This window comes from Phreatobacter oligotrophus (assembly GCF_003046185.1).
Classification (GTDB): Bacteria; Pseudomonadota; Alphaproteobacteria; order Rhizobiales; family Phreatobacteraceae; genus Phreatobacter; species Phreatobacter oligotrophus.
Window position 1 is genome coordinate 279,882 of the sequence record NZ_PZZL01000003.1, and the last position, 55,796, is coordinate 335,677.

General features: G+C 69.4%; 51 protein-coding genes (2 of these 51 cut by a window edge). 15 read left to right on the plus strand and 36 right to left on the minus strand.

The window, feature by feature from the left end:
- From argE to C8P69_RS08505, 5 genes are all read right to left on the minus strand, one after another.
- Positions 1-685 carry the 5' portion of an acetylornithine deacetylase gene (gene argE, locus C8P69_RS08485; protein ID WP_108176047.1) on the minus strand. The gene continues 479 nt to the left of window position 1, outside the view, so the window shows 685 of its 1,164 coding nt (coding positions 1-685); the start codon lies at positions 683-685; its stop codon lies off the left edge, out of view.
- Between the two features lie 3 nt (positions 686-688).
- Positions 689-2,371 carry a thiamine pyrophosphate-binding protein gene (locus C8P69_RS08490; protein ID WP_245901940.1) on the minus strand — a complete coding sequence of 561 codons (1,683 nt, stop codon included), beginning with the start codon at positions 2,369-2,371 and terminating at the stop codon, positions 689-691.
- Positions 2,372-2,497: 126 nt separating this feature from the next.
- Positions 2,498-3,490, minus strand: coding sequence for an iron exporter MbfA (gene mbfA, locus C8P69_RS08495; protein WP_108176051.1), 993 nt, complete (start codon positions 3,488-3,490; stop codon positions 2,498-2,500).
- 111 nt (positions 3,491-3,601) lie between these two features.
- Positions 3,602-4,219: a glutathione S-transferase family protein gene (locus C8P69_RS08500; protein WP_108176053.1), complete on the minus strand. Its 618-nt coding sequence runs from the start codon at positions 4,217-4,219 to the stop codon at positions 3,602-3,604.
- 8 nt (positions 4,220-4,227) lie between these two features.
- A complete protein-coding gene (locus C8P69_RS08505) occupies positions 4,228-5,379 on the minus strand; it encodes an acyl-CoA dehydrogenase family protein (protein WP_108176055.1) in 1,152 nt (383 codons plus the stop codon).
- A 144-nt stretch (positions 5,380-5,523) separates the two neighbouring features.
- On the opposite strand from C8P69_RS08505, the gene C8P69_RS08510 reads away from it, so the two are divergent.
- Positions 5,524-6,258, plus strand: a complete 735-nt coding sequence (locus C8P69_RS08510; RefSeq protein WP_108176057.1) for an EAL domain-containing protein — start codon at positions 5,524-5,526, stop codon at positions 6,256-6,258.
- Positions 6,259-6,275: 17 nt separating this feature from the next.
- Here the strand turns inward: C8P69_RS08510 and C8P69_RS08515 are convergent, their stop codons facing one another.
- Positions 6,276-7,094, minus strand: coding sequence for a hypothetical protein (locus C8P69_RS08515; protein WP_108176059.1), 819 nt, complete (start codon positions 7,092-7,094; stop codon positions 6,276-6,278).
- Between the two features lie 132 nt (positions 7,095-7,226).
- Here C8P69_RS08515 and C8P69_RS08520 point away from each other — a divergent pair, with 132 nt between their 5' ends.
- Both C8P69_RS08520 and C8P69_RS08525 read left to right on the plus strand, forming a co-directional pair.
- Positions 7,227-8,357, plus strand: a complete 1,131-nt coding sequence (locus tag C8P69_RS08520) for an S-(hydroxymethyl)glutathione dehydrogenase/class III alcohol dehydrogenase (RefSeq protein WP_108176061.1) — start codon at positions 7,227-7,229, stop codon at positions 8,355-8,357.
- 142 nt (positions 8,358-8,499) lie between these two features.
- Positions 8,500-9,222, plus strand: coding sequence for a phytanoyl-CoA dioxygenase family protein (locus C8P69_RS08525; RefSeq protein WP_108176063.1), 723 nt, complete (start codon positions 8,500-8,502; stop codon positions 9,220-9,222).
- Positions 9,223-9,271: 49 nt separating this feature from the next.
- Here C8P69_RS08525 and C8P69_RS08530 read toward each other — a convergent pair whose 3' ends face one another.
- The 10 genes from C8P69_RS08530 to C8P69_RS23815 form a co-directional block, all read right to left on the minus strand.
- On the minus strand, positions 9,272-10,858 hold the full coding sequence (locus C8P69_RS08530) for a regulator (RefSeq protein WP_108176065.1): 1,587 nt from the start codon (positions 10,856-10,858) through the stop codon (positions 9,272-9,274).
- Positions 10,859-10,885: 27 nt separating this feature from the next.
- Positions 10,886-11,551 carry a cysteine hydrolase family protein gene (locus tag C8P69_RS08535; protein ID WP_108176067.1) on the minus strand — a complete coding sequence of 222 codons (666 nt, stop codon included), beginning with the start codon at positions 11,549-11,551 and terminating at the stop codon, positions 10,886-10,888.
- Positions 11,552-11,727: 176 nt separating this feature from the next.
- Entirely contained in the window at positions 11,728-13,458 is a 1,731-nt protein-coding gene (locus tag C8P69_RS08540; RefSeq protein WP_108176069.1) for a thiamine pyrophosphate-binding protein, read from the minus strand.
- A 405-nt stretch (positions 13,459-13,863) separates the two neighbouring features.
- Positions 13,864-14,691 carry a polysaccharide deacetylase family protein gene (locus C8P69_RS08545; RefSeq protein WP_108176071.1) on the minus strand — a complete coding sequence of 276 codons (828 nt, stop codon included), beginning with the start codon at positions 14,689-14,691 and terminating at the stop codon, positions 13,864-13,866.
- 53 nt (positions 14,692-14,744) lie between these two features.
- Entirely contained in the window at positions 14,745-15,500 is a 756-nt protein-coding gene (locus C8P69_RS08550; protein ID WP_245901941.1) for an SDR family NAD(P)-dependent oxidoreductase, read from the minus strand.
- Positions 15,493-16,269, minus strand: coding sequence for an SDR family NAD(P)-dependent oxidoreductase (locus C8P69_RS08555; RefSeq protein ID WP_108176075.1), 777 nt, complete (start codon positions 16,267-16,269; stop codon positions 15,493-15,495). Before C8P69_RS08555 ends, C8P69_RS08550 begins: the two co-directional genes overlap by 8 nt.
- Positions 16,270-16,404: 135 nt before the next feature.
- Positions 16,405-17,181, minus strand: coding sequence for an IclR family transcriptional regulator (locus C8P69_RS24430; protein WP_108176077.1), 777 nt, complete (start codon positions 17,179-17,181; stop codon positions 16,405-16,407).
- Between the two features lie 111 nt (positions 17,182-17,292).
- Positions 17,293-18,546 (minus strand): NAD(P)/FAD-dependent oxidoreductase, encoded by a 1,254-nt coding sequence (locus C8P69_RS08565; protein WP_108176079.1) that lies wholly within the window; start codon positions 18,544-18,546, stop codon positions 17,293-17,295.
- A gap of 368 nt (positions 18,547-18,914) precedes the next feature.
- On the minus strand, positions 18,915-20,129 hold the full coding sequence (locus C8P69_RS08570) for a cytochrome P450 (RefSeq protein ID WP_170118180.1): 1,215 nt from the start codon (positions 20,127-20,129) through the stop codon (positions 18,915-18,917).
- Positions 20,126-20,278 carry a hypothetical protein gene (locus C8P69_RS23815; RefSeq protein WP_170118181.1) on the minus strand — a complete coding sequence of 51 codons (153 nt, stop codon included), beginning with the start codon at positions 20,276-20,278 and terminating at the stop codon, positions 20,126-20,128. Before C8P69_RS23815 ends, C8P69_RS08570 begins: the two co-directional genes overlap by 4 nt.
- A gap of 53 nt (positions 20,279-20,331) precedes the next feature.
- Between C8P69_RS23815 and bchE the strand changes: the two genes are divergently transcribed.
- Both bchE and bchJ read left to right on the plus strand, forming a co-directional pair.
- A complete protein-coding gene (bchE, locus tag C8P69_RS08575; RefSeq protein WP_108176083.1) occupies positions 20,332-21,954 on the plus strand; it encodes a magnesium-protoporphyrin IX monomethyl ester anaerobic oxidative cyclase in 1,623 nt (540 codons plus the stop codon).
- 10 nt (positions 21,955-21,964) lie between these two features.
- Entirely contained in the window at positions 21,965-22,558 is a 594-nt protein-coding gene (gene bchJ, locus C8P69_RS08580) for a bacteriochlorophyll 4-vinyl reductase (protein WP_108176085.1), read from the plus strand.
- Here bchJ and C8P69_RS08585 read toward each other — a convergent pair.
- From C8P69_RS08585 to C8P69_RS08620, 8 genes are all read right to left on the minus strand, one after another.
- A complete protein-coding gene (locus tag C8P69_RS08585) occupies positions 22,543-23,235 on the minus strand; it encodes a response regulator (protein ID WP_108176087.1) in 693 nt (230 codons plus the stop codon). The two genes, bchJ and C8P69_RS08585, sit on opposite strands and share 16 nt — an antisense overlap.
- Complete coding sequence (locus tag C8P69_RS08590; RefSeq protein ID WP_108176089.1) at positions 23,232-25,934, minus strand: sensor histidine kinase; 2,703 nt, start codon at positions 25,932-25,934, stop codon at positions 23,232-23,234. Before C8P69_RS08590 ends, C8P69_RS08585 begins: the two co-directional genes overlap by 4 nt.
- Positions 25,935-25,938: 4 nt before the next feature.
- Positions 25,939-26,529, minus strand: coding sequence for a potassium-transporting ATPase subunit KdpC (gene kdpC, locus C8P69_RS08595; protein WP_108176091.1), 591 nt, complete (start codon positions 26,527-26,529; stop codon positions 25,939-25,941).
- A gap of 12 nt (positions 26,530-26,541) precedes the next feature.
- Positions 26,542-28,608: a potassium-transporting ATPase subunit KdpB gene (kdpB, locus tag C8P69_RS08600; RefSeq protein ID WP_108176093.1), complete on the minus strand. Its 2,067-nt coding sequence runs from the start codon at positions 28,606-28,608 to the stop codon at positions 26,542-26,544.
- An 11-nt stretch (positions 28,609-28,619) separates the two neighbouring features.
- Complete coding sequence (gene kdpA, locus C8P69_RS08605; protein ID WP_108176095.1) at positions 28,620-30,311, minus strand: potassium-transporting ATPase subunit KdpA; 1,692 nt, start codon at positions 30,309-30,311, stop codon at positions 28,620-28,622.
- A gap of 11 nt (positions 30,312-30,322) precedes the next feature.
- On the minus strand, positions 30,323-30,412 hold the full coding sequence (kdpF, locus tag C8P69_RS08610) for a K(+)-transporting ATPase subunit F (RefSeq protein ID WP_108176097.1): 90 nt from the start codon (positions 30,410-30,412) through the stop codon (positions 30,323-30,325).
- A 198-nt stretch (positions 30,413-30,610) separates the two neighbouring features.
- The gene (locus C8P69_RS08615; protein WP_108176099.1) at positions 30,611-31,234 is read right to left on the minus strand and encodes a TetR/AcrR family transcriptional regulator; all 624 of its coding nucleotides are present in this window, start codon (positions 31,232-31,234) and stop codon (positions 30,611-30,613) included.
- 60 nt (positions 31,235-31,294) lie between these two features.
- Entirely contained in the window at positions 31,295-32,476 is a 1,182-nt protein-coding gene (locus tag C8P69_RS08620; protein WP_108176101.1) for an acyl-CoA dehydrogenase family protein, read from the minus strand.
- 72 nt (positions 32,477-32,548) lie between these two features.
- On the opposite strand from C8P69_RS08620, the gene C8P69_RS08625 reads away from it, so the two are divergent.
- Genes C8P69_RS08625 through C8P69_RS08640 form a run of 4 tightly spaced genes read left to right on the plus strand, consistent with a single transcriptional unit; the run spans position 32,549 to position 37,066 of the window.
- Positions 32,549-34,120, plus strand: coding sequence for an acyl-CoA carboxylase subunit beta (locus C8P69_RS08625; protein ID WP_342750198.1), 1,572 nt, complete (start codon positions 32,549-32,551; stop codon positions 34,118-34,120).
- Between the two features lie 26 nt (positions 34,121-34,146).
- Positions 34,147-36,144 carry an acetyl/propionyl/methylcrotonyl-CoA carboxylase subunit alpha gene (locus C8P69_RS08630; RefSeq protein WP_108176104.1) on the plus strand — a complete coding sequence of 666 codons (1,998 nt, stop codon included), beginning with the start codon at positions 34,147-34,149 and terminating at the stop codon, positions 36,142-36,144.
- A gap of 11 nt (positions 36,145-36,155) precedes the next feature.
- The gene (locus tag C8P69_RS08635; RefSeq protein ID WP_108176106.1) at positions 36,156-36,611 is read left to right on the plus strand and encodes a MaoC family dehydratase; all 456 of its coding nucleotides are present in this window, start codon (positions 36,156-36,158) and stop codon (positions 36,609-36,611) included.
- An 11-nt stretch (positions 36,612-36,622) separates the two neighbouring features.
- Entirely contained in the window at positions 36,623-37,066 is a 444-nt protein-coding gene (locus C8P69_RS08640) for a MaoC/PaaZ C-terminal domain-containing protein (RefSeq protein WP_108176108.1), read from the plus strand.
- A gap of 53 nt (positions 37,067-37,119) precedes the next feature.
- On the opposite strand, the gene C8P69_RS08645 is transcribed toward C8P69_RS08640, so the two are convergent.
- From C8P69_RS08645 to C8P69_RS08680, 8 genes are all read right to left on the minus strand, one after another.
- Entirely contained in the window at positions 37,120-39,552 is a 2,433-nt protein-coding gene (locus C8P69_RS08645) for a methyl-accepting chemotaxis protein (protein ID WP_108176110.1), read from the minus strand.
- A gap of 158 nt (positions 39,553-39,710) precedes the next feature.
- Positions 39,711-40,571 carry an intradiol ring-cleavage dioxygenase gene (locus C8P69_RS08650; RefSeq protein WP_108176112.1) on the minus strand — a complete coding sequence of 287 codons (861 nt, stop codon included), beginning with the start codon at positions 40,569-40,571 and terminating at the stop codon, positions 39,711-39,713.
- A gap of 9 nt (positions 40,572-40,580) precedes the next feature.
- On the minus strand, positions 40,581-41,900 hold the full coding sequence (locus C8P69_RS08655; protein ID WP_108176114.1) for a TRAP transporter large permease: 1,320 nt from the start codon (positions 41,898-41,900) through the stop codon (positions 40,581-40,583).
- Positions 41,901-41,904: 4 nt separating this feature from the next.
- Positions 41,905-42,465: a TRAP transporter small permease subunit gene (locus tag C8P69_RS08660; RefSeq protein WP_108176116.1), complete on the minus strand. Its 561-nt coding sequence runs from the start codon at positions 42,463-42,465 to the stop codon at positions 41,905-41,907.
- Between the two features lie 77 nt (positions 42,466-42,542).
- On the minus strand, positions 42,543-43,661 hold the full coding sequence (locus C8P69_RS08665) for a C4-dicarboxylate TRAP transporter substrate-binding protein (RefSeq protein ID WP_108176118.1): 1,119 nt from the start codon (positions 43,659-43,661) through the stop codon (positions 42,543-42,545).
- A 120-nt stretch (positions 43,662-43,781) separates the two neighbouring features.
- Entirely contained in the window at positions 43,782-46,181 is a 2,400-nt protein-coding gene (locus C8P69_RS08670) for a xanthine dehydrogenase family protein molybdopterin-binding subunit (RefSeq protein WP_108176120.1), read from the minus strand.
- Positions 46,181-46,672, minus strand: coding sequence for a (2Fe-2S)-binding protein (locus tag C8P69_RS08675; protein WP_108176122.1), 492 nt, complete (start codon positions 46,670-46,672; stop codon positions 46,181-46,183). The genes C8P69_RS08670 and C8P69_RS08675 overlap by 1 nt, the downstream gene beginning before the upstream one ends.
- On the minus strand, positions 46,669-47,541 hold the full coding sequence (locus C8P69_RS08680; RefSeq protein ID WP_108176124.1) for an FAD binding domain-containing protein: 873 nt from the start codon (positions 47,539-47,541) through the stop codon (positions 46,669-46,671). Before C8P69_RS08680 ends, C8P69_RS08675 begins: the two co-directional genes overlap by 4 nt.
- Before the next feature lie 136 nt (positions 47,542-47,677).
- On the opposite strand from C8P69_RS08680, the gene C8P69_RS08685 reads away from it, so the two are divergent.
- On the plus strand, positions 47,678-48,328 hold the full coding sequence (locus C8P69_RS08685; protein WP_245901942.1) for a TetR/AcrR family transcriptional regulator: 651 nt from the start codon (positions 47,678-47,680) through the stop codon (positions 48,326-48,328).
- On the plus strand, positions 48,325-48,618 hold the full coding sequence (locus C8P69_RS08690; RefSeq protein WP_108176128.1) for a YciI family protein: 294 nt from the start codon (positions 48,325-48,327) through the stop codon (positions 48,616-48,618). Before C8P69_RS08685 ends, C8P69_RS08690 begins: the two co-directional genes overlap by 4 nt.
- Before the next feature lie 9 nt (positions 48,619-48,627).
- On the opposite strand, the gene C8P69_RS08695 is transcribed toward C8P69_RS08690, so the two are convergent.
- Positions 48,628-49,449 carry a phosphodiesterase gene (locus tag C8P69_RS08695; RefSeq protein ID WP_108176130.1) on the minus strand — a complete coding sequence of 274 codons (822 nt, stop codon included), beginning with the start codon at positions 49,447-49,449 and terminating at the stop codon, positions 48,628-48,630.
- Positions 49,450-49,627: 178 nt separating this feature from the next.
- Between C8P69_RS08695 and C8P69_RS08700 the strand changes: the two genes are divergently transcribed.
- From C8P69_RS08700 to C8P69_RS08715, 4 genes are all read left to right on the plus strand, one after another.
- Positions 49,628-50,809: an ABC transporter ATP-binding protein gene (locus C8P69_RS08700; RefSeq protein WP_211353810.1), complete on the plus strand. Its 1,182-nt coding sequence runs from the start codon at positions 49,628-49,630 to the stop codon at positions 50,807-50,809.
- Positions 50,802-51,734, plus strand: a complete 933-nt coding sequence (locus C8P69_RS08705) for a carbohydrate ABC transporter permease (protein WP_108176134.1) — start codon at positions 50,802-50,804, stop codon at positions 51,732-51,734. The genes C8P69_RS08700 and C8P69_RS08705 overlap by 8 nt, the downstream gene beginning before the upstream one ends.
- A 7-nt stretch (positions 51,735-51,741) precedes the next feature.
- On the plus strand, positions 51,742-52,590 hold the full coding sequence (locus C8P69_RS08710; RefSeq protein ID WP_108176136.1) for a carbohydrate ABC transporter permease: 849 nt from the start codon (positions 51,742-51,744) through the stop codon (positions 52,588-52,590).
- Positions 52,591-52,685: 95 nt separating this feature from the next.
- A complete protein-coding gene (locus tag C8P69_RS08715) occupies positions 52,686-53,987 on the plus strand; it encodes an ABC transporter substrate-binding protein (RefSeq protein WP_108176138.1) in 1,302 nt (433 codons plus the stop codon).
- Here C8P69_RS08715 and C8P69_RS08720 read toward each other — a convergent pair.
- The 3 genes in view from C8P69_RS08720 to C8P69_RS08730 are tightly spaced (at most 11 nt apart) and all read right to left on the minus strand, a layout consistent with a single transcriptional unit that may run on beyond the window.
- Positions 53,965-55,266, minus strand: coding sequence for an RNA polymerase sigma factor (locus C8P69_RS08720; RefSeq protein ID WP_108176140.1), 1,302 nt, complete (start codon positions 55,264-55,266; stop codon positions 53,965-53,967). The two genes, C8P69_RS08715 and C8P69_RS08720, sit on opposite strands and share 23 nt — an antisense overlap.
- A 3-nt stretch (positions 55,267-55,269) precedes the next feature.
- Positions 55,270-55,614, minus strand: a complete 345-nt coding sequence (locus C8P69_RS08725; RefSeq protein ID WP_108176142.1) for a YciI family protein — start codon at positions 55,612-55,614, stop codon at positions 55,270-55,272.
- Between the two features lie 11 nt (positions 55,615-55,625).
- Positions 55,626-55,796, minus strand: partial view of a hypothetical protein gene (locus C8P69_RS08730; RefSeq protein ID WP_108176144.1) — the 3' end only. It continues 417 nt past the right edge of the window; 171 of the gene's 588 nt are visible here — the last part of the coding sequence; its start codon lies beyond the right edge, outside the window; it ends in the stop codon at positions 55,626-55,628.

Below are 55,796 nucleotides of genomic sequence, written 5' to 3' on the forward strand. Positions count from 1 at the left end.
AGAGCGGGTCGAGGTCGGTGCGGCGCGCCAGCCGCTGGCCGATCTCGTTGATCTTCACGATGAGCTTCGCCGCCTCCTCGATGGCGTTGACGCCATGCGGGCGGAGCGAGGAATGCGCCTCGAAGCCGCGCACGGTGACGCGCATCGGACGGCCGGTCTTGTGGGCGATGACCGGCTGCATGTTGGTCGGCTCGCCGACGAAACAGGCTTCGGGCTTCAGCGGCCGGTCCTTCAGCACGGCGAGCAGCGTGCGCACGCCGCGGCAGCCGACCTCCTCGTCATAGGAAATGGCGAGGTGGACCGGCTTCTTCAAAGGCGCCGCCAGCATGGCCGGCACGGCGGCGATGGAGGCGGCGACGAAGCCCTTCATGTCGCAGGTGCCGCGGCCATAGTAGCGCCCGTCCTTCTCGACCAGCTTGAACGGGTCGGTGGACCAGTCCTGCCCGTCCACCGGAACCACGTCGACATGGCCGGAGAGCACGTAGCCCGGCACGTCCTTCGGGCCGATGGTCACCCAGAGGTTCGCCTTCTGCCCGGTCTCGTCATAGACGCGCTCGCCGCTGACGCCGAAGCCCTTGAGGTAGTCCTCGACCCAGTCGAGCAGCGGCAGGTTGGAATTGCGGCTGGTCGTGTCGAACGAGACGAGACGGTCCAGCACCTCGACGGTGGAGAGCGCGGTTGCCATGGCTCAGGCCTTCCCCGCCATCGCCTTGGTGCGGATGGCGTCGATGGTGGTGGTCGGCGTAATCGCCTGCTGGTCGAGGAAGCAGTGGATGATCGCCGGCTTGCCCGAGGCCACCGCCCGCTCGAAGGCGGGGGCGAACTCCGCCGTCTCGCGCACCGTCTCGCCATGGCCGCCATAGGCGCGGGCGAGCGCGGCGAAATCCGGGTTCTTCAGCGTCGTCGCCGAGACGCGGGTCGGATAGTCGCGCTCCTGGTGCATGCGGATCGTGCCGTACATGCCGTTGTCGACGACCACGACGATGATCGGCAGATCGTACTGGCAGGCCGTGGCGAATTCCTGGCCGTTCATCATGAAGCAGCCGTCGCCGGCAAACGCGATGACGGTCTTGTCGGGGAAGACGCGCTTGGCGCCGACCGCCGCCGGGGTGCCATAGCCCATGGAGCCGGAGGTCGGGGCAAGCTGCGAGCCATATTTCCGGAAGCGCAGGAAGCGATGGACCCAGGTCGCGTAATTGCCGGCGCCGTTGCAGACGATGGCATCGTCCGGCAGCCGGTCGCGCAGCCAGGCCATGACCTCGCCATACTGGAAGGCGCCGGGCAGGCGGGCCGGGTTGCCGGTCCAGGCGAGATAGCTCTCGTGGGCAGCTTTCGCGGCGCCGGCCCAGGCGATGACCTGCGGCGGCTGCACGCCCTCGAGCGAGGCTGAGAAGGCCGTCGGGCTCGCCTGGATGGCGAGGTCCGCCTGATAGACGCGGCCGATCTCCTCGGCGCCCGGATGGACATGGACGAAGGCCATCTGGGGCTTCGGGATGTCGAACAGCGTGTAGCTCTGCGAGGCGATCTCCGAGAGGCGGCCGCCGAGCGCGATGACGAGGTCGCTCTCCTTGATGAGCTTCAGCATGTCCGGGTTGCCGCCGAGGCCGAGGTCGCCGGCATAGTTGGGATGGCTGTGATCGAAGAGCATCTGCCGGCGGAACTGGCAGATCACTGGCAGGTCGAAGCGCTCGACGAAGCGCGTCACCGAGGCCACCGCCTTCTCCGACCAGCGCGAGCCGCCGAGGATCAGCACCGGCTTCTTGGCGGCCCAGAGCATCTTCTGGAACTTCGCCATGTCGGTGAGGCCCGGCCAGGTCTCCGCCGCCTCGACGCGGGGTGCGTCCGGCACGTCGGCGCTTTCGGTGAGCATGTCCTCGGGCAGCACCAGCACCACCGGGCCGGGCCGGCCCTGCATGGCCGTGGCATAGGCGCGGGCGACCATTTCCGGGATGCGCGCGGCATCGTCGATCTCGGCGACCCACTTGCACATGCCGCCGAAGAACTGGGTGTAGTCCATCTCCTGGAAGGCGTCGCGGCCGCGCATGCCACGCTCGATCTGGCCGACGAAGAGGATCATCGGCGTCGAGTCCTGCTGGGCGATGTGCAGGCCGGGCGAGGCATTGGTGGCGCCGGGGCCGCGGGTGACCATGCAGATGCCCGGACGTCCCGTGAGCTTGCCATGGGCCTCGGCCATCATGGCGGCCCCGCCCTCCTGCCGGCAGATCGTCACCTGAGCTTTCGCGTCATGCAGCGCGTCGAGCACGGCGAGATAGCTCTCGCCCGGCACGCAGAAGACATGGTCGCAGCCCTGGGCAATGAGCTGGTCGACGAGGATCTGGCCGCCGGTGCGGGTTGCGGTGTCGGAGCGCATCGAAAAAAGGTCCTTAGCCATCGGGCTGCTTGGCACAGCCTCGTTCGGCGCGGACCTTAGCGGCAGCGGCGCAGGGCGGGAAGCGTGGGAAATGCGGGGCGGCCCGCCCCGCCCCGCAATCCGGGCTCACGCCCCGCCGATCAGCACGCCCGCCGCCAGCACCAGCGCGCCGCCGAGCACCACCTGCAGCGCGGCGCGGAAGAACGGCGTCTCCATGAAGCGGTTCTGGATCCAGACGATGGCCCAGAGCTCGACGAAGACCACGACGAGGGCAATGGCCGTCGCCGTCCAGAAATGCGGGATCAGATAGGGCAGCGCGTGGCCGAGGCCGCCGATCGTGGTCATGATCCCCGAGGCGAAGCCCCGCTTCCACGGCGAGCCGCGGCCCGAGACCTTGCCGTCGTCATGGGCGGCCTCGGTGAAGCCCATGGAAATGCCGGCGCCGACCGAGGCCGAGAGGCCGACGAGGAAGGTCGTCCAGGGGTTCTGGGTGGCGAAGGCGGTGGCGAAGATCGGCGCCAGCGTCGAGACCGAGCCGTCCATCAGGCCGGCAAGCCCCGGCTGCACCCAGGTCAGGATGAACTGGCGACGGGCGGAGGCATCCTCGGCCTCCCGCTCGCCAGAGCCGAGATGGGTGTCGGTGAGCGCCTGGGCCTCGCGCTGGTGGCCGGCCTCGGCTGCCGCGAGGTCGCCGAGCAGCTTGCGGGTGTCGGCATCGGTCGTGCGCTGGGCGGCGGCGAGATAGAAGGCGTTGGCCTGCCGCTCCATGTCCTCGGCCTCCTCGCGGACGCGGTCGAGGCCGAGATTCTCGACGAGCCAGACGGGATTGCGGGTGATGTAGCCGGAGACATGCTCACGGCGCATCGGCACAACGAAATCGCCGAAGCGGCGCTTGTACATGTCGATGAGCCGGCGGCGGTGCTCGTCCTCGGTCGCCGCCATGCCACGGAACACCGCCGCCGATTGCGGATAGGTGGGCTCCAGCTTCTCGGCATAGGCGCGGTAGATCTGCCCGTCCTCCTCCTCGGAGGAAATGGCCAGCGCCAAGATCTCCTGCTCCGACAGGTCGTCGAAGCGGCGCTTGCGGGAAAAGCCGGGCAGCGCGAAACGGCTGAGCATGGCGGTCTCCTTAGAATAATTCCAAAGAGACTTAACCCCCTGCGACATTCTGTGCAACAGCCGGTCGCGCAGACGTGACCTGGATCAAGTCCGGGCTGGCGCCGGGCCGGCTCAGTCGCCGCGCAGGGCGAAGGTCTTGCGCGCCGCCGGACGGGCCATGGCGGCCTGGTACCAGGCCTTCACCGCCGGCTTGTCGTCGAGGATCGGCGAGTAGCGCAGGTAGAAGACGCAGGACGCGACATTGAGGTCGGCGATCGTGAAGCGGTTGCCGACGAGATGTCCGCCATGGCTGGCGAGATGCCCTTCCAGCACCGACAGCGGCACCTTCAGGGTCTCCCGGCTCTTGGCAGCGACCGCAGCGTCGCGCTGGTCCTCGGGCTTCATCGTTTCGTTCTGGAGGAGGGCCAGCGCCGCGGCCTCGACCTCGGTGACGGCCCACATGGTCCACATGGTCATGAGCCCGTCCTCTTCCACCGATTCCGGCGCCAGCGGCCCGCCGGCCTTCTTGGCGAGGAAGAGGTTGATGGCGAGCGACTCCCACAGGACCATGCCGTCCACCTCGACGGCGGGAACGCGGCCGTTCGGGTTGATGGCGAGGAACTCGGGCTTGCGCGAGCCCTCCGGCCCATGCGGCAGCGGATTGTGGATATAGGCGAGGCCCAGCTCCTCCGACGCCCAGATATTGCGGATGGCGCGGGACCGGGCGAGGCCGTGGATGGTGATGGTCATGGGGCGTCCTACTGGCGGAAGGCGTCGCGGGCGATGATGAGGCGCTGGACCTCGCTCGTGCCCTCGTAGATGCGGGTGATGCGGGCGTCGCGCATATGGCGCTCGACGGGGTAGTCGGCGCAATAGCCGGCGCCGCCATGGAGCTGCAGCGCCGTGTCGGTGGCCCGGCCCGCCGCCTCCGAGGCGAAGAGCTTGGCCATCGAGGCCTCGCGGCCGAAGGGCTCGCCGCGATCCTTCTTCGCCGCCGCCTGCAGGATGAGGAGGCGGGCGGCCTCGAGCTCGGTCTCGCGGTCGGCGACCATCCACTGGATGCCCTGGAAATCGGCGATGGCCTGGCCGAACTGGCGGCGCTCCTTCACATAGGCCTTGGCCGCATCCATGGCGGCGCGGGCAATGCCGAGGGAGAGCGCGGCGATGCCGATGCGCCCGCCGGCAAGTTCGCCCACGGCGATGCGGAAGCCGTCGTCGAGCCGGCCCATGAGGGCGCGCGAGGGCACCCTGCATTGCTCGAAATGCACCGTGCTGGTGGCAGAACCGTGCTGGCCCATCTTGCGCTCGGCCTTGCCGATGACCAGGCCGGGGGTGCCGGCCTCCACCAGGAAGCAGGAAATGCCCTTGCCCTTCGGCGCGTCCGGATTGGTCACCGCCCAGACCACGAAGATGCCGGCATAATCGGCCGAGGTGATGTAGATCTTCTCACCCTCGAGGACGAAGTCATCGCCGTCGCGGCGGGCGCGGGTGACCATGCCCGCGGGATCGGAGCCCGCTCCGGCCTCGGTCAGGCAGAAGGCGCCGGCGGGAAAGGTGCCGTCGGCGATCCTCGGGATATAGGCCCGCTTCTGCTCCTCGTTGCCGACCGCCTGGATGACCTCGGCGACCATGTTGGTGACGGACGCCGTGACGCCGGTGGCGGCGCAGGCATAGCCTAGCTCCTCGATGGCCAGCGCGAAGGCGACCGTGCCGGCCGCCGTGCCGCCGAACGCCTCGCGGACGTTCACCGCCATGAAGCCAGCCTCGGCGAAGGTCTTCAGGTTCTTCAGGAACGCCTCGCGGCCCTCGCCGCGGTCGAGGATGGGCGCCAGCGGGGCGGCGATCTCCGCCGCCATGGCGCGGGCGGTGTCGCGGATGAGGATCTCTTCCTCGGTGAGCTCGAGCAGCATGGGCGGCCTCCGGTGGCCGAGGGATAGGCGAGGCGGACGGCAGCGGCAATCCGGCCTCACGGGCGATGTCTCTCGATTCACCGCTACGGCTTGTTAATCCCGCAACGGTAGGTTGCGAGGTCTGCTCCGACCCTGTGGACCGCCATGACCTGCTCCGCCTGCCGGACCGCCAAGGACCTTCCCTTCGCCTTTTCCATGGCCTTCCAGCCGATCGTGCGCCCCTCGACGGGCGAGGTCTTCGCCTATGAGGCGCTGGTGCGCGGCCCCGCCGGCGAGGGCGCGGCGAGCGTGCTCGGCGCGGTGACGAGCGAGAACCGCTACGCCTTCGACCAGCAGTGCCGGGTGAAGGCGATCGAGCTCGCCGCCCGCTCCGCGCCCGCCGCCAGCCGCCTCTCCATCAACTTCATGCCGAACGCGGTCTATGAGCCGCGCGCCTGCATCCGCCTGACGCTGGAGACGGCCCAGCGCGTCGGCTTTCCCGTCGACCGCATCATCTTCGAATTCACCGAGAACGAGGAGGTCGACACCAACCACCTCCTCAACATCCTGCGCACCTACCGCAGCATCGGGTTCGCCACCGCCATCGACGATTTCGGCGCCGGCCATGCGGGCCTGAACCTGCTGGCCAAGTTCCAGCCGGACATCGTCAAGCTCGACATGGACCTCATCCGCGGCATCGACCACGACCGCGCCCGCCGCGTGGTGGTGAAGCACACGCTCGCCATGCTCGCCGAGTTCGGCATCATGGCCATCTGCGAGGGCGTCGAGACGGCGGGCGAGGTAGCCGTTCTGCGCGACCTCGGCGTCGACCTGATCCAGGGCTATGTCGTGGCCCGCCCCGCCTTCGAGAGCTTCGAGGCCGTGCGCCTCGCCGCCTGAGCCAAGGCCCGAATAACTCAGCCGAACAGCGGCCGCCCGGCCAGCGCCTGCTGATAGGCGACCAGCACCAGCGCGCTCCATGCCGCCGCGACCACCCAGACCGCCGCCACCCCGGCCCCACCCGGTAACAGCCGCGCCGCCGTGAGCCCTGCCAGCGGCACGACCTGCATCATGTGGGTGGCGAGGAAATGCGAGACCCGGATGTCGCCGACCCGCAGCGACCAGCCGGTCAGCGCCATCCGCGCCCCGCCTGCCGGCTCGGCCGGCACATGCGGCGACAGCCGCCCGCCGATGGTGAAGGCGGTGACGAGGGTGAGCATCGTGCCACCGACGAGGCCGAGCGCGATGGCGTGGCGCAGCGCCGGCGCGATCTCCGCCTGCCGGTCCGTCGCCGCGACCAGCCCGATGATGGCCGCAGCGACGGTGAGGATGACCGCGCCCACCGCCATGGCCGTGTACATGCCGCGGGTGAAGGGCGTCGCCATGTTGAAATGCGAGGCCTGGCCGCGCGCCGCCTGCACGACGATGTAGGTGATCTCGCCGAGCGAGGCGAGCGCGCAGGCCGCCGCCGTCGCGGCGACGAGACCGCCGGTGCGCGCGCCATCGCTCATCACCGCCACGATGAGCGCCAGCGTCGCCATGTGCAGGCTGAGCGAGATGGCGAACTTCATCGGCTTCGCCCAGAGGCTCGCCTCGTTGAGGAGGCGCTTGTCGACGCTCCAGAACAGCGCGCAGAGCGCGAGGACCAGCAGCATGACGACGGCGCCGGTCCACAGCACCATCTCGGCCGTGCCGATGCGCATACCCTCCGCCGGCATCGCGGCCTCCTTCAGCATCAGGGACCCTCTACGCTGGCCGCGCGGCGCGGGATCAGCCGCGCCAGATGCGCGGGTCCCGACGTTGCGGCAGGGGTCGCCCCATGGTTGGATCGCGCCCGAATCGCCGCCCTGAGATCCGGAGCATAGCCCATGAAAACCCGCGCCGCCGTCGCCTGGGAGGCCAACAAGCCGCTCACCATCGAGACCATCGACATCGGCGGGCCGAAGCCCGGCGAGGTGCTGGTCGAGATCATGGCGACGGGCGTCTGCCACACCGATGCCTACACGCTCTCGGGCCTCGATTCGGAGGGCAAGTTCCCGGCGATCCTCGGCCACGAGGGCGCGGGCATCGTCCGCGAGGTTGGCGTCGGCGTCACCTCGGTGAAGCCGGGCGACCACGTCATCCCGCTCTACACGCCGGAATGCCGGGGCTGCAAAACCTGCCTGTCGCAGCGCTCGAACCTCTGCACCGCCATCCGCGGGACGCAGGGCCAGGGCCTCATGCCCGACCAGACCACGCGCTTTTCCTGCGAGCCGGTCGGCGGTCGCGGCCGCAACGACATCTTCCACTACATGGGCTGTTCGACCTTCTCGAACTTCACGGTCCTGCCGGAGATCGCGGTGGCGAAGGTCCGCGAGGACGCCCCCTTCGACAAGATCTGCTACATCGGCTGCGGCGTGACCACCGGCCTTGGCGCGGTGATCTGGACGGCGAAGGTCTGGCCGGGCGCGAATGTCGTGGTCTTCGGCCTCGGCGGCATCGGCCTCAACGTCATCCAGGGTGCCCGCATGGTCGGCGCCGACAAGATCATCGGCATCGACCTCAACCCCGCCAAGGCCGAGATGGCGAAGAAGTTCGGCATGACCCACTTCATCAACCCGGATGAGGTCGGCCGCGACAAGGTCGTGCAGGCGGTCGTCGACCTCACCGGGGGCGGCGCCGACTTCTCCTTCGAGTGCATCGGCAATGTCCACACCATGCGCCAGGCGCTGGAATGCTGCCATCGCGGCTGGGGCGAGAGCATCATCATCGGCGTTGCGCCGTCGGGGACCGAAATCTCCACCCGTCCGTTCCAGCTGGTCACCGGCCGCGTCTGGAAGGGCTCGGCCTTCGGCGGCGCGCGCGGGCGCACCGACGTGCCGAAGATCGTCGACTGGTACATGGAGGGGAAGATCGACATCGACAGCCTGATCACCCACACCATGCCGCTCGACGAGATCAACACCGCCTTCGACCTCATGCACGAGGGCAAGTCGATCCGCTCGGTCGTAACGTTCTGATACGCAGGCAGGCCGCGCCGTCGCAAAGCCGCCGCGGCGGTGTCGGCCTGCTGCAACAAAGTCCCTTCACGCTGGGTTCATGCCGGAGATGCTGCCTGTCGCCCGGGCGGCGTCGATCTTCGGTTGAACGGAGCAGCGCACGATGGACGATCGCGACTATGTCAAACTGAAGCCCGAACTCATGGGCTTCCGCTATGTGGGCCAGGTGCCGCAGGAGGCCCGGCCCCTGCTCACCCGGGCCTACGAGGACCTCAAGCGCTCCATGGGCGCGACCTGGGACAAGCAGATCGCTGCCCGGGAAATCTGCTGGATGAACATCTGGCAGGAGGATGACGAGGGCGACGCCATGGAGCTCTCAGACAAGGCGCTCGCCGCCGAGCTTCATGCCTGGTGCGAGAAGGCCACCGGGCTCTATGCCGAGACGGGCGCCATCATGGATGGCTATGGCTTCGTGGTGAACCCGGTCGGCTCCAAGCCCCAGGTCTGGCACGTCGACTACACCACAGATGCCGCCGCCATCTGGATCCCGCTGACCCAGTTCACCGACCGCAACGCCACCCAGTTCATCACCCTGCCGGCCGACACGCCGGAGGATGCGCTGGAGGCGGTGGCGTCGAACGTGGACCATGTCGATGTCGACGCGCTGGCGCGCCATGTCGACCACCTGCAGGTCCACCAGATCGTCGCCAAGCCCATGTCGGTGCTCTACATGGGCCGCGGCACGATCCATCGCGGCATCACCAACAGCGGCGACGACAACCGCATCTCCTTCTACATCTCGGCCCACTTCATCCGCGACTACGCGGTCTATCCCTATGTCGCGGACGAGCGGTCGGAGAAGGCGGTCGTGAACTTCAACGACTGAGGCATGCGGGGCGGCCCGGACGTTTTCCGGCCGCCCCGTCGTCTCCCGGCTATTCCGCCGGCTGGGCGGCAAGCTTCGGCTTGTCCTCCGATGTCGCCGGCTGGCGCGAGGCGGCATAGAGCAGCCCCGCCACCATGAGATAGGCGACCGCCACCGCCGGCGACTTGGCGAAGCCCACCGCCTCGCCATGCATGAAACCGAAGAAGGTCAGCACCGCGCCGGCGGCTGAGAACATCGCCGCCTCCACGAACTTCTTCTCGATGACGAAGACGCCGATGGCGCCGAGCACGAGGCCCGTGATGATGGCGCCGCCGCCCATGATCTCCAGCCCGTGATAGAGCACGCCGACCTGCGCCATCTTGTCGAGGCCGACCGCCGCAGCATTGGTGCCCGCGGCCCCCAGCGCCCCGTCGATCAGCACCTTGGCCCAGGCCGCAAGATGCGGGGTCAGCGCCAGCACGACGGCCGGCGCATGGCTCGACGGCGTCGTCTGGAAGGCCTGCGCGCCGATGAGCATGCCGATATAGAGCAGGATCGGCGCAATCGCGACGACCGGGATCAGCGCGGTCAGCAGCGCGATGATGCCGAACCAGGCGAGCACGAGGACCATCACGCCGGTAAGCGCCGAATAGCCGATGCGCCCGCCCATCGCCTTCCAGCCGGGATGGCCGATATAGACCGCGTTGATGAAGGGGTTGCCCATCAGGCAGCCGACCATCGACACCACGCCGTCGGCGCTGAGCACCCGCGTCGTCGGGTAGTGGTCACCGGCGGCTTCCGCGCTCTCCACATTGTCCATGGCCTCGACGAGGTCATAGATGCCGAAGGGGATGGCGGTGACCAGGATGATCCCGAGGAACTGAAACCCTGAGAAGGTGTGGCCGATGGCCGGGATCGGCAGCGAGAAGCCGAAGCTCAAGAAGGCCTGGCCGAGCTTGTCGAAGCCGACGCCGCCGATGGGCTGGCCGATCAGCACCGAGGCCCAGGCGATGAGCATGCCCGCGGCGATGGCGACGAGGCCGGCGGGAATGCCGCGCGGATAGCGGAAGCCGCCGAACCACGACAGCATGATGATGGCAAAGCAGGTGAGGCCGATGATCGGCGTCATGTACATCTCCATGGCCGGGCGCATGGAGATGAAGGCGATGGAGACGCCGGCCAGCGTGCCGAGGAGCGCCGCCCGCGGCGTCACCTTGCGGATGTAGGGGGCGATGAAGCCGCCGGCCATCAGGATGATCGACTGGATGAACACCCAGGCAAGGCCCGCCTCCCAGCCCTTGATCGGGTCGCCGGTGGAGATCGAGATCGGCAGCATGATCACGAAGGTGACGATGAACATGTGCGGCACGCTCACCCCCGAGGGCAGCGCGCAGACATCGGAGCGCCCCGTCTCCTTGGCGAGCTTCCAGGCGAGATAGGCGTAGTACATCGTCGACAGGGCCATCATCAGGCCGAGGGCCGGCAGGATGCGGCCGAAGACGAGGCTGTCCGGCATCTTCAGCACGAAGCGCAGCAGGCCGGTCAGCACCAGCATGTTGACGAGGATGTTGGTGCCGAAGCCGAAGAAGGCGTTCCAGTCGCCCGGCGTCCACAAGGCAGGCTGGCCGCGTGAAGCGGCCGTGTCGGTCATGGCCATGCTCGTCTCCCCTCTTTGGTCAGGATGTCAAAGCGCTGCGGTGACGGCCTCCGTGGTCGTGACCGAGCCGAAGATGCCGCCCTGGGCGGCGATCATCTTCAGGCCCACCGCATGGAACTCGTCGAAATAGGAGGCGCAGGCATCGCCCGGCACGAGGCAGCGGAAGCCGCGGTCATTGGCCTCGCGCACCGTGGTGTGGACGCAGACCTCGGTGGTGACGCCGCAGACGATCAGCGTCTCGATCCGCCGGTTGCGCAGGATCAGCTCGAGGTCGGTCTCGTAGAAGGCGCCCTTGCCGGGCTTGTCGATGACCGGCTCGCCGGGGGCGGGCGCGAGCGCGGGCACGATGTCGTGGCCGGGCTCGCCGCGGATGAGGATGCGCCCCATCGGCCCGCAGGCGCCGATCCGCATGGAAGGATCCCCGCGCTCGACCTTCAGCGGCGGGGCGTCTGACAGGTCGGGGCGGTGACCCTCGCGGGTGTGGATGACGAGGAGGCCGCTGGCGCGGGCGCCGGCGAGCAGCCGGGCGATGGGCGGTACCGCGCGCTGGAGCTTTGCGACCTCATTGCCGAGCGCCTCGCCGAAGCCGCCGGGCTCCAGGAAGTCGCGCTGCATGTCGATGACGATCACCGCCGTGCGGTCGAGATCGACCGTGACGGGGGCCGGATCGGCGGCAATGGTGGCCTGGCGCATGACACGCGCTCCGCGCGGGTGACCTCTCGGCGAGTACCGAGACACCAGCAAGGAGCGGGCCAGCCCGAAAGCCGCGGAATTGTGTACAATCAGGGGGTGCGCTGCCCAGAATGCGGGCAATGCCAGTCGCAGCTGCCGTCGAAGGCCGCAGCGGCCGGCTGGAAAGCGCCCGCGCCTCAGGCGGGACGGTCGCCCTTCTTCATCTTGGCGGCGGCGCGGTTGTCGACGCCCGGCAGCATCTTGGCGGGGTCGCGGGTGACGACGACGTCGACCACCGAGGGACCCTTGGTCGCCAGGGCCTCCTGCAGCGCGGCGCGCAGCGTGCCGGGATCCTCGACGCGGATGCCATGGCAGCCGAGCGCCTTGGCGGCCTCGGCATAGTTGGTCTCGGCGAGGTCCGAGGCGTGGTAGGCGCCCGGGCCATAGACCAGGTGCTGGAGCGCCTTCACATAGCCGGAGGCGGCGTTGTTGACGACGACGATGGTGAGGTCGAGCCCCATGCGCCGCGCCGTCTCGATCTCGCCGAGCATCATGTTGAAGCCGCCATCGCCGGTGAGGCCGATGACCTTCTTGCCCGGCGCGCCCATGGCGACGCCCATGGCGCCCGGCAGGCCGTAGCCGATGGAGGCAAAGCCCCGGTCCGGCACGAAGGAGCGGCCGGGCTGCTTGGTGTCGAAGAGCAGGCCGCCCCAATGGGCCGCGAAGCCGCCATCGGCGACGAGGAAGCCGTCGGCCGGCAGCACCGCGTTGATCTCGGTCATCAGCCGGCCCATGCTTACCGGCACCTCGTCGGAATTCAGCCGCTCCGACACGTCGGCGCGCCAGGCGGCCATGCGCTGCGGCACCTCGGCGGCGTAGGGCGCAAGGCGCGCGCGGATGGCCTCAGCCTTCGGCGCGAGCGCCGCGGCCAGGTCCTCGATGCCGAGCTTGGCATCGCCCCAGAGCACGATCTCCGGCTGCACGGTGCGACCGAACTCCTCGGCGACGATATCGAGATGGATGATGCGCTTGCCCTTCGGCGGCACGGTGAAGCGCTTGGTGGCGATCTCGCCGAGCTTGCAGCCGATGACGAGGATGAGGTCGCTCTGCTCGATCAGCCCATTGGCGATGCGGTCATAGCGGCCGAAGAGGCCGGCCGAGAGCGGGCTGGTGCAGGCAATGGCGCCCTTGCCGGTCATGGTGTGGGCGACAGGAATGGAGAAGGTCTCGGCGAAGCGCTGCAGCGTCGCCGCGGCGCCCGACAGGTGCACGCCGCCGCCGGCCAGCACGATCGGCCGGCTCGCGCTGGCGAGGGCCTCCGCCGCGCGGGCGAGCGCCGCCCCGTCCGGCCGGCAGCGGAGCGCCGGCGCGCCGCCATGGGCAGGATCGACGCGGAAATCCTCATCCGTGAAGCCGTGGGTGCCGTGGCAGATGTCCTCCGGCACGTCGACGATGACCGGGCCCGGCCGGCCGGTCGTCGCCACCGCGAAGGCGCGGCGCATCAGCTCGGGGATGCGGTGGATCGCCTCAACGCGGATGACCTCCTTGGCGCAGGGGCGCAGGATGTCGAGCTGGCGGCTCTCCTGGGTCATGTTCTTCCAGGAATGGTCGCGATGGGTGTCGCCGACGATGGCGACCATCGGCGTGCCGGCATTCAGCGCCTCGACGAGGCCGGTCACCAGGTTCGTCGCGCCGGGTCCGAGCGTCGCATCGACCAGGCCGACCCGGCCGGTGATCTTGGCATAGGCGTCGGCGGCGAAGACGCCGGCGCGCTCGTCATTGATGAGGTTGTGCTTGAGGCCGAGGCGGCGGGCGGCATCGTAGAAGGGCAGGAGCTGGAAGCCGCCCATGCCGAACATCGGGCCGCCGTCGAAGGCGAGGATCATCCGCGCTAGGGCTTCGCCGCCCGTCATCTCGTTGTCGCTCATCACGCCTCTCCACCCGCGGCCACGGCCGCATTCCAGACGAGATGGTGAGGTCGGAAGGCCGGCGCGACGCCGGTGCGGCGCGCCCGGCGCCACTGCTCCTTCCGGGCGCCCTCCCCGCCCCCATGCCGCGCCGTTGGCCGGCGCCTGTCACTTGGGGCGCAACGGTTAGGGAGGGCCCCCATGCCTGTCAACGCAGGCGAAGGGCAGGCCAGCAATGCCGGCCCGGCCCCGTTTATCTCTCCCGTCATCCCCGGCCGAGCGCAGCGAGGGGAAGGGGATCCAGGGGCCGTCGGACGGTGCCTTCCCCCCTGGACCCCCTTCCCTCGGCCCAAAGCATCGCGCTTTGGGCCTCGCCGGGGGTGACGGGTGGTGAGCGGCGGATCGGTGCCGACGGCAACAGCGTCCTCAGTCCGTCTCGTGGGCCGCCGACCAGGCCTCCGCCACCTCCGCGCCGGTGGCGAACCAGACATTCGGGAAGGTGCGGATGAAGGCGATGAGCTCGCGGATCAGGGCGATGCGGCTGGGCCGTCCCCCCACCTGCGGGTGGAAGATCATGTCGAAGAGCCCGCCCCATTTGTAGATCTCGCGGAACTCCTCCTTGTAGACGCTGAGCATGTGCTCGTTGGTGAAGATCGGCCGCGGCGTCTTCACCGAGAACAGCGCGAAGGGCGCATCGTCCAGCGACCAGTGCCAGGGCAGCTCGATCACGCCCTTGGAGCCATCCGGCATGATGTGACGGTAGGGGTTGATGTCGTCCATCAGCGAGGAATCGTAGAGGAAGTTGTGCTTCTTCAGGAGCTTGAAGAGCCCTTCCGAGACCTCGCCGGCGGGTGACCGGTAGCCCTTCGGCACGACGCCGACGGTGCGCTTCAGCGCCTCGAGGCCCTTCTCCATCTCCTCGACCTCCGCCGCCGGATCATCGCTCACCCAACGGTGGGAATAGGAGTGGTGGGCGACCTCGTGGCCGTCCTTGAGAATCATCTCGACCCGGTCGGTATGGTTCTCCGCCGTCCAGCCGGGCACGAAGAAGGTCGACTTGATGCCCTCGTCGCGCAGCGTGTCGAGAATCTTCGGCACGCCCACCTTGGCGCCGTAGCGGCCCTGGCTCAGCACGCCGGGGCGGCGGACATTGTCCGGATCGCGCGACGTCCACAGCGTCTCGGCGTCGAAGTCGAAGGTCAGCATGACGGCGCAGCGCGCACCGTTCGGCCATTTGACGCTCATGTCATGCATCACGTCTCTCCCTTGGATGGTCGGATCTTGGGTGGTCAGATCCTGGGGTGTGTTCAGATCTTGCCGTGGCGGGCGGCGAGGAAGCCGCCATCGACGGGCATGACGATGCCGGTGACGAAGGCCGCATCCTCGGAGGCGAGGAAGGCGACAGGCCCGGCAATGTCGGCGGGGGTGCCGAGGCGCTCCACCGGCGTGCCCTCGACGATGAGCCGCGTGTAAAGCGCATTCTGGCGGTGACCCGTGGTCATCGGCGTGGCGATGAGGCCCGGCGCCACCGCGTTGACGAGGATGCCCTCGGGCGCGAGCTCGCCGGCAAGTTGCCGCGTGAACTGCGCGACGCCCGCCTTCGCCACCGCATAGGCAGTGGTGCCGGGATAGCCGGTGATGCCGAAGATCGACGAGACGTTGATGATCCGCCCGCCCGGCCGCGGCAGGTGCGGCAGCACCCCGCGGGTCACTTTCAGCACGGCGGCGAGATTGGTGGCGAGGAACCGGTCGATCAGCGCATCGTCGCTGTCTTCGAGGCGCTTGGAGCCGCCGATCCCCGCATTGTTGACCAGCACGTCGATGCGGCCCAGGGCCCCGAGCGCGGCGGCGGCGATCGCCTCGCCCGCGCCCGGCGCCGCCACGTCCTGAAGGAGCCAAGGCTGGCCGAGGCGCGCGGCGGTCGCCTCGACCTCAGGCAACACATCCACCAGCAGCACCCTGGCGCCTTCCGACACGAAGCGCTCGGCCACCGCCTCGCCGATGCCGCGGGCGGCTCCCGTGACGATGACGCCCTTGCCCGAAAAACGACCCGCGTCAGGCAAGGCGGCCTCCATCGACGGGCAGCGCATGGCCGGTCGTGTAGGAGGCCTCGTCGCTGAGCAGCCATAGCACGGCGGCGGCCACCTCCTCCGGCTGGCCGAAGCGGTTCATCGGGTGCTTGGCCTTCTGGAAGGCCTCGCGCTCCGCCCGCACCACGGGATCGGCGATGTTCGCCATGCCCTGCCGGTGCATCGGGCTCTCGATCGTGCCGGGACAGACGCAATTGACGCGGATGTTCTCCGTCGCGTGGTTGAGGGCGAGGCTCTTGGTCAGCAGCGTCACCGCGCCCTTGGAGGCGGAGTAAGCCGAATAGAGCGGCGACCCCTGCAGGCCAGCCGTGGACGAGAACAGCACCACGGACCCGCGTCCGGCCTCGCGCATTTGCGGGATGAGGTGCTTCGCGGCGAGCCAGGAGCCCTTCACGTTGATGGCGAAGACGCGGTCGAACTCGTCCTCGTCCACGTCGATGGCGATCTTTGACGGGCCGATGACGCCGGCGGCGGCGACCAGCAGCTCGACCGGGCCGAAGGTCTCCCGGACCGTGGCCGCAAAGCGCGCCACGTCGGCCGCCGAACTGGCGTCACCGGTGACGGTCACCGCGCCGGGACAGAGCGCGGCGGTCTCGGCGAGCGCGGCGGGATCGCGGTCGAACAGGGCGAGCCTCGCGCCTTCGCGGGCGAGAGCGACGGCCGAGGCCCGGCCCAGCGCTCCGCCGGCCCCGGTGATCGCCGCGACGCGGCCTTCGAAGCGACCCTGACCGCTCTTGCCCATGCCCGCCCTCGCGTATCGCCAAACAATACGGCTATATCGCCAGTGTGAGAGGACGCGGGGAGACCTGTCAAACCCTCAAGGGCAGGGCATGGGAGGCCTGCCGCCGATGCAGGCCGGCCAGCGGGACGGCGGGTCTCAGCCGCTCAGCGCCCGCGCCGCCTCGATGGCGAGCGGCGAGAAGCGGCGGCGGAAATCCTCGGTGGACCATTCGCTCAAGGACCCGGCGATGTGCACCGCGCCGATCGGCCGGCGCATGCCGTCGAGCACGGCGGCGGAGAGCACGACCTCGCCGATCAGCGCCTCCTCGGCGGCCCAGGAATAGCCGTCCGTGCGCGCCTCCCGGATCTTCTCCCAAACCTCCGGCAGGGTGACGCGCGACTTCGGGGTGAAGGCGCGCATGTCGGACCGGGCGAGGATGGCCTCGACCTCCGCATCGGGGAGCTGGGCAAGGCAGGCGCGCCCGCCCGAGGACAGGAAGGTCGGGATGCGACGGCCGGGCAGGGTGGCGTAGAAGGTCTCGCGCTTGCTCTGCAGGCGGATGGCATAGACCGTCGTTTCCTCGTCGAAGAGGCTGAGGTCGACGCGCTCGCCGGTGAGCTTGCGCAGGTCCATGAGGACCGGGGTCGCCCGCTCCACCAGCGGATTGGAGCGCAGGTAGTCGAAGGAGCGGTCGAGCAGCCGGCGGCCGAGCGTCAGCCGGCCGTTCTCCGAGCGTTCGAGATAGCCGCGGGCCAGCAGCGTCTGTCCGATGCGTTGCGCCGCGCTCTTGTTCACCCCCGTCGCGGCCGCGATCTCGCCGAGCGATTTCGGCCGCGGGCTCTGGGCGAAGGCTTCGAGGACGTCGAGCGCGCGCGCGACCGACTGCAGGAAAAGGCGCTCATCGACGGCACCGGTGCCGGCTGTCTTCTTCATCCTTCACCGCCCCGATGGGTTCCTCCCGCGCGGACGGTGTTCTGGGGACCCGACGCGCGCGTATTGCGAGCCGATACCACCGGAACGCGACGTGTTACAAGCTGAAGCGGGTCAGGCGGGCCGCGCCGGCATGGCCAGCGCCTTGAGGTCGTGGCCGGCCGCCTCGCTCGCGGCGAGCGTCACGGGTTGAGGCAGCGCGAGGATCCGGCGGGCCAGCATGTTGTCGGCCGGACGGTTGACCGACTCGATGCCGACCAGCGCGCCGCCGCGGAACGACAGCAGCGAGAACCGCGCCTCGTCCATCGCACCGATCGTCACCTGGTGGTCGGCGCCGTTGGTGAACCCGGCCATCTGCAGCTTGAGGTCGCCCTGGTCCGACCAGAACCACGGCACGGCTCGATAGGGCTGCGGCTTGCCGGCGAGCCGCGCCGCGATGGTGCGCCCCTGGTCGATGGCGTTCTGCACGGATTCCAGCCGGATGCGGCTGCCGGCGAAGACGTTGGGATGGCTGCAGCAATCGCCGATGGCGGAGACATGGGGATCGGCGGTGGCCATCATCTCATCCACCACCACGCCGTTCTCGACGGCGAGACCCGCCGCCGCGGCGAGCTCGGCGTTCGGAATGCCGCCGATGCCGACGAGGACGAGATCGGCGGGGAGATGCTCGTCGCCATCGAGCTCCACACCCGCAACCTGTCCGTCGCGCCCGGTGATCCCGGCGAGCTTGGCGCCGAAGCGGAACTCCACCCCGGCGATCTCGTGGCGCTCGCGGAAGAAGGCGGAGATGGCCGGCGTGACCGCCCGCGCCATCACCCGGTCGGCAGCCTCCAGCACATGAACGCGCTTGCCGCGCTTGGCCGCGACCGCCGCGAATTCCAGGCCGATGAAGCCGGCGCCGATGACCACGACATCGCGCGCCGCCTCGAGGCGCGGCCCGAGGGCGCGGGCGTCATCCAGCGTGCGCAGATAGGCGATGCCGGCAAGATCCGCGCCCGCGCCGGACCAGAGCCGCACCCGCGATCCCGTCGCGAGGATGAGGTGGCCATAGCCGCAGGCGCTGCCGTCGGAGAGCGCGAGACGCCGGGCGGCGCGGTCGATGCCGGTGCCCGCAACACCGGTCGCGAGGCGGATGTCGAGCTTGTCGAGCATGGCCTGCGGGCGCAGCTCCAGCGCCTCCTCGCCCACCTGTCCCAGCAGGAAGCCCTTGGAGAGCGGCGGGCGCTGGTAGGGCAGCGCCGCCTCATCGCCGATCATCTGGATCGTGCCGGCAAAGCCCTCCTCGCGGAGCGACAGCGCCGCCTGCAGGCCGGCCTGGCCGGCACCGAGGATGACGACATCGGCATGGGGAAGGATGGCTTGGGTCATGGCTCTCGACGCGCGGCGGACGAACCGGCGCCCTTTAGCACGGGCGCCGCGCGCTCCGCGAGGCTGGCGTAACGGCAGGCGGGCATTGAAGTCGGGGGCGTACACATCGGCCCCTCACCCTTCCCTCTCCCCGCAAGCGGGGAGAGGGGTCAGAAGCGTCGAGTTTCACCCCATGTCGTGGTGCCTGGCACGCCGCCAGAGAACCACCGCGACGTCGAAGTCCCCCTCTCCCCGCTTGCGGGGAGAGGGAAGGGTGAGGGGCCATTGGCACGCTTGAGACAAAGATGATGCATCGCCTCCCGACCTGCTCACCCTCGTGGCGGGCACCCACGCTTCTCTTGAAGGCGGCAGTCAGATGATGATGCCTCTCAAGCCGCCGTGACGCGGAGCGGCAGGGTCTTGAGGGCGCGCAGGTTGTTGTTGAGGGCGCGGGTCGGTTCGCCGGTCAGCTCCAGCGTCTTCACCCGCGCGATCATCGCCTTCAGCACCGCCTCGCCCTCGAGCCGCGCGATCATCTGGCCGATGCACATGTGGACGCCCGCCCCCAGCGCCAGCTGGCCCATGGTCTGGCGGGTGAGGTCGAAGGCATCGGGGCGCTCCCAGGCCTCCGGATCGCGGTTGGCGGCGCCGAGCATGATGAGGATCTTGGTGTCGGCCGGCACCATGACCCCATCGATCACCACCTCGCGCATGGTCTGGCGGCAGACGTTCTGGATTGGCGTCTCCAGCCGCATGGCTTCGTCGAGAGCCGTGCGGATGCGGGTGGGATCGGCCTTCAGCAGCGCCCATTGCGCCGGGTCCATGGCGAGATACCAGAGCGCCGCCGAGATCATGCTGGAGGTGGTGTCGAGCCCGCCGCGCAGGAACGAGCGCACCAGAAGCGGGGCCACCTCCGGCTCGATCTCGCCGCGGTCGGCGGCGGCGAAGATCGACGCGCCGAAGCCGCCGGGCACCATCGCCTCGCGCTGCATCGAGGCGAGGTACCAGTCCCAGATCGCGTCGGCCTTGCGTTGGGTCTCCTCGAAGCGGGCGTTCTTCGGTCCCTGGCCGTCGAAATTGAGAGCGCCGAGGAGGAAGAGATTGTCGCGCACCTCGGGCCCGTTGCGCAGGCCGAGGGCCGGCGGGAAGGTGGTGGAGACATAGGTCTCCGCGAGGTCATAGACCCCGCAGAAGGTTTCCTTCTCCACCAGCTCCGCCACGAGCTGGTCGGCCGCGGCTTCAAAGTCGGCGCGCCAGGCCCGGATGAGCGCGGGCGAAAGGATGCGCTGGAGCGCGCTTCGCACGCGCGTGTGCTGGGGCGGGTCGACCTCGACGATCGGGCTCGCCGGCCGCCAGGCCCCGGGCTTGCGGATATCGCCGAGCCCGGAGCCGCCGGTGGAGGAAAAGGTCTCCCAGTCCTGCAGCACCGGGCCGATATCGCGATGCCGGCCCATGGCATGGACGCCGTAGCGCGACAGCTGCACCACCGGACCCGCCCGCCGCACCGCGTCATGCATGGCGTGGGGCTCGGCCAGCACCGCGTCGTCGTAAGGATCGACGTCGAGGACCGGAGCGGGACGGGAGGCGGCGGCGAGTGCGGTCATGGCACGCTGTCCTCGGCATTCGTATTGATGTTCAATACGCCAGTATTGAAGGATTGTGCGAAGCCGAGCTCGACCCTGTCAACCTGCGCACCGGCGAGCCCCCTTGCGCGGCACGCAAGGCGTTCCGCCGCCCCCTTGATCTGCGTCAACTCGTCGCGTCGTTCTCTATGTCAACTTTGATTGACATACAGGGAGGCGTGCCATGCGGATCCTCTTCGTCCACCCCAACTACCATTCCGGTGGCGCGGAGATCGCCGGCACCTGGTCGCCCTCCTGGGTCGCCTATCTGACCGGTCACCTGCGCCGGGCCGGCTTCGACGACATCCATTTCATCGACGCCATGACCGACAACGTGACGAGCGAGGACCTCGCCCGTCGCATGGCCGAGCTGAAGCCCGACGCCATCGGCGTCACCTCCATCACGCCGTCGATCTACAAGGCGGAGGAGGTGCTGCGCATCGCCGCCGACACCGTGCCGAACGCGGTGCGCGTCCTCGGCGGGGTGCACGCCACCTTCATGTACAAGCAGGTGCTGAGCGAAGCCCCATGGGTGGACGTCATCGTCCGCGGCGAGGGCGAGGAGATCTGCACCGAGCTGATGAGCGCGATCCGCGATGGCCGCTGGCCGGCAGCGCGCTCCTCCATCAAGGGCCTCGCCTTCCGCGATGGCGACCAGATCGTCGCCACCGCCGCGGCGGCGACCGTCAAGGACATGGCGGCCATCAAGCCGGACTGGTCGATCCTTGACTGGAGCAAGTACATCTACATCCCGCTCGGCACCCGCGTCGCCATCCCCAATCTCGCGCGCGGCTGCCCCTTCACCTGCTCCTTCTGCTCGCAGTGGAAGTTCTGGCGGGATTATCGGGTGCGCGACCCGAAGGACGTCGTCGACGAGATCGAGGATCTCGTGGTCAACCACGGCGTCGGCTTCTTCATCCTCGCGGACGAGGAACCGACCATCAACAAGAAGAAGTTCGTCGCCTTCTGCGAGGAGCTCATCGCCCGCGGCCTGCCCGACAAGGTCAAATGGGGCATCAACACCCGCGTCACCGACATCTATCGCGACCGCGACGACCTGAAGTTCTACCGCAAGGCCGGCCTCGTCCACGTCAGCCTCGGCACCGAGGCCGCGGCGCAGCTGAAGCTCGACCAGTTCAACAAGGAGACCAAGGTCGACGAGAACAAGACGGCCATCCGCCTGCTGCGCGAGGCCGACATCTTCGTCGAGGCGCAGTTCATCGTCGGGCTCGACAACGAGACGCCGCAGACGCTGGAAGAGACCTACCGCATGGCCTGGGACTGGCAGCCGGACCTCGCCAACTGGTCCATGTACACGCCCTGGCCCTTCACGCCGCTGTTCCAGGAGATCAAGGACCAGGTCGAGGTCTTCGACTTCTCCAAGTACAATTTCGTCACGCCCATCATGAAGCCGGCGGCCATGGAGCGCGGCGAGCTGCTCGACGGCGTGATGAACAATTACCGCCGTTTCTACATGAAGAAGGCGCTGCTGCATTACCCCTGGCGCCGCACCGGCTTCCGCCGCCGCTACCTGCTGGGATGCCTCTATGCGTTCCTCCGCGCCGGCTTCAAGCGCAGCTTCTATGACCTCGGCAAGGCCGGCTATTGGGGCCCGCAGACCAAGAAGACCGTCGATTTCCACTTCGACGAGACCCGCACGCTCGCCGAGGCGCAGCTCGAGGACTGGGAGGCCTCGGCCGACCGCGCGGCGCGCGCCGCCGAGCGCCGCGACGCGGTTCGCGCCCAGATGAAGGAGCGCGCCGAGATCCGCGCCTGCGGCGGCGGTCCGGCAGCACCGGCCCTGTGAGGCCGCGGCGATGTCGGCGGCGGCTGGCGTCATCGGCCCCAACGCGGTGCTCCAGCACGCGGCGGTGATCCGCCGCCACGGCGGCGAGGCGCGGCTGGCGGCGCTGATGGCGGCTGCCGCGCTCGACCGCCTGCCGACGGGCGATGCGATGATCCCCGAGGCCGAGGCGGCCGCGCTGCACCGGGCCCTGCGCACAGCGCCCGATGCCGAGGCCCTCGAACGCGAGGCCGGCACGGCGACCGCCGACTACATTCTCGCCCACCGCATCCCGGCGGCCGTGCAACGCCTGTTGAAGGCCCTCCCGGCGCCGCTCGCCGCCCCAATGCTGTCGCGCGCCATCGCCCGCAATGCCTGGACATTTGCCGGCTCAGGATCATTCGAGCGACGCACCTCCTGGACCTTCGCGCTGCGCGACAATCCGCTGGTGCGCGGCGAGACATCGGTCATGCCCCTCTGCGTCTGGCATGCCGCCGTCTTCGAGCGGCTCTATCGCGTGCTGGTGGCGCCCGATTGCCGCTGCCGCGAGACGGCCTGCGCCGCGACGGGCGCGGCCGAATGCCGGTTCGAGATCAGCAGGGGCCGCGGCGCTCAGGCGAGCCGATAGCCGACTCCCGGCTCCGTCAGGATGAAGCGGGGATCGGCGGCATCGTCCCCGAGCTTGTCGCGGATATGCCCGACGGCGATGCGCAGATAGTGGGTGTCCTCCACATGGGCGGGACCCCAGATCGTCGCCAGCAGTTGGCGGTGCGTGACCAGCCGGCCCTGGTGGCGGGCGAGCAGCGCCAGGACGTCATATTCCTTGCGCGTCAGCTTCACCTCGGCGCCCTCCAGCGTCACTGCCCGGCGGGCAAGATCGATCACCAAGGACCCGATCGCCACGGCCGGGCTCTCGGCGGTGGCCGGCCGGCGGCTGCGGGTCAGCGCCCGCAGGCGCGCCAGCAGCTCGCCCGCCGCAAAGGGCTTGGTCACGTAATCGTCGGCCCCGGCATCGAGGGCGGCGATCTTCTCGCCCTCCCCGTCGCGCACCGAGAGGATCAGGATCGGCACCTGCGACCATTCGCGGATGGCCGCCACCACGGCCTTGCCGTCCATGTCGGGCAGGCCGAGATCGAGGATGACGACGTCGGGTGCCGAGGTCGCGGCGCGCTCGATCCCCTCGCGGCCGCGCGCCGCCTCCTCCACCGTCATGCCGGCGCTGCCGAGGATGATGCCGAGGAACCGTCGGATCGGCGCCTCGTCCTCGACCACCAGCACGCGCAGCGCCTGTCCGCTCTCCGTCATCGCGCCTCCTCGGGCGGCTCGCTCGCCGGTGCGCGGGGCAGCACGAGGGCGATCGCCGTCCCGCGTCCGCCCGGCCCCGCATCGATGGCGACGCGTCCGCCATGGGCTTCCACGAAGCCGCGCACGATGGCAAGCCCGAGGCCGGTGCCCGAGGGCGCGCCATCCCCCCGGGCGGCACGGTAGAACTGGTCGAAGACGCGCTCGCGATCGGCGACCGGAATGCCCGGCCCCTCGTCGGTGACGGTCAGCACCACCATGTCGCCGGCCGCGGCGCCGCCGATGGTGATGCGGCCGCCGGGCGGGCCGTATTTCGCGGCGTTCTCCACCACATTGGCGAGGGCCTGGCCGATCAGCACGGGATCGACCAGCGCCCGCGGCAGGTCGCGCGGCATGTCGACGACGAGGTCGTGGCCAGCGAGCGGGCGGGCGAGATCGCTGCGCACCCGGCCCACCACCTCGCGCAGGTCGACGCTCTGCGCCTTGGGCGTGAGCACGCCATGGCCGAGGCGGGTCATGTCGAGGAGGTTCTGGACATAGCGATCGAGGCGGCGCGCCTCGTCCAGCGCCGTGCCGATGAGCTCCGAGCGGTTCTCCGCCGTCAGCGCCGTGTCGGCGTCGGCGAGCGTCGTCACCGCACCGATCACCGTCACCAGCGGCGTCCGCAGATCGTGGCTGACCGAGTTGAGCAAGGCCGCCCGCAGCTTCTCGCCCTCGGCGGTGACGCGCGCGTCCTCGAGATCGGCGGCCAGCGTGAAGCGCTCCAGCGCCACGGCGACCTGGTCCTCGACTGCGAGAAGCAGCCGCTTGGTCTCCGGGTCGAGGCCCTGGGCGGCATCGCGGAACTGCACGCCGATCACGCCGAGGATGCGGCGGGCGGTGGCGAGCGGCACGAAGAGCCAGTCCGAAGTCGGCAGCGTCGTGGTGCCGGCGCCCGCCGGCTCGTTGCGCTCGAAGGCCCAGCGCGCCGCGCCCTCGGCCTTCACGTCCAGTTCCTCGATGGAGGGATGGCCCTGCACCTGTTCGAGCGCCCCCGAGGGCCCCGGCATGAGGATGAGCGAGCGGCAGTTGAGGGTCACGGCGATATGGGCCGCAGCCGCCCAGAGCACGTCATCGGCCTTGGTGGCGGCGGCGATCTTGCGGGCGAACTCGTAGAGCGTTTCGGTCCGCCGGCGCGCCGCCCGCATCGAATCCACCTGGGCCTTGAGCCGGCTCGCCAGCGTGCCGGTGAAGACCGCGCTGATGAGGAAGACCAGCAGCGCCACGACGGCCTCGTGCTGCTCCACGGCGAGCGAGTAGTAGGGTGTCGTGAAGAAGAAATTGTAGACGAGGAAGCCAAGTCCGCTGGCGAGAATGGCCGCGGCAAGGCCGCGCCGGAAGGCCACCACCGACACCGCCACCAGATAGGGGATGGCGATGGAGGCGACCGGCAGGATGGACCAGAAGGGCCAGGCGATGGCGGTGGCAGCGGCCATGGCGCCGCAGGTCTCCAGGGTGATCGCGCCCCAGTCGCGCCAGCCCGGCAACTCCGGCGCTGCCAGCATCCTGCGACGCTCGACGCGGGCGCGGTGGGTGACCACGGTCACCTCGAAATCGGTGGCGAGGTCGAGGATCCGGTCGCTCACCGGCTCGCGCAGCAGCACCCAGGGCCAGCGCTGGCGGGGCCGTCCCACCACAAGCCGCGTGACATTGCGCGAGCGGGCGAAGGCGAGGAGTTCCGCCGCCACGTCCCGCTCGGTATGGCGCGTCACCACCTCCGCGCCGAGCGTCTCGGCGAGGCGCAGAGCCTCGGTGGTCGTGGCCCGCGCCTCCTCGCCCAGCGCCTCGTGGGCCGGCGTGACGACGGTCGCGACGATCCAGGGAATGCGGGCGCGATCGGCCATGCGCTTGCCGGCGCGCACCAGGGCCTTCGCCACCGGCGCCTCGTTGACGCAGACGAGCAGGCGCTCCTGCGTCGGCCAGGGACCCTTCACCGCATGGGCCTGCATGTAGGTGAGCATGTCCGCGTCGACGCGGCTCGCCGCCGTGCGCAGCGCCAGTTCGCGCAAGGCCGTCAGGTTGCCCTTGGTGAAGAAGCTCTCCAGCGCCCGGCCGACCTGCTGCGGCACATAGACCTTGCCCTCGCGCAGCCGGTTGATGAGCTCCTCCGGCGGCAGGTCGATCAGCTCGATTTCATCGGCCCGCTGCAGCACCTCGTCCGGCACGGTCTCCTGCACGCGCACGCCGGTGATGCTGGCGACGACATCGTTGAGGCTCTCGATGTGCTGGATGTTCAGCGTCGTCGTGACGTCGATGCCGGCATCCAGCACCTCCACCACATCCTGCCAGCGCTTGGGATGGCGGGCGCCCGGCACGTTGGTGTGGGCGAACTCGTCGATCAGGGCGAGCTGGGGGCGCCGCGCCAGCAGGCCGTCGAGGTCGAGTTCCTCCAGCACCTGGCCGCGATAGGGCACGGTCTTGCGCGGCAGCACCTCGAGGCTGGCCAGCAGCCCCGCCGTCTCCGCCCGCCCATGGGTCTCCACCAGGGCCACAACGACATCGCGCCCGGCGCGCTGGCGCTGCCGGGCTTCCTCCAGCATGGCAAAGGTCTTCCCCACGCCGGGCGAGGCGCCGAGGAAGATCTTGAGCCGGCCCCGCCCGTCGCGCCGATGCGCGTCGAGCAGGGCCTGGGGGTCGGGGCGGTCAGGTTCGGTCGTCGCCATGCGTTCAGGGCAGATCCGCGTCGAGGGCGAGGTTCAGCGCCAGGACATTGACGCGCGGTTCGCCGAGGACCCCGAGATTACGCCCTTCCACGTGGCGTTGCACCAGCGCCTCGACACGGGCGGGGGCGACGCCGCGGGCGCTCGCGACGCGGGCGACCTGCACCATCGCCGCGGCGGGCGAGATGTGCGGGTCGAGGCCCGAGGCGGAGGCGGTGACGAGGTCGGCCGGCGCCTGCGCCATGCCCAGCGCCGCGGCACGCGCCTGCATGGCCTCCAGCAGCGCCTTGGACGAGGGGCCGAGATTGGACCCGCTGGAGGAGGCGGCGTTGTAGGGCGCATCGACCGTCTTGGTGGCATCGGCGGGATCGGCGGCGCTGGTCGCCGAGGGGCGGCCATGGATGTAGCGCGGGCCGGTGAAGGCCTGGCCGATCAGCTCGGAGCCGACGACCCGGTCCCCCTTCGTGACCAGAGAGCCATTGGCCTGGTGGGGCATCAGCCCCTGGGCGAGGCCGGTGATCGCCAGCGGATAGGCGAGGCCGGTGACGAGGGTAAAGAGAACCGTCAAGACAAGGGCCGGACGCAGCAGGGCGAGCATGGAAGCCTCCGTTCAGGCGAGGCGCAGGAGATCGACGATGATGTCGATCGCCTTGATGCCGATGAAGGGCACGATGAGGCCGCCAAGGCCATAGATCGTGAGGTTGCGGGTGAGCAGGGCCGAGGCCGAGGACGGCACGTAGGAGACGCCCTTCAGCGCGATCGGGATCAGCGCGACGATGACCAGCGCATTGAAGATGATCGCCGAGAGGATCGCCGATTGCGGCGTGCCGAGGCCCATGACGTCGAGCACGGCGAGGCCGGGATAGGCGGTCCCGAACAGGGCGGGGAGGATGGCGAAATACTTCGCCACGTCGTTGGCGATGGAGAAGGTCGTCAGCGCGCCGCGCGAGATGAGCAGCTGCTTGCCGACCAGGACGATCTCGATGAGCTTGGTCGGGTCGCTGTCGAGGTCGATGAGGTTGCCGGCCTCCTTGGCGGCGGGCGTGCCGGAGTTCATGGCGACGCCGACATCGGCCTGGGCCAGCGCAGGCGCGTCGTTGGAGCCGTCGCCGCACATGGCGACGAGGCGGCCCTCGGCCTGCTCCTTGCGGATGAGCTCGAGCTTGCGCTCCGGCGTCGCCTCGGCGAGGAAATCATCGACCCCGGCCTCGGCGGCGATGGCGGCGGCGGTCAGCGGGTTGTCGCCGGTGATCATCACCGTGCGGATGCCCATGCGCCGCAACTCGGCGAAGCGCTCGCGGATGCCCGGCTTCACGATATCCTTGAGATGGACGACGCCGAGGATGCGGTCGCCGCGGGCGACCACCAGCGGCGTGCCGCCGCTCATGGCGATGCGCCGGACGATGGCGTCGAGCGCCGCATCGGCGGGCCGGCCGACCAGCCGCAGCATCGCATCCGAGGCGCCCTTGCGGATGGCGGTGCCATCCGTGAGGTCGACGCCGGACATGCGGGTCTGGGCGGTGAAGGGCACGAACGTCATGCCGGCGCGATCGACCTGGGAGATGCCGAATTTGCGGGCGGCGAGGTCGACGATGGATTTGCCCTCCGGCGTGTCGTCGGCGAGCGAGGCGAGGCAGGCGGCCTCGGCCAGCTCCCGGTCGGTGACGCCCGGCACCGGCTCGAAGGCATCGGCCATGCGGTTGCCGAAGGTGATCGTGCCGGTCTTGTCGAGCAGCAGCACGTCGATGTCACCGGCAGCCTCCACGGCGCGGCCGGACTTGGCCACGACATTGGCCTTCACCAGCCGGTCCATGCCGGCAATGCCGATGGCCGAGAGCAGGCCGCCGATCGTGGTCGGGATCAGCGTGATGAACAGGGCGGCGAGATAGATCACTGGGATCTCGGTGTTCGACCAGGAGGCGAAGACCGGCAGCGTCACCACGACGAAGAGGAAGACCAGCGTCAGGCCGGCGAGCAGGATGTCGAGGGCGATCTCGTTCGGCGTCTTCTGGCGCTTGGCGCCCTCGACCAGCGCGATCATGCGGTCGAGGAAGGTCTCGCCCTGGCGGGCCGTGACGCGCACCACAAGCCAGTCCGAGACGAGGCGCGTGCCGCCGGTGACCGAGGAGCGGTCACCGCCGGACTCGCGGATGACCGGGGCGCTCTCGCCGGTGATGGCGCTCTCGTCCACCGAGGCGACGCCCTCGATCACCTCGCCATCGGTCGGGATCGTGTCGCCGGCCTCGACGAGGATGATGTCGTCGATGGCGACGTCGTCGATGTCCTTGGCCTGCCAGACGTCGCGGCGGGTACGCTCCGTCAGCACCTTGGCGCGGGCGTTGGAGCGGGTGGCGCGGAACGCATCGGCCCGGGCCTTGCCGCGACCCTCGGCCACGGCTTCGGCGAAGTTGGCGAAGAGCACCGTGAACCACAGCCAGATGGCGATCTGCACGCCGATGAAGGCGTTCACGCCCCCGCCGGCGACCTCGCGGGCGGCGAGGATGGTGGCCAGCACCGCGACCAGCGCGGTGACGAAGATGACGGGGTTGCGCACGAGGCCGCGCGGATCGAGCTTGGCAAAGGCCTGGAGGGCCGCGGCCCTGAGGATTCGGCCGTCGAACAGGCCGATCTCGGCCGCCGGCGACGGCGCGGGCGTGGTGTTGGGGATCTGGGTCATGGCGGGGACTTTCAGAAGGCCTTGCCGGCGAGGATCGACACCTGTTCGGCGATGGGGCCGAGGGCGAGGACCGGCAGGAAGGTGAGCGCGCCGACGATGAGGATGGTCACCACCAGCAGCACGACGAAGACGGGGCCGTGGGTCGGGAAGGTGCCGGCCGAGGCGGGGGCGGTCTTCTTCGCGGCGAGCGAGCCGGCAATGGCGAGGATCGGCACGATGTAGCCGAAGCGGCCGAGCAGCATGGCAATGCCGAGCAGCGTGTTGTGGAAGGGCACGTTGGCGTTGAAGCCGGCGAAGGCGGAGCCGTTGTTCCCCGTCGCCGAGGAATAGGCATAGAGCAGCTCCGACAGGCCGTGCGGGCCGGCATCCTGGATGGAGCCCTGCGCCGCGCCGGCGAGAATCGCGATGGCGGTCAGCGCCAGAGCGCCGATCGGCATGACCAGCAGGGTGAGCGCGGCAAGCTTCACCTCGCGCGCCTCGATCTTCTTGCCGAGATATTCCGGCGTGCGGCCGACCATGAGCCCGGCCAGGAAGACGGTGAGGATGACGAAGAGCAGCATGCCGGTGAGGCCGACGCCGACACCGCCGAAGACGATCTCGCCGAGCTGCATCTGCAGCATGGCGACGAGCCCGCCGAGGGGGGTGAGGCTGTCATGCATGGCATTGACCGAGCCGTTGGAGGCAGCCGTGGTCGCCACCGCCCAGAGCGCCGAGCCGATGATGCCGAAGCGGACCTCCTTGCCCTCCATGTTACCCGAACCGGGGGCGAGGAGCCCGGCCTGGAGCGGGTTGCCCGCCTTCTCGGCGGCGTAGAGCGCCACGAAGGCGAGGACCAGCATCACGCCCATAGCGGCGAAGAGTGCGATGCCCTGGCGGCGGTCGCCGACCATCCGGCCATAGGTGAAGCAGAAGGCCGCCGGGATCGCCAGGATGGCGACAAGCGACAGGAGGTTCGCGATCGCCGTCGGGTTCTCGAAGGGATGGGCGGAATTGACGTTGAAGAAGCCGCCGCCATTGGTGCCGAGCTGCTTGATGGCGATCTGGCTTGCCACCGGCCCCAGCGCCAGCGTCTGGCGGCCGCCTTCCACGGTCGTGGCATCCACCGAGGCGGCCAGCGTCTGCGGCATGCCCGTGGCGACGAAGGCGATGGCGAGCAGCACCGAGAGCGGCAGCAGCACATAGAGGACCGAGCGCACGAGGTCGCTCCAGAAATTGCCGATGGTGCGCACCTGCCGTCCCGCGAAGCCGCGGGCGACGGCGGCGGCGACCGCCATGCCCGAGGCGGCGGAGACGAAGTTCTGCGTCGTCAGGCCGACCATCTGGGAGAGGTGCGAGAGCGTCGTCTCGCCACCATAGGACTGCCAGTTGGTGTTGGTGACGAAGGAGATGGCGGTGTTGAAGGCGAGATGCGCCGGCACGCCGTCGAAGCCCTGCGGGTTCAGCGGCAAGAGGTGCTGGAAGCGCAGGACGAGGAACAGGACGAGAAAGCCGATGGCGTTGAACGCCACCAGCGACAGCGTGTAGCGCGTCCAGTGCTGGCCCTCCTCGGCGCGGATGCCGGCCGGGGCCAGAAGCGCCCGCTCGAGCGGGGCGAGGAAGGTGGCATCGCCCGCGAAGACCCGGGCCATGTAGAGGCCGAGCGGAACGGCGATGACGACGAGAAGGCCCGCATAGAGCAGGGCCTGGAGAAGATCCGGTGTCATGGATTGATCTTTCAGAAGCGCTCGGGGCGCAGCAGGGCCACCATCAGGTAGCCGAAGGCGAACAGCGCGAAGGCGAGGCCGAGGCCGATATCGAAGGTCATCGCCGCCTCACACGCGCTCGGCGCCGGTGACGGCGGCCGCCACCAGGGCAAAGCCGGCAAGGCCGCCGACAAGGAACAGAATGTCGATCCACATGGGAGAGCTCCGGTCTGGGATGGACCGACGCTAGGGATCACGCGCGTAAAGCCGCGACGGCGAAAGGAGCGGTGGGCGTAAAGGCGTCGTAAAGGCCGCGCGGCTCAGCCCGCGGGACGGCGCAGCACGATGGCCGCGAAATCGCGCGCCAGCCGGTCGATGGCATGGCGGTCTGCGCGATACCATTCCGGCGACCAGTTCATCATGCCGAGAATGGCGAGCGCGAGGGTCTCGGCCGGCACGTCATCCGGCACCAGCCGCGCCGCCACGAGATCGGCGACGATGCCGTCCCAGACCGCCTCGTAGCGCTTGCGCACCGGCCGCGCCGCGGTCCGCACCGCTTCCGGCGCATCGGTGAAGGCCTTGAGGCCGGCCGAGGTGTAGTCGCTGTATTCGAGCAGCGCGTGGAGATGCGCGGCGATCGCTGCCTCCAGCCGCTCGGCCGGTCCCGCCGTCGCGGGCAGGCCGGACAGCGCCCGCGAAACGCCCTCCTGCACGCGCTCGACGCCATCGTTCATCACCGCGGCGACGATCGCGTCCTTGGAGGCGAAATGGTAGTAGATGCTGCCTGCCTTGATGCCGACGGCGGCGGCGATGTCGCGCAGGGTCGTGGCCTTGTAGCCGTTGTGGCGCAGGATCCGCGCCGCGGCGTCCAGGATCGTGCGGCGCCCGTCCCGCGGCGCCGCCTCCATGTCCCTGCTGACCTCAGACGCGCTCGCGCCGTCCATTCCGCTCAACCCCTCCGGCCGCCGCGATGTCCCACGCTCCGCCTCGCGCGGCAAGCGGCGTCAGAGCCGCTTGGCGACCTCTTCCAGCATGACCTCGGTGGCGCCGCCACCGATCGACTGGACGCGGGCGTCGCGCGTCATCCGCTCGATGGCGCTGCCGCGCATGAAGCCGAATCCGCCATGGAACTGCAGGCAGCCATACATGACCTCGTTGACCAGCTCGCCGCAGAGCGCCTTGATCATCGACACCTCGCGCGTCACCTCCTCGCCGCGCGTCTCGCGCCAGGCCGTGGCGTAGACGAGCTGCCGGCAGGCCTCGGTGCGGGCGGCGAGCAGCGACAGCTTCTGGCGGATGGCCTGCTTGTCCCAGAGCGGCGCGCCGAAGGCCTTGCGCGTCTTCACATAGTCCAGCGTCAGGTCGAGCGCGGCCTGCGATTCCCCGACCGCCATGGCGCCGAGCACCAGCCGCTCGTTCTGGAAGTTTTTCATGATGGCGTAGAAGCCGCGGCCCTCCTCGCCGAGGATGGCGCTTTCGGGCACGAAGCAATCCTCGAAGACCAGCTCCGCCGTGTCGGAGGAGCGCCAGCCATGCTTGTCGAGGGCGCGGCCGACGCGGAAGCCGGGCATGCCCTTCTCGACGAGGAACATGGTGACGGATTTGGACGCCGGCCCGCCGGTGTCGGACTTGGCGGCGACGCAGTAGAGATCGGCATGGACGCCGTTGGTGATGTAGAGCTTGGTGCCGTTCAGCACGAAGCCGCCATCGACGCGCCGCGCCGTGGTGCGGATGCCCTTCACGTCCGAGCCCGCATCCGGCTCGGTCACCGCCACAGCGGTGATGACATCGCCGGAGACGATGCCGGGCATCCACTTCGCCTTCTGCGGCTCCGTGCCGGCATTGAACACATGGACCGAAGCCATGTCGGTGTGGACCAGCGCCGTGATGGCGACGCCGCTATAGGTCGAGCGACCCAGCTCCTCCGCATAGACGACGGTCGCCAGCGCATTCATCGCCGAGCCGCCGAAGGCCTCGGGATAGCGGATGCCGAAGAAGCCGAGGCTGCCCATGCGCCGCAGCACGGCGCGCGGCACGAAGCCCGCCTCCTCCCAGGCCTCCGCATGGGGCTTCACCTCCTCGTCAACGAAGCGGCGCACCTGTTCGCGCAGCATCTCGTGTTCCGGCTCGAAGAAGGGCGAGCGCGCGCCGGCGGTGAGCTCGGCGGGATTCGGACGGATGGTCATGGCGGTCCCTCGGCGATCTTGACCTAACAGACGTTAGGTAGGCAGACTGGCCGGGTCAAGCAGGGGATCGCCGTGACCGCCGCCAGCCTCCAAAGCCCGGGCCCTGAGCCTTTCGCCGACCTGATCGCGCGGCTCCGCGCCGAGCATGCCGCCGTTCTCGCCGGAGGCGGCAAGGCGCAGGTCGATCGCCACCACGCCCGCGGCAAGATCCTGGTGCGCGACCGCATCGACCTGCTGCTCGATCCCGGCAGCCCCTTCCTCGAGCTCTCGCCTCTCGCCGCCCATCGACTCTACGGCGGCGAGGTGCCGGCCGCCGGCATCGTCACCGGCATCGGCATGGTCCACGACACGCCCTGCATGATCATCGCCAACGATGCGACGGTGAAGGGCGGCTCCTTCTTCGCCGAGACGGTGAGGAAGCACCTGCGCGCCCAGGAGATCGCCGAGGAACACCGGCTGCCCTGCCTCTATCTCGTCGATTGCGGCGGCGCCTTCCTGCCCGAACAGGACCGCGTCTTCCCCGACCGCGACCATTTCGGCGGCACCTTCTACAACCAGTGCCGCCTCTCGGCCTCCGGCATCCCGCAGGTCTCCGCCGTCTTCGGCGGCTGCACCGCCGGCGGCGCCTATATCCCCGCCCTCTCCGACGAGGTGGTGATGGTGGCCGGCACGGGGCGCATCCACCTCGGCGGCCCGCCCATCGTCAAGGCCGCCATCAACGAGGTGGTCGATGGCGAGACGCTGGGCGGCGCCGACATGCACACACGCGTTTCCGGCGTCTCCGACCACATCGCCGCCGACGAGCGGGCGGCGCTGGCGAAGCTGCGCGCCATCGTCTCCGGCTTCGGCGAGGCGCGCAGGATCTCCCCGCCGCCCTTCGCCGCAACGGCGCCCGCCGTTGCGCGGCCGCTCGCCGAGATCGTGCCCACCGACCTCAAGCGCCCCTATGACGTGACCGAGGCGCTCGGGGCGATGGTCGATGGCGGCACGTTGCAGGCCTTCAAGCCGGATTACGGATCGAGCCTCGTCACCGCCTTCGCCCGCATTCATGGCTATCCCGTCGCCATCCTCGCCAACAACGGCGTGCTCTTCTCGGAATCGGCGGTGAAAGGCGCTCATTTCATCGAACTCGCCGACCAGCGCCATATCCCGCTGCTCTTCCTGCAGAACATCACGGGCTTCATGGTCGGCACCGAGGCGGAGCGCGGCGGCATCGCCAAGCATTCGGCGAAGCTCGTCTATGCCGTGTCGAACGCCCGCGTGCCGAAGCTCACCGTCATCATCGGCGGCTCCTATGGCGCCGGCAATTACGGCATGTGCGGCCGCGGCTTCCGCCCGCGATTCCTCTTCGCCTGGCCGAACAGCCGCATCGCCACCATGAGCCCCGAGGTCGCCGCGACCGTCGTCACCGACCTGCGGCGCGCCAGCCTCAAGGGCGGCGCCGACGAGGAGGCCATCGCCGCCCTCGACCGCCGCACCCGCGCGCAGTTCGAGGAACAGAGCGACCCGTACTACGCGACCGCCCGGCTCTGGGACGACGGCATCATCGAGCCGGACCAGACCCGCGACGTGCTCGGCCTCTGCCTCGCGCTCTCCCATGGCGAGCCGCGCGACACCTCCCCCCGCCCGGTCTACCGGATGTGAGCCGCGCCAATTTCGAGAGCCTAGCCATGTTCGAGAGCCTGCTCATCGCCAATCGCGGCGAAATCGCCCGCCGCATCATCCGCACGGCCCGCCGCATGGGCCTGCGCACCATCGCCGTCTATTCGGATGCCGATGCGGGTGCCCCGCATGTCTCGGAAGCCGACGAGGCCCTGCGCATCGGGCCTGCCGCCGCCCGCGACAGCTACCTGCGCATTGACGCCATTCTCGACGCGGCACGGCAGACCGGCGCATCCGCCATCCATCCCGGCTACGGCTTCCTGTCGGAACGGCCGGACTTCCCGGCCGCCTGCGCCGCTGCCGGCATCGCCTTTGTCGGCCCGCCGGCTGAGGTGGTTGCCGCCATGGGATCGAAGATCGCGGCGAAGCGCCTCGCGGTCGCCGCGGGCGTTCCGGTGGTGCCGGGCTTCGATGCCGATACCGGCGACGACGCGGCCCTGGTCGCGGCGGCCGCGAGCGTCGGCTTGCCCCTGCTGGTGAAAGCTTCCGCCGGTGGCGGCGGCAAGGGCATGCGCGTCGTGGAGGCCGCGGGCGACATGGCGGAGGCCATCGCCACGGCGCGGCGCGAGGCCAGGGCCGCCTTTGGCGACGACCGGCTGCTGCTGGAACGGCTGGTGCGCTCGGCCCGCCATGTCGAGGTGCAGGTCGCCGCCGACCATCACGGCGCGGTGGTCCATCTCTTCGAGCGCGACTGCTCGGTACAGCGCAACAACCAGAAGGTTTTTGAGGAAGCGCCAGCGCCGAACCTCGCCGACGCGATCCGGAGCCGGCTCTATGACGATGCCGTGCGGCTCGCCCGCTCCATCGGCTATCGCAATCTCGGCACGATGGAGTTCCTCGTCGATGCCGCGACGGGCGAGCACTTCTTCCTGGAGATGAACACCCGCCTGCAGGTGGAGCATCCGGTGACCGAGATGATCACCGGCCTCGACCTCGTGGAGTGGCAGCTCCGCATCGCTGCCGGAGAACCGCTGCCGCTTCAGCAGGAGGCCATCCGCGCGTCCGGCCACGCCATCGAGGCGCGGCTCCTGGCGGAGCGGCCGGAAGCCGGCTTCATGCCGGCCTCGGGGCGGGTGGCGCTGTGGCGCGAGCCGGCCCCGCGGCAAGGGCTTCGCATCGATTCCGGCATCGCGACGGGATCCGAGATCACCGTCCACTACGATTCCATGGTGGCCAAGGTCATCGCCCACGGCGCGACCCGAGACGCCACCCGGCAGGCGCTCATCCGCGGCCTGTCGGACCTCACCGTCCTCGGCCCCGACACCAACCGGGCCTTCCTTGTGGATGTCGCGGCGCATGGGCCCTTCGCCGAGGGGCAGGCGACCACGGCGATGCTGCGCGAGCGCTTCCCCGACGGCTGGACGCGCCCGACGCTGCCGACCGATCGCGCCGCGGGCATCGCCGCGGCGGTGATCGCGGCGACGACGCGTCCGGCATCCTCTTCGCCCTGGAATGCGCTGCGCGGCTTCCGCGTCCTCGCCCCGGCCGGCCGGCCCGCCGTGCAGGAGTTCACCGTCACCCTCGACGGCGCGCGCGAGACCGCCCGCATCCTATTCGACGGGAAGGCCCTGGCCTTGGTGACTGCAGAAGGCCCGCTCGCCATCCGTGTGGAGGAAAACCCCTCGGCCCTCTCCTTCCGGATCGCCGGCGACAGCCGCCGCGGCACCGCGGTGGTGGAAGGCGAGACGGTCGCGATTCGCCTTGGCGAGGCCGAGTGGCGGGCGACGGTGCAGACCGCCCTCGACGCCCACCAGGCGGCAGGCGCCGGCGGCGCCAGCAGCGATACGCTCCTCGCCCCCATGCCGGGCATTGTCGCCGAGGTGAAGGTGGCTCCGGGCGACGTGGTCGAGGCCGGCCAGCCCCTCGTCGTCATCGAATCCATGAAACTGTTCCAGACGCTCGCCGCGCCGCGCGCCGGCACCATCGCCACGGTGGCGGTGACGGCGGGCGAGACCGTCCCGGCAGGCCATCGCCTCGTGGCGCTGGCGCCGGACACGACATCCTGAAGGAGCAACCCATGCCCGGGCTCTATTTCGACGACTTCACCGTCGGCCACCACTTCGCCCACGAGGTGACGCGCACCATCACGGAAGCCGACAACATCTGGTTCTCCTGCCTGACGCTGAACCCCCAGCCGCTGCACATCGATGCCCATGCCGCCGCGCGCAGCGAGTACGGCCGCCCCATCGTCAACAGCCTCTTCACCCTCGGCCTGCTGGTCGGGCTCACCGTCGCCGACACGACGCTGAACACCACCGTCGCCAATCTCGGCTTCACCGAGGTGAAGTTCCCGGCGCCCGTCTTCCCCGGTGATTCCATCCGCGCCGAGACCTGGGTGCGGGAGGTTCGCCGCAGCCGTTCGCGGCCTGAGCAGGGCATCGTCACCTTCGAGCACAAGGCCTTCAACCAGGACGGCGTCGAGGTCGCCTCCTGCCTGCGCGCGGCGCTGATGCGCTGCCGCCCCGGCGCCTGAGGGAGATCACCATGGGCCTCAGCTACGACGCCTTCGAACCCGGCGCGACCTACACGACGCCCCGGCGCACCATCATCGAGGCGGACATCACCCAGTTCGCCGGGCTCACCGCCGACTTCAATCCGCTGCATGTCGACGAGGTCCATGCCGCTGCGAGCCAGTTCGGCACCCGTATCGCCCATGGCCCCATGCTGGTCGGCATGGCCTTCGGGCTCGCCTCGCGCGCCGGCCTTCTCGACGGCACGGTGATGGGGCTGCTCGGCATCACCTGGACCTTCACCGGCCCGGTGCGGGCGCAGGACACGGTGCATGTGGTGGTGACGGTCGTGGGCAAGCGCCCGACCCGCAAGGACGACCGCGGCGTGGTCGACCTCCGCCTCGACGTGGTCAACCAGCACGGCGAAACGGTGCAGACCGGCACCGCAGCCCTCATGGTCAGCCGCCAGGCGGCGTGACCGGCCCGGCGGCACTGCCGCCGAGTCACGGGAAACGCGTTCGATTGCCCCGGTCAGGCCGCCTGGGCGAGGGCGCCTTCGACCGCCGGCGGCAGCACCGCGAGCGGCGCGTCGAACTCGAGGCCCGTCCCGGTCTCCCCGGACCAGGCCACCCTGCCCGCCACTTCCACATTGGCGATGCGCAGGCGCACCCGAGTGCCGATCGGCAGGCTCAGCGGCTGGTCCGTGCGCGCGCCCTCGGAGCTGATGTCCACCACCTCCACGGCGATCTCCCGTCCGTCGACCTCGAGCGTTCCGGGCTCGCAGAGCGTGGTCCGGCCGCTGCGGCGGCGCTCGTCGAGGTCGGCGCCCACGCCGTCGAGGAACGCGGACACCGACGTGGCCAGAGCCTCGGAGGCTTCGCCGAGCACTTTGGCGGTGTTCATCACCCGCGAAGCCTCGCTGGTCGTGTCCGAGGCGGAGGTCGCGACGCCTTCGACATTCGACGAGACCACGCGGCTGCCGTCGGCCGCCCGCGCCACGTTGGCGGCAATCTCGCGCGTCGCCGCGTCCTGCTGCTCGATCGCGGCGGCAATGGCGGCGTTGAGCGATGAGATGTCGTCGATGCGCTGGGCGATGGCGCCGATCGAGGACACCGCCGTGTCGGTCGAGGACTGGATCGCAAAGATCTGCGCCGCGATCTCGTCGGTTGCCCGCGCGGTCTGCGTCGCCAGGCTCTTCACCTCGCTGGCGACCACCGCGAAGCCCCGTCCCGCCTCGCCGGCACGGGCGGCCTCGATCGTAGCATTGAGGGCCAGCAGGTTGGTCTGGTCGGCGATCGACCGGATCAGCTCGACCACGCGTCCGATGCTCTTGGCGCCCTCTGCGAGGGTTGCCACGTCCTGGTTGCTCGACAGCGCCTGCTGCCGCACCTCGTTGACGATGGCGCTGGCCTTGTGCGCCTGCCCGGCAATCTCGCGGATCGAGGCGCCAAGCTGCTCCGACGCGCTGGCGATGGTCTGGGCATTGGTGTTGGACTCGGTCGTGGCGGAGCGGGCCTGCGTCGCCTGGTCGAGGGTCGTCGAGGCGACGCGCGACAGCACGGTCGCCGCCGACCGCATCGAGGTGGTGCCATCGGAGAGATTGTGGATCACCCCCGAGACCTCGCCGCGGAACTGCTCGACCAGCATTTCCATATTGGCCCGGCGGGCGACGTCCCGCTCGCGCTGGCGGCGCTGCTGCGCCTCGAGGCGCTCGCGCTTGATGGCGCTGTCGCGGAACACACCGACGGCGCGCGACATCAGGCCAATCTCGTCGCCGCGATCCATGCCGGCCAGCTTGATGTCGTGGCGGCCGCGGGCAAGGTCGCCCATGTCGGCGACGAGGGCGACGATCGGGCGGGTCAGCGCCTGGGCCACCAGATAGCCCAGCAACCCGACGGCGAGCAGCACAAGGAGCCCGATGATGATGAGGTTGCGCCGCAGGGCATAGACCGGCGCGAGGGCCTCGTCCTCGGACTGCAACGCCGTCACCGACCAACGCAGGTCACCGAAGGCAAAGGGGCGCGCGGCCACGAGGCTGGCGGCCTCGCGATAGGCGGTCTCGCCGATGGCCGGGTTGCCCCGCAACGCCGTGTCGATGACGCCGGAGCGGACCTGGGTTTTCAGGATGTCGGTCTGGCCGGTGGCGGTGAAGCGCGAGTTCGAGCGCATCAGCCCGTCACCGCCGACGATGATGGCATCGCCCGTGGCGCCGAGCCCGTGCGTCGCGGTCATCACGGCATTGATGCGGTCGACGGGCATCTGGAAGGCGAAGACACCGATCGTCTTGCCGGCGGCATCCACGATGGGGGTCGAGATGAAGGCCGCCGGAGCGTCCTCGGACGGCGCATAGGCGCGGAAATCGGTGAGGTGAACCGTGCCGGGCGCCGCGGCGAGGCCCTGGCGGAAGGCGACGCCGAGGTCGGTGTCGCGCCACTGCCCGGAGACCAGATTGGTCGCGAAGTCGCGCTCCTTGAACACCGTGTAGACGAGGTTGCCGGCCGTATCGAAGACGAAGACGTCGTAATAGCCGCGCTCGCGCTGCAGCCGGTTGAACCAGGGGTGCAGGCGCGCGTGGTGGCGCGAATAGACCGATCCGTCCGGGGACGTCTGGAGCTCGTCCTTCTTGCCCGTCGGGTGCGGGTTGTCGTCGATGTAAAGGCGCTGCAGCCGCTCTTCGGCCGAGGGGCCAAGCTCGCGATAGCCGGCGGAGAATGACACGAGCGCGTCGCGCGCCATGTCGCTCGACGCGATGAGGAGCGTGTCCTCGCGGATGGCGCTGAAATAGCTCTCCAGGGCCTTCTGCCGCTCGGTGGCCACCGCCGAGAGCGATTCCTGGATCATCGTCAGCGCATTGCTGCGCGCCGCCCAATACGAGGAGACGCCGAGGACGGCTGCGGTGGTCATGGCGGCACCGACGACAAGGGCCGGAATCTTGATGCTCAGGCGCAGACGGGACAGCGACATGGCGGATCTCGATGGGAGCGACCATGTGACGCTAGGGAATGTTAAGTGAAACCTTCCTTAATTCTCTCAAATTCGATGCGAATTATGATGTTGTCCCAGATCTTGTCGCGTCGGAAAAGATGCAGAAATCCACCGCCATTCCCTAAGGGAATATGCCATCACGCCGTCGGCTTCAGGCCGAAATCATGGGCGAGATGGGTCCAGGTGTCCGGCGCCGCACTGCCGTCTGGATAGCTGCCGCCCTGGCGCGTCGTGAGGGTGGCGATGAGGCTTTCCTTCACGCCGAACACCGCGTCGCTCTCCAGCCAGGGATCGCCGGGGATGAACAGATGGGTCACCAGCGTCTCGTGGCCCGGCGCGGCGATCTTGAAATGGATATGGGCGGGACGCATCGGATGGCGCTTCGTCGCCTCCAGCAGTTCGCCGACCGGCCCGTCATGCGGGATCGGATAGCTCGACGGCACGATGGAGCGGAAGCCGAAGCGGCCTTTCTCATCGGTGATGAAGCGGGCGCGCAGCGACGGCTCCTCCAGCCCCTTCTGGGCGTCGTAGAACCCGTCATCATCCGAGTGCCAGATGTCCACGGTGGCACCGGCAATCGGTGCCCCGCCCGGCGACGACACCGTGCCCTCGACGAAGAGGCGCTCGCCCGGCTCGTCGCCAGCAATGTCGCCGCCGAAGGGCGTCACGCGGTGCTCGCCGAGATAGAAGGGGCCGAGCACGGTGCTCTCGGTCGCCCCGTCCGGCATCCGGTGGTTGATGGCGTCCACCAGCATCGAAATGCCGAGCACGTCGGAGAGCAGGATGAACTCCTGCCGCTTGTCGTCGCACATCTGGCCGGTGCGGGTGAGGAACTGGATGGCGGCGAACCATTCCTGTTCCGTCAGCTCCACCTCCTTCACGAAGGCATGGGCGTGGCGCACCAGCGCCTGGATGACCTGCTTCAGCCGGTCATCGGGGCAGCCGGCGAAGCGGTTGACAACCTCGTCGGTCAGGTTGTGTTCGTCGAAGGACAGCATGATCGGTCCTCAGCGCACGAGAATGGTGGAAAGCGGCGGGAAGAGCGCGATGAAGAGCAGAGCGATGCCCATCACCGTCACATAGGGCATGGAGCCGGCGAAGATCGTCTCGATCCGCACCTTCGGATCGCCGAGCGTCGCCTTCACGGTGAAGACCGAGATGCCGAAGGGCGGCGTCAGCAGGCCCATCTCCACGGCAATGATGGTGACGATGCCGAAATGGATGAGGTCGAACCCCATGGCCGAGGCGATGGGCGCGCCGATCGGCACCATGATCAGAAGGATCGAGGTGGAATCGAGGATCATGCCCATCAGCAGGATCACCACGACGAAGGCCAGCAGGAAGCCATAGGGCCCAAGGCCCAGATGCTCGACGAAATCGCCGATGGCATTGGGCACGCCGGCCATGGAGAGCATGCGGGAATAGAGGCTCGCGGCGATCAGCAGGAAGAGGATCGAGGCCGAGACGATGCCCGCCTCCTTCAGCACCCGCCAGAATTTCGGCCAGTCCAGCCGGCGGCGGATGAGGGCGATGACGAGCGCGCCTGCGGCGCCCACCGCACCGGCCTCGGTCGGCGTGAAGAAGCCGGTGTAGAGGCCGCCGAGGATGAGCACGACGAGGCAGGCGATCGGCACCGACTTCACGAGCATCTCGCCAACCGGCATGGGCGGCACGTCGTCGGCGTCGGACTTGCCGGCATCGACGAAGATCTTGTGCGGCCAGACGACGGCGTAGAACCAGATCATGGCCGTGAAGCCGAGGGCGATGATGATGCCGGGAATGACGCCGGCGACGAACATCTTGCCGATCGAGACCTCGGAGAGGACGCCATAGACGATCATCAATAGGCTCGGCGGAATGAGCATGCCGAGGATCGACGAGCCGGCCACCGTGCCGGCGGCGAAGCGCATCGTGTAGCCGTGGCGCACCATCTCGGGCACCGCCACCTTGGTGAAGACCGCGGCGGAGGCGATCGAGACGCCGGTCACCGCCGCGAAGACGGCGTTGGCGGCGACGGTGGCCATGCCGAGGCCGCCGCGGATGCGGCGCAGCAGCGCCTGCGCCACCTCGAACGTGTCCTTGCCGACATCCGAGATCGAGACCAACAGGCCCATCAGCACGAAGAGCGGGATGGTGGCGAAGAGATAGTCCTGGATGCCGGAATAGGTCGCCAGAGCCGTGAAGCGGAAGGCGAGGTCGATGTTCTCGCGGATCAGCCAGACGCCGATGGCGCCGGTGCCGATGAGCGACAGCCCGATGGGCATGCCGAGGACGATCAGCGCCACCATGGCGCCGATGAGCAGGAATCCAAGCGTGACGTCATCCATGGGATCAGCCCTCGGCCGGTTTGCGCCGGCCGCCGATCTCGGCGACGAACAGCATGAGATAGGCGAGCGCCCCGGCGGCTCCGCCGAGGACGATGAGCGCGCGGAAGGGCCAGGTCTGCACGGTGAAGAGGCCCTGGACGCCGAAGAATTCGCGGGCGGCGAGCGAGGTCCAGACCCCCGGCCAGGCCGCCCAGGCCACGAAGGCCATGACCGCCGCGCCGATGAGGAGGAAGACGAGCTCGATGGCCCAGGCGAGGCCCGGCACGCGCGACGACAGGATGCCGTCGATGAGGAAGTCGGCGCGGGTCATGCGCTTGGCGTAGATCGTCGCGCCGATCTGCAGGAAGACGATGCCGACGATGGAGTTCGCGGCGATCTCGGCGACGCCGGTGATCGGCATGTTGAGGAAGGAGCGGCCGATCACGTCGGCGCAGATCAGCAGCATCAGGCCGAAGGTCCAGACCGTGCCGATGGCGGCGAGAGCGTCGAGCAGGATCCGGACGGGATCGAAGGGCTGGGGCGCCGCTTCGCGCTCGAGCGCCGACATGTCGATGTCGTCGGCCATGGTCTGTCTCCGGGTATGCGTGGTCTGAAAAGGCTTCGGGCGCCGGGGTCACCGGCGCCCGCATCTGCGGCGAAGGATCAGCTGGTGGCTTCGCGGTCCCAGTCGCGTCCGGGCGTCTGGCCGGCCGCGCGGATGGCGGCGAAATAGGCGCGCAGCACGTCGCGCGAGGCGGCGCCCGAGGTGTCCGCCCAGGTCTTGGCGATGTTCGGCAGGCCGGTGATCCAGCGCTTGCGCTCGGCGTCCGCCAGGGTGGTGATGATGGAACCCTTGTCCACCATCTCCTTCTCGGCCGCCGCGATGCGCGAGGACACGTCCTCGACGTGCTTCTGCGTGGTGATCTTGCCGGCCTCGGCCACCGCCTTCTGGAAGGCGGCCGGCCAGCGGTCGTGGCGCTGCTTGTTGGCGGCGATGCCGCCGACATACATGGCGCCGACGTCGCACTTGGTGACGTATTTCGCGACCTCGTAGACGCGGGTCGGCAGGATGCCGACGAAGAAGGACAGCGCGCCTTCCGACACGCCGGTCTGGATGTCGGTGTAGTAGGTGGTCAGCGCGCCGTCGACCGGGGTCGCACCCGTCCCGGTGAGCCAGTTCGCCGAGGTGCCCGGCGCCGAGATCTTGCGGTTGCGCAGGTCGTCGAGGGTACGGACGGGGAAGGTCGACCAGATGTGATAGGTGTCGGTGATGAACGAGGAGAGCGGCACCATGTTGAGGCCGTTCCAGTTCTGCTTGATCGCCGGAACGCTCTCATTCAGCTGGTCGAAGGTGCGGGCGATGAGGCCGTGGTCACCGGTGCTGAAGGGGGTGAAATAAGTGACGTTCTGGAGCGGCATGGTCGAGCCCTCCCAGAGCGTGCCGACATAGCCGATGTCGGTGATGTTGTCGCGCACCGCCTCCATCGTGTCCTGGAACTTGTAGAGCGTGCCGCCATAGGCCTCGCGCCAGTTGACGCGGACCTGGTTGCCGTTGTCGCGCAGATGCTTCTCGACCTCCGGCTGGAAGACGTTCTTCATCATCGCGACCCAGAAGTTCTGGACCGGATGGCTCGCGGCGATGGTGACGTTCAGCGTCTGCTGCGCCGACGCCTTGATCGAGAAGACGGGGAGCGCCGCGGCGCCGGCCGCGCCGGCGAGGAAGGTGCGGCGGGTAGCGCGCGGGGTTTTGGTGGTCTCTGCCGTCCTGATGATCTCAGACATGGGGGCATTCCTCTCCTGGGGATGGCCACGAGGGCCGGCGTTTCCTGATGTCAGTCTTCTGTCGCGGCCGGTTGCTCCGGCCTTGGATATGGCGGGTAGGCTAGCACCGTTCCGCCCCGGTCATGCAATGGTTCCGAGCGCCTTGAGGATGCGCTCGGGCGTGAAGGGCTGGGCGAAGACCTTGGCCCCGAAGGGCTTCAGGGCATCGTTGATGGCGTTCATGATGGCGGCCGGCGCGCCGGCAGTGCCGGCCTCGCCCGCGCCCTTGGCGCCGAGCAGCGATTCCTTCGTCGGCGTCTCGACGTGACCGACATGCATGTCCGGCATCTCGGCGGCCATCGGCACGAGATAGTCGGCGAGCGTCGTGGTCAGCAGCTGGCCGTCCTCGTTGTAGATGCAGTGCTCGTAGAGCGCGCCGCCAATGCCCTGGACGATGCCGCCGCGCACCTGCTCGTCGACGAGCAGCGGATTGATGACCCGGCCGCAATCCTCAACGCACCAGTGCTCCAGGAGCTTCACCATGCCGGTCTCCACATCGACCTCCAGCCAGCTCGCCTGGATGCCGTTGGTGAAGGCGAAGGGGTACTCCTTGGTGATGAAGTGGCGCGTCTGGACGAGCTCGCGCGAGAGCTCCTTGGGCAGCGTGTCGCCACGGTAGTAGACGATGCGGCCGAGCTCGGAGAGCGGCATGCGCGCCTGGCCGGTCGCCTTGTCGACGATCTCGCCCATGACGATGTCGAGGCTCGACCCTTGCGCCTGCAGCATGGCGCCGGCGACCTCGAGGATCTGCTCCTTCAGCGCGATGGCGGACTGCAGCGCCGCCTCGCCGCCGATGCCTGCGCCGCGGCAGGCCCAGGTGCCACCACCATAGGGGACGGTGCGGGTGTCGCCGGTGACGATGCGCACCTTCGACACCGGCACGCCGACGCCGTGGGCGACGATCTGCGCAAGGATGGCCTCCGTCCCCTGGCCCTGCTCGGTAACGCCGGACATGGCGACGACGGAGCCATCGGGATCCATGCGGACGGTGCAGCCGTCCTGGGCCGAGATCTTGGCGCCGCCGATGCCGTACATGAAGGGCGACGGGTTGGTCAGCTCGATGAAGCTCGCAAAGCCGAGGCCGCGATAGACGCCTCGCTTGCGCTGCTCGACCTGGTCGGCGCGGATCTTTTCCACCGGCACCATCTCCAGGAGCTTTGCCAGCGACTGGTGGTGGGACAGGCCCTCGAACTTCATGCCCGCCGGCGAGGTGCAGGGATAGGCGTCGTCGGGGATGAGGTTCTTGCGGCGGATCTCCACCGGATCCATGCCGAGCGCTTCCGCCGCGAGGTCGACGAGGCCCTCGGTCACGGCCGTGGCGATCGGATGGCCCACCGCGCGGTACTGGCAGGTCGGCGCCTTGTTCTGCAGCACCACGGTCGTGGTGCAGCGATAGTTCGGGAAGCTGTAGGGGCCGCCGCAGAGATTGACGACCTGGTTGCCCTCCACCGCGCTGGTGCGCGGATAGACCGAATAGGGGCCGATGCCCGTCAGGTCGTCGATATCGAAGGCGAGGAAGCGCCCCTCGGCATCGACAGCGAGGCGGCCCTTGATGCGGTGGTCGCGGGCATGGATGTCGCTGCCGAAGGCCTCGAAGCGGTCGGCGATGAACTTCACCGGACGGCCCATGATCCGCGACATGCAGGCCACCGCCATCTCGTCGGGATAGACGTGGACCTTGATGCCGTAGGAGCCGCCGACATCCTTGCAGATGACCCGCACGTCGCTCTCCGCCAGCCTGAGCTGGGTGGCGAAGACGTTCTGCATCATGTGCGGCGCCTGCGTCGAATGATGCACGGTGAGCGTGCCATCGGCGCGGTTGTAGTCGGCGATGATGGAGCGCGGCTCCAGCGTCACGCCGGTATGGCGGCCGGTGTGGAAGGTCGCTTCCACTGTCCTGTGCGCCGAGGCGATGGCGCCGGCGACGTCGCCTGTCTCGGCGGTGCGGGTGAAGACCAGATTGTCGCCGAGCTCGGGATGGATGACCACCGAACCGGGGGCGAGCGCCGTCTCCATGTCAACCTGCGCCGGCAGCGCCTCGAATTCGACGGCCAAGGCCGCGACGCCGTCCTCGGCCGCAGCGCGGCTCTCGGCGACGACGGCGACCACCGCTTCGCCCTGCCAGGTCGCGCGCTCCAGCGGCAGCGGATATTGCGGCGCCGATTTCATGCCCTTGAGGTGCGCGAGCACCGCGACCCACGGGTCGCAGACCTTGGCTAGGTCGGCGCCGGTGAATACGCGCACGACACCCGGCACCTTCAGGGCGGCGCTGGTGTCGATCGAGACGATGCGCGCATGGGCATGGGGCGAGCGGTAGAAGGCGGCATGGACGAGCCGCGGCAGGTCCACGTCATCGGTATAGGTGGCGCGACCCTCGACCAGCTTGCGGGCGTTGGGGCGCGGAACCGACCGGCCGATATAGGAATTCGGCAGGTCCTCCCGGGACAGGCCGAGCGACTGGGGCGTGACGATCTCGTTCATCAGGCGGCCTCGCGCTTGGCGGCCCGCGCCTTCAGCACGTCCTCGACCGCGTCGACGATGGCCTGGTAGCCGGTGCAGCGGCAGTAATTGCCGGAAATGTGCTCGCGGATCTCCTCGCGCGTCGCCTGCGGCGAGGCCGTGAGGATGTCGGCGGCGGTGACCAGCATGCCCGGGGTGCAATAGCCGCACTGGCAGGCATTGCGGGCGACGAAGGCCTCCTGCAGGTCGAGGATCTCGCCGCTGTCGGAGAGGCCCTCGATGGTCTCGACGACGGCGCCGTCGAGGCTCGCAGCCATGACGAGGCAGCCGCGCACCGGCTCGCCGTCGAGGCGCACCGTGCAGGCGCCGCAGACGCCGTGCTCGCAGCCCGTATGGGCGCCGGCAAGGCCCAGCTCGGAGCGCAGGAAATCGACGAGATGCAGGCGCGTGTCGACGCTGCGCGACACGCGCTCGCCGTTGACCGTCAGGGTGACGTCGATGCGGGTCGTCATGCGGCCTGCTCCGTCGGGGCGAGGTAAGCGGTGAGGGCGCGGCGGATGAGGACGCGAGCGAGGTGGCGCTTCATCTCCGGGCCGCCGTGAAGGTCGGTCGGCGGGTCGAGGTCGCCGTCGAGGGCCGCCTGCGCCGCTGCGATGGTCTCGGCCGACAGCGCCTTCCCGGTGAGGGCGGCCGAGGCGCCGCGGGCGACCTCCGCTCCCGAGCCAATGCCGAAGAAGACAAGGCGGGCGCTGGTCACCACGCCGCCATCGACCTCGAGCGCGGCGGCAAGGCCCGCCATGGCGTAGTCGCCGGAGCGGCGCGTCACCTCGACGATGGTCTGGCGGCTCGTTGCGGTGGCCACCGGCACCTCGACGGCCGTGATGATCTCGCCGGCGTCCAGCGCGGTGGTGAAGAGCCCCTGGAAGAAGTCGGCGGCCGGGACGCGGCGCTCGCCCGCACGGGAGGCGAGGACCAGCGTCGCGCCGAGGGCGACGACGCAGGCCGGCAACTCCGCGGCGGGGTCGGCCAGCGCGAGGCTGCCGCCGATCGTGCCGCGATTGCGGATGGCGGGATGGGCAATGAGCGGCGCGGCCTCGGCTAGCATCGGCGCATGCCGCGCGACAAGGGGATCGCGGGCGAGATCGGCGTGGCGGGTGAGCGCGCCGATGCGCAGCACGGTCCCCGCGACGGAAACGCCCTTGAGCGCGGCGATGCGGGTGATGTCGATCAGGGTCGAGGGAGCTGAGAGGCGAAAGGCGAGGGTCGCCAGCAGGCTCTGCCCGCCCGCCAGAATCTGCGCCTCGGGCCCGGCTGCGTCGAGCGCGCGCCACAGCTCGTCGAGGCTCTCGACGCGGGCATAGCCCATCGCCGGCCACTTCATGGTACGTCTCCTCGTGTCGGGATGCCTCTTCGCCTTGCCGGCGACGGTCCCGTTCTGTTTAATTGGTCAAATGATCAACGAGAGCCGGACGGGAAGTCAAGAGGCTTTCCCAGGCGGCAGCGGAGGGATGCGCGGCATGTCCGATGGACCGGACGCGATGGTCAGGCGGCGGCGCCTCGCGCCCGGGGCGCGGCGCGAGCAGATCGTCGAGGCGGCCGTGTGCTATTTCGCCGAGGTCGGGCTGGCCGGCACGACGCGCGACCTCGCCAAGCGCGCGGGCATCACCCAGGCGCTGCTCTACCAATATTTCCGCAGCAAGGCCGAGCTGCTCGATGCGGTCTTCGCCCGGGTCTATCTCGACCGCATGGCGCCGCACTGGCCGGGCCTGATCTCCGACCGCTCACGGCCGCTGCGCGACCGCATGCTCACCTTCTACGGCGAGTACACCGCCGCCATCTTCACCTATGAATGGATGCGGATCTTCATGGCCGCGGGCCTCGCCGGCGAGGCGCTCAACCGCCGCTATCTCGAGCATGTCCGCGACGTGCTGCTGGCACCGCTGATGGCGGAGGTGCGCCACGAGGCGCGGGGCGACCTCACGCCCGACACCGAGGATCTGTGGAACCTCCACGGCAGCATCGTCTATCTCGGCATCCGCCGGCACATCTACCACCTGCCGACGCCGGACGACGTCATGCCCGTCATCGAGCGGGCCATCGACCGTTTCCTCGGCGGGTTTCGCATCGCCGCGCCCGCCGATGCCGCAGCCGGACGGGAGACCGCATGACCACGCTCTTCGCGATCCACGCCCTCGACCACGACGGCGCCCTGCCCGTCCGCCTCGCGCACTACGACGCGCACAAGGCCTTCCTCGCCGACACCTCCGCCTTCGACGTCAGGATCGTCATGTCGGGGCCGCTGATGAGCGACGACGGCGAGCGGATGATCGGCAGCCTCTTCCTCGTCGAGGCGGCGGACCGCGCCAGCGTGGAGGCCTTCAACCGGGCCGACCCGTTCCATGCCGCCGGCATCTGGCGGGCGGTGACCATCACCCGCTTCCTCCGCCGCCAGGGCTGACGGCGCAGCTCACGCGCCCGGATAGTCGGGGTCGCGCAGGAAGGGATAGGGGCCGGGCGCCTTCTCGACATAGGCGGTGTGGCTGATGAGGCCCGCGCCTTCCGTCCACAGATGGAGGTGGAAGGCGGCCGGCTCGAAGTTGAACTGCGCCGGCGGCCGGTCGACGAGGTCGAGCACCACCTGATGCGCCACCGACGGCGCCACCATGGCGAGGGTCCCGGCGAAGAGCGCCTGGATCGGCCGATGGTGATGACCGGCGAGCACCCGCACCACATGGGGATGGCGGCGGATCACCGCCTCGAACTCCGCCGTGCCCTCGATCAGGCTGATCCGGTCCATGTGGTGGATGCCGCAGATGAAGGCCGGGTGGTGCATGGCGACGATGGTCGGCTTGGTCGAGGCTGCGAGCTGCTCCTCGAGGAAGGCGAGGCGGTCGGCGCAGAGCTTGCCGGCGCCGGAGCCGGGAACGACGGTGTCGAGGCCAACGAGGCGCACCGGGCCGAGATCGGTCGCCCACTGGGCGAAATGCGGATGGTCCGACAGGCCCGGAAAATCACCCAGCATCGTCTTCAGGTTCTCGCGGCGGTCGTGATTGCCGGGGATCAGCCAGACCGGCATGGGCAGCCGCGACAGCATCCGCTTCAGGTTCTCATACTCGGCCGGGAGGCCGTTGTCGGTCAGGTCGCCGGTGATGAGCACCGCGTCGGGCCGGGGATCGAGCGCCAGCACCGCGTCGATGGCGCGCTCGGTCAGCATGTTGGTCTCGGCCGTGCGATAGGCCGGAAGACCGTGCGGGCGGACGTGGAGATCGGTGAGGTGGGCGAGCAGCATTGATTGTCCCCGGTGGTTCGCCGGCTGCCTAGGCGCCTCCCATGACGCTGCGACGACAATGCGCCGACCGGCCGGCCGTCACCGACCTGTCGTCCAACCGTCGGTGAAGTGTCACCGGTCCGTAGCCGTTCCGTCGCCGAAGCCGCGTAGGCCAACCCGATCATCCCAAGGGGTTGGCATGGCCGGCATCGTTCTCGACGGCATCGAAAAGGCGTTCGGCGACACGCGCGTCCTCAAGGGCGTCAGCCTCGCCTTCGACGCCGGTGCCTTCGTCTCGCTGGTCGGCCCGTCAGGCTGCGGCAAGACCACGCTGCTGCGCATCATCGCCGGGCTTGAGAGCGCCGATCGCGGCCGCGTCACCATCGGCGGGACCGACGTGACCGGCCGGCGCGCCGCCGACCGCGACGTCGCCATGGTGTTCCAAAACTATGCGCTCTATCCGCACATGACGGTGGAGCAGAACATGGCCCTGCCGCTGGTCATGCGGCGGCTCTCGGCCTTCGAGCGCGCGCCCTTCCTCGGCCGCCTCGTCTCCGGCACGGCTGATCGCCGCATCGCCATCCGCCGCGAGGTGAAGGAAGCGGCCAAGCTCCTCTCCATCGACCATCTCATGGCGCGCCGCCCCGGCCAGCTCTCCGGCGGCCAGCGCCAGCGCGTCGCCCTCGGCCGCGCTATCGTCCGCCATCCCAAGGCCTTCCTGATGGACGAGCCGCTGTCGAACCTCGACGCGGCCCTGCGCCACGACATGCGCCGCGAGCTCGTCGACCTGCACCGGCGCGTCGGCGTCACCACGGTCTACGTCACCCACGACCAGGCCGAGGCCATGACCATGTCCGACCGCGTGGCGGTCATGCTCGGCGGCGTCGTCCTGCAGTTTGGCTCGCCGCGCGAGGTCTACGAGCAGCCCGCGACCATCGACGTGGCGAAGTTCATCGGCTCACCGCGCATCAACACCCTTCCCGGGGAGGCGGGTACGGATGGCCGCGTCAGCCTCGCCGGGCACCTCACCGGCGAAGTAGCCCCGCGCGCCTCGGGACCGCTGCAGCTCGGCATCCGCCCCGAGCATCTCACCCTCGCCGCCGAGGGCATCGCCGTGGGCGTGCGCCATGTCGAGTTCCTCGGCGCCGAGGTGCTGGTCTACGGCCAGACCGAAGCCGGCGGCACGCCGGTGATCCTGCGCCTTGACCCGGCTGCCTGGGAGGCCGCGCCCTCCCGCGAGAGCATCCGCGTCGCCCCGCTCGCCGGCCGCCTGCTCGCCTTCGATGCCGGGGGCACGCGGATCGGCCTGATCAGCGCCGCCGCCGCCCGGCAGGTCCAGGAGCCTGCCCCGCCCCTCGCGCGGGTGCCCCGCTATGTCTGACCTGGCGCTGCCCTCGGCTCTCGCTGGTGCGGCACGCGAGGGCGACCGCATCGGCCGCGGCGAGGCCATCGCCGCCTGGCTGCTCACCGCCCCGGCCATCATCGCCTTCGTCCTGATGCTGCTGGTGCCGACGCTGGCCGTGGTCGCCATCGCCTTCACCGACTACGAACTCGGCGCGCGGTCGCTCAGCTTCATCGGCCTCGCCAATTTCGCCGAGCTGCTGGAGGACCGCGGCTTCGTCACCTCCTTCCGCAACACCGCCTTCTTCGTCGCGGTGACCACGCCGGCCTCGGTGATCGGCGGCCTCGCCCTGGCGCTCGCCATCGAGGGCGGCCAGCGCGGGCGCACCTTCTTCCGCGCCGTATTCTTCCTGCCCGTCGTCTCGCTGATGGTCGCGATGGCGACGGCCTTCCAGTACATGTTCCACCCGACCATCGGCCCGGTGAATGCGCTGCTGCGCAGCTTCGGGCTTGCCGGCCCGAACTGGCTCGGCTCCTCCGACAGCGTGATGTGGACGCTCTCCATCATCGGCGTCTGGGAGCAGATCGGCTTCAACATGGTGCTGTTCCTCGCCGGCCTGACGGCGATCCCGCGCGACCTCTACGCCGCGGCAGAGGTGGACGGCGTGCGCTCGAGCTGGTCGCGCTTCTGGACGGTGACCTGGCCGCTGCTCGGCCCCACCACGCTCTTCGTCCTGACCATCACCATGATCCGGTCGTTGCGCGTCTTCGACATCGTCGCGACGCTGACCCAGGGCGGTCCGAACAAGGCCTCCGAGGTGCTGCTCTACACCATGTACACGGAGGGCTTCACCTTCTTCCGCATGGGCTATTCCGCCGCCATCACCGTGGTGTTCCTCGCCGTGGTGGTCGTCCTCATGCTCCTCCAGACGCGCCTGATCGACCGGCGCGTCCATTACGGGTGAGGCGGCGATGATCCCCGGTTCCAACGACCGCAGCCTCTTCGCCGACCTGCCGCGCCTCGCCATCCTGTCGCTGCTCGGCCTGCTCTTCCTGATGCCCTACATCTGGATGGTGTCGGTGTCGCTGAAGCCGCTGGACGAGGTCTGGCGCGCCTCGATGTCGCTGATCCCCGAGACCTTCGCCATCGACAAGAACTACGGCCGCGTGTTCCGCGAGGTGCCGATCGGCCGCTACCTCCTCAACGGCGCCATCGTCTGCGCCGGCATCCTCGTCTTCCAGCTCGCCTTCGCCCTGCCGGCCGGCTACGCCCTCGCCAAGCTGAACTTCCGCGGCCGCGAGACGCTCTTCGCCTTCGTCATGCTGGGGCTGCTGATCCCCGCCCATGTGCCGGCGATCCCGCTCTACATCGCCTTCGCCCAGACCGGCATCCTCAACACCTATGCCGCGCTGATCGCGCCCTCGACCATCTCGGTCTTCGCCATCTTCATGTTCCGCCAGTTCTTCCGCGCCATGCCGGACGAGCTCATCCAGGCGGCGCGCATGGACGGGCTCGGCGAATGGTCGATCGTCTGGCGCATCGTCGTGCCCAATGCCTGGCCCGCCGCCACCGCCTTCGCGATCTTCTCGGTCGTCGCCCACTGGAACGACCTGTTCTGGCCGCTCATCGCCGTGTCGGGGAAGGGCGAGCTCGCCACCCCGGCGCTGGGCGTCATCTACTTCCGCACCGAGGAGGCGGGCGACGATTTCGGCGCCCTCATGGCCGCCGCGACGCTCACCACCATCCCGCTCGTCGCCGCCTTCCTCCTCGCCCAGCGCCGCTTCATCGAGGGCATCACCATGACCGGGCTCAAGGGATGAGCCGGGCCGGGGACGCCTGATCCGTCATGCCCCCGCGGCCGGAGGGGCCGGCCGGCGGGGGTTCTCCCACGACAAGCCCCGGAACCGAGGTCGTCATGTCCATGAAACTCTCCCGCCGCTCGACGCTCGGCCTGATGGCCGGCGCCGCCACGCTCGCCGTGCCGAACGTCGTGCGCGCCCAGACCATCGAGGTCGTCGCGCATTACTCCATGCCGCCGATCTTCAAGGCCGCCCAGGAGGCCGTCGCCGAGGCCTTCAACAAGCAGTCCAGCCGCGTGAAGGTCACCTATGTGAACCCCACGCCGAACTACGAGGACGGCGCCCAGCTGATCCTGCGCCAGGCGACCACCGGCGGCCTGCCGGACGTGTCCTTCCAGGGTCTCAACCGCCTGCGTCTCTTCGCCGAGCGCGGCATTGCCGCCGACCTGAAGCCCTTCCTCGACCGTGAGGCCGACCTCGGCAAGCTCGGCTATTCCCGCCCGATCCTCGGCCTCGGCTTCCATGGCGGCGTCCAGTGCGGCCTCGCCTTCGCTACCTCGAACCCGATCAGCTACCTCAACGTCGATCTGCTCAAGAAGGTCGGCTCCAGCGCCGAAGCCTTCCCGAAGAACTGGGACGATGTCATTGCCCTCTCGGCGAAGATCGCCGCCCTCGGCGACGGCAATACCGGCATGTTCTTCCGCTGGCCGGGCGACGACTGGATGTTCTCCGCGCTGCTCTACGGCTTTGGCGGCCGCATGCTGACCGAGGACGAGACCAAGGTGGCCTTCGACGGTCCCGAGGGCCTCGCCGCGGTGCGCCTGCTCGATCGCATGGTCAAGGAAGGCAAGATGCCGAACTTCGGCGCCTCCGCCACCGCCACCGCCGACCTGCAGGCGTTCGGCGCCGGCAAGATGGGCATGATGTTCCGCACCACCGCCCAGGTCCGCCAGATTTCCGGCATGGTCGGCAACAATTTCGAGATGCAGACCACCACCCTGCCGGTGATCGATCCGGTGAAGGGCCGCCTGCCGACCGGTGGCGCCGGCGCCATGATGACCGCCAAGGATCCCGCCCGTCAGGACGCGGCCTGGGAGTTCATCAAGTTCGCCACCTCCGCCGAGGGCACCACGCTGATGGTGAAGAACACCGGCTATGTGCCCTGCAACCAGCTCGCCATCGACGATGCGTCCTATCTCGGCGAGTTCTACAAGGCGAACCCGCTCTTCGTCGCCGCGACCAAGCAGGTCCACCTGATGGTCCCGTGGTACGCCTTCCCCGGCCAGAACTCGGTGCGCGTCACCCAGGTCATGGTCGACAACCTCGCCCGCATCGCCGAGCAGAAGGCCTCGCCGGAAGAGGTCGTGCGCGACATGGCGCGCGAGGTCACGCGCCTCATCCCGCGTCGCCAGGGCTGATCGGCCCTGCCACCGTCCCGCCCGGAGCGATCCGGGCGGGTTCGGCCCGCATCGGCGGATGCCGGGCCTTGTCACCGAGAAACTGGCGCACCGCCGGATCGCGGGCAAGGCCGATGGCCCGTTCGAAGGCCGCTGCGGCCTCCTCCGCCCGGCCGAGTTCGGCCAGCAGATGCGCCCGCGTCGCCCAATAGGGCTGGTGCGTGGCGATCACTTCGGCGCCGATCGCATCCAGCAGGGCAAGGCCCTCCGCCGGGCCCGACACGGCGGCCAGCGCGGCCGCATGGCCGATCCGGGCGCCGACCGTCGGCACCAGCGCCACCAGACCCCGATAGAGATGTTCGATCGCCGGCCAGTCGGTCCGCCCGGTGCGCCTGCGGTCGGCATGGACGGCCTGGATCGCCGCCTCGAGGCCGAAGCGGCCGGGCCTGCCGTCCGGCCGGGCGCGGCGCAGCCGGTCCTCGGCCTCGGCGAGGAGCGCCTTGTCCCAGAGGGCGGGGTCCTGCTCCGACAGCGGCACGAAGGCACCGGTCAGCCGGTCGCGGCGGGCCGGTCGCCGGGCTTCCGCAAAGAGCAGCAGCGCCAGCAGCGCCATGGCCTCCGCATGGGCCGGCGCGCAATCGGCGACGATCCGGGCGAGCCAGCAGGCCTCCTCGGTCAGGTCGCCGCGAGCGTCCTCGCCGGCGAAGGCATCGTCCCAGCCGAGCGTATAGGCGGCGTAGATCGCCCCGAGGACGGCGTCGATCCGCGCCGGCAGCACCTCGGGACCGGGGAGCTCGAAGCCGATGGCGAGATCCCGGATCCGGGCCTTGGCGCGGACGAGGCCCTGGCCAAGGGTCGCGGGCTTCACCAGGAAGGCCGAGGCCATCAGGCGCACCTCGATGCCGAGGATGGTCTGGAGGATCAGCGGCGTGCGGATGCCGGGATCGATGGCCGGATGGGCGCAGGCGAGCATCAGCCCCAGCCGCTCGTCGGGAAAGGGTCCGTCCTGCCGGGCGAACCGTTCTTCGGCGAGCAGCGTGACCTCGGCGCCGTGCGTGGCGGCCGTCGCCTGCCGCCGCCAGGCATCGACGGACAGGCGCCGTGCCGTGGCGAGCAGCCAGGCCTCCGGATTGTCCGGCACGCCCGTCCGCGGCCATGTCTCCAGCGCCCGCAGCAGCGCTCCGCCGAGGGCATCCTCGGCGGAGGCGAGGTCCCGGCCACGGGTGGCGAGCAGGGCGAGCAGGCGCCCGTAGGACAGGCGTGCCGCCCGCTCGACCGCTCTCGCTGCCGCGTCAGCCATGGATCAGGTCACATAGACCGGCCGCACCTCGACCGCGCCGGTGGCAGCGGCCGGGTTGCGGGCCGCCCATTCCAGCGCCGTGTCGATGTCCGGCACCTCGATGAGGTAGAAGCCGCCGAGCTGCTCCTTGGTCTCCGCATAGGGGCCGTCATGGATGTCCCGGCGGCCCTCCACGAGGCGGAGCGTGGTTGCGGTATGGGAGGACATCAGGGCCGCTCCACCGACCAGCACGCCCGCCTCGATCAGCGCCTTGGTGTAGGCGCCCCAGGCCGGCGCGTCCGGCTCGTTCTCCGGCAGCCGATCAACGAAACCATCAGGCTTCACGTAGTTCAGAATGGCAAAGCGCATGAGAGCCTCCCTCACTGCCGGACGACGGGCATGAGCAGCGCGGTCGGCCGCCGCTCAGGCCTGCACATGTCATTGTCGCGCGGCCTGACGCCAAAGTAGAGACCGGCCGCGTCGACGGCGAGAAGGTCGTGATCCTCGTGGCAGACCGAGACCGGCTTCCAGCCCGCGCAGCCCTTGGCGGA

Bases quoted from the DNA above. Each gene is read 5' to 3' on its own strand.
- C8P69_RS08490 (WP_245901940.1), bottom strand. From the start codon at position 2,371: ATGCGCTCCGACACCGCAACCCGCACCGGCGGCCAGATCCTCGTCGAC.
- mbfA (WP_108176051.1), bottom strand. From the start codon at position 3,490: ATGCTCAGCCGTTTCGCGCTGCCCGGCTTTTCCCGCAAGCGCCGCTTC.
- C8P69_RS08500 (WP_108176053.1), bottom strand. From the start codon at position 4,219: ATGACCATCACCATCCACGGCCTCGCCCGGTCCCGCGCCATCCGCAAT.
- C8P69_RS08505 (WP_108176055.1), bottom strand. From the start codon at position 5,379: ATGCTGCTCGAGCTCACCGAGGAAGAGATCCTCATCCGCGACACCGCC.
- C8P69_RS08510 (WP_108176057.1), top strand. From the start codon at position 5,524: ATGACCTGCTCCGCCTGCCGGACCGCCAAGGACCTTCCCTTCGCCTTT.
- C8P69_RS08515 (WP_108176059.1), bottom strand. From the start codon at position 7,094: ATGCTGAAGGAGGCCGCGATGCCGGCGGAGGGTATGCGCATCGGCACG.
- C8P69_RS08520 (WP_108176061.1), top strand. From the start codon at position 7,227: ATGAAAACCCGCGCCGCCGTCGCCTGGGAGGCCAACAAGCCGCTCACC.
- C8P69_RS08525 (WP_108176063.1), top strand. From the start codon at position 8,500: ATGGACGATCGCGACTATGTCAAACTGAAGCCCGAACTCATGGGCTTC.
- C8P69_RS08530 (WP_108176065.1), bottom strand. From the start codon at position 10,858: ATGGCCATGACCGACACGGCCGCTTCACGCGGCCAGCCTGCCTTGTGG.
- C8P69_RS08535 (WP_108176067.1), bottom strand. From the start codon at position 11,551: ATGCGCCAGGCCACCATTGCCGCCGATCCGGCCCCCGTCACGGTCGAT.
- C8P69_RS08540 (WP_108176069.1), bottom strand. From the start codon at position 13,458: ATGAGCGACAACGAGATGACGGGCGGCGAAGCCCTAGCGCGGATGATC.
- C8P69_RS08545 (WP_108176071.1), bottom strand. From the start codon at position 14,691: ATGCATGACATGAGCGTCAAATGGCCGAACGGTGCGCGCTGCGCCGTC.
- C8P69_RS08555 (WP_108176075.1), bottom strand. From the start codon at position 16,269: ATGGGCAAGAGCGGTCAGGGTCGCTTCGAAGGCCGCGTCGCGGCGATC.
- C8P69_RS24430 (WP_108176077.1), bottom strand. From the start codon at position 17,181: ATGAAGAAGACAGCCGGCACCGGTGCCGTCGATGAGCGCCTTTTCCTG.
- C8P69_RS08565 (WP_108176079.1), bottom strand. From the start codon at position 18,546: ATGACCCAAGCCATCCTTCCCCATGCCGATGTCGTCATCCTCGGTGCC.
- C8P69_RS08570 (WP_170118180.1), bottom strand. From the start codon at position 20,129: ATGACCGCACTCGCCGCCGCCTCCCGTCCCGCTCCGGTCCTCGACGTC.
- bchE (WP_108176083.1), top strand. From the start codon at position 20,332: ATGCGGATCCTCTTCGTCCACCCCAACTACCATTCCGGTGGCGCGGAG.
- bchJ (WP_108176085.1), top strand. From the start codon at position 21,965: ATGTCGGCGGCGGCTGGCGTCATCGGCCCCAACGCGGTGCTCCAGCAC.
- C8P69_RS08585 (WP_108176087.1), bottom strand. From the start codon at position 23,235: ATGACGGAGAGCGGACAGGCGCTGCGCGTGCTGGTGGTCGAGGACGAG.
- C8P69_RS08590 (WP_108176089.1), bottom strand. From the start codon at position 25,934: ATGGCGACGACCGAACCTGACCGCCCCGACCCCCAGGCCCTGCTCGAC.
- kdpC (WP_108176091.1), bottom strand. From the start codon at position 26,529: ATGCTCGCCCTGCTGCGTCCGGCCCTTGTCTTGACGGTTCTCTTTACC.
- kdpB (WP_108176093.1), bottom strand. From the start codon at position 28,608: ATGACCCAGATCCCCAACACCACGCCCGCGCCGTCGCCGGCGGCCGAG.
- kdpA (WP_108176095.1), bottom strand. From the start codon at position 30,311: ATGACACCGGATCTTCTCCAGGCCCTGCTCTATGCGGGCCTTCTCGTC.
- kdpF (WP_108176097.1), bottom strand. From the start codon at position 30,412: ATGACCTTCGATATCGGCCTCGGCCTCGCCTTCGCGCTGTTCGCCTTC.
- C8P69_RS08615 (WP_108176099.1), bottom strand. From the start codon at position 31,234: ATGGACGGCGCGAGCGCGTCTGAGGTCAGCAGGGACATGGAGGCGGCG.
- C8P69_RS08620 (WP_108176101.1), bottom strand. From the start codon at position 32,476: ATGACCATCCGTCCGAATCCCGCCGAGCTCACCGCCGGCGCGCGCTCG.
- C8P69_RS08630 (WP_108176104.1), top strand. From the start codon at position 34,147: ATGTTCGAGAGCCTGCTCATCGCCAATCGCGGCGAAATCGCCCGCCGC.
- C8P69_RS08635 (WP_108176106.1), top strand. From the start codon at position 36,156: ATGCCCGGGCTCTATTTCGACGACTTCACCGTCGGCCACCACTTCGCC.
- C8P69_RS08640 (WP_108176108.1), top strand. From the start codon at position 36,623: ATGGGCCTCAGCTACGACGCCTTCGAACCCGGCGCGACCTACACGACG.
- C8P69_RS08645 (WP_108176110.1), bottom strand. From the start codon at position 39,552: ATGTCGCTGTCCCGTCTGCGCCTGAGCATCAAGATTCCGGCCCTTGTC.
- C8P69_RS08650 (WP_108176112.1), bottom strand. From the start codon at position 40,571: ATGCTGTCCTTCGACGAACACAACCTGACCGACGAGGTTGTCAACCGC.
- C8P69_RS08655 (WP_108176114.1), bottom strand. From the start codon at position 41,900: ATGGATGACGTCACGCTTGGATTCCTGCTCATCGGCGCCATGGTGGCG.
- C8P69_RS08660 (WP_108176116.1), bottom strand. From the start codon at position 42,465: ATGGCCGACGACATCGACATGTCGGCGCTCGAGCGCGAAGCGGCGCCC.
- C8P69_RS08665 (WP_108176118.1), bottom strand. From the start codon at position 43,661: ATGTCTGAGATCATCAGGACGGCAGAGACCACCAAAACCCCGCGCGCT.
- C8P69_RS08670 (WP_108176120.1), bottom strand. From the start codon at position 46,181: ATGAACGAGATCGTCACGCCCCAGTCGCTCGGCCTGTCCCGGGAGGAC.
- C8P69_RS08675 (WP_108176122.1), bottom strand. From the start codon at position 46,672: ATGACGACCCGCATCGACGTCACCCTGACGGTCAACGGCGAGCGCGTG.
- C8P69_RS08680 (WP_108176124.1), bottom strand. From the start codon at position 47,541: ATGAAGTGGCCGGCGATGGGCTATGCCCGCGTCGAGAGCCTCGACGAG.
- C8P69_RS08685 (WP_245901942.1), top strand. From the start codon at position 47,678: ATGTCCGATGGACCGGACGCGATGGTCAGGCGGCGGCGCCTCGCGCCC.
- C8P69_RS08690 (WP_108176128.1), top strand. From the start codon at position 48,325: ATGACCACGCTCTTCGCGATCCACGCCCTCGACCACGACGGCGCCCTG.
- C8P69_RS08695 (WP_108176130.1), bottom strand. From the start codon at position 49,449: ATGCTGCTCGCCCACCTCACCGATCTCCACGTCCGCCCGCACGGTCTT.
- C8P69_RS08700 (WP_211353810.1), top strand. From the start codon at position 49,628: ATGGCCGGCATCGTTCTCGACGGCATCGAAAAGGCGTTCGGCGACACG.
- C8P69_RS08705 (WP_108176134.1), top strand. From the start codon at position 50,802: ATGTCTGACCTGGCGCTGCCCTCGGCTCTCGCTGGTGCGGCACGCGAG.
- C8P69_RS08710 (WP_108176136.1), top strand. From the start codon at position 51,742: ATGATCCCCGGTTCCAACGACCGCAGCCTCTTCGCCGACCTGCCGCGC.
- C8P69_RS08715 (WP_108176138.1), top strand. From the start codon at position 52,686: ATGTCCATGAAACTCTCCCGCCGCTCGACGCTCGGCCTGATGGCCGGC.
- C8P69_RS08720 (WP_108176140.1), bottom strand. From the start codon at position 55,266: ATGGCTGACGCGGCAGCGAGAGCGGTCGAGCGGGCGGCACGCCTGTCC.
- C8P69_RS08725 (WP_108176142.1), bottom strand. From the start codon at position 55,614: ATGCGCTTTGCCATTCTGAACTACGTGAAGCCTGATGGTTTCGTTGAT.